The following is a 56,868-nucleotide window of genomic DNA, read 5'->3' on the forward strand; positions in this document are numbered from 1 at the left end:
GAGCTGACTGAACCAGTCAAAGCAAATATATGGGACGACAATGTTAGAGAAAATTTATTACCTTGCCCTTTTTCTGATTGCGATTTGCATTATTCGCGGTTTCGTTTTCGCATGGAGCAGACGCAGTCCATTGGCCCTGACGTTGACCATCAGTGCCCTGGTGATTTGTCTGGCTTTCCATACTCTGAATAACTCCGTAGCAACAAGTATGGATCAGATATTGTCCGGTACCAGGGACTTTACACAGTGTGACTTCATTGACCAGCAATCAGCTGAAATCAGCGGTCGTGGCTATCCGGTCATTGTCCTAATGTGCGATGACGGTCAACAGGTTGTTAATGCTGACGTTTATTCACGACAGCTGATGCAGAATCAGGATTGCAACACGTTCAGGGCGGTGACAAGTTGTCACTTACTGCCAGAAAAGTAACTTTCGATAAAAATAATTATCCGCTGCGGCATTTGTAGCGGTTATGCGAGGAAGCTTACTTTCAAATCTGATAATCTTTCTGAAGTAAACATGCAGCGAACGAAAAACCTTATTAATCATAGAGAAAACAATGAATTTCAACGACGAGCAGAATAATGCCAGCGATAAACATGCAGATGATCCTGTGCAATCAGGACAGAGCGAACAAAACACAATTAGGATTCTTAAACCAGGATCAAATAACGACCTGATTGACCAACTTCGTGGTGGGCCTCTGGACAAAACATCCGTTAACTATGAATACCACTCACCGGATCCTACTGAAACTGCCCAACGTCTTGCTTTAATTAATTATTTCAATGCCGGAGAAGAAAAAATGGTGCCTTTTAATCCTGTTAATTTGCTTCAAATTATGTCATCTCACAAGATGGAGACAGATGATGTTGCGCTAATCGCCGGTACCGATTCTGTTGCAGTGGAGTCCTGGTTCAAGGATGGGGTCGCCAGTGAGACAGCACTGCACAACATCGCATGTGCGGTCGGGGTATCGACGGAATGGATTCGGGGCTTTGTCTCCGGTAAGGATGAAACCCTTAAGGCAAACAGTGAAGGCCTGACGAAAGAGTTGCAGAATCTTCCCCCTGAAGAAATCGCCGTTCTGACAAAAAGCTTCAGTTTGCGTTTGAAAGAAATCAGCGAACTCGATAACCACCAGCAGAGCCCAGCCGGGTCGATCGTCTCACTTAATGAGGTTTACAATAGTGATACCGAAGAGATCCTTGCTACTTATCGGCTACTGCCTGAAACAGAAAGACAAAATCTATATCGTGTGGTTTGTTTGAGACACAAAGAACTAGCACGACTTTACGAACAATATATTTAATATTAACAACCGATTAAAAAATGCAGTCTGGCTCCCGAACTGGACATTTGGTTGCAGGTGTCCATTTTTTATTTACACCTGCTTGTTTTCAAGGGAGTTCACAATTAGAAATAAACACTGGAACATCACAAGTAATCTCCATTTAAAATCCCCCCCCTTAGTCAGGGGCTATGATATTGCAATCAAAGAAAAATGACTTTCCGGGGGGGGGTAACCACACTCAAACATTGGATGTTTATTAACTAAATATGTCCTTTCCGTATTATTTTTGATTCTGATGAATTCGCCCCTGGCATTCAAGATTAAATATGAGATAATGATTACACGAATTTCACAGGGGTATGTTATGTCTCTTCTGAATCTGGATTTAATTGAAGCCATTTACTCTGATGCCGAGCGTGAACTCACCAATGATGAGTTATATAGGGAGGTACAGTCTCGCCTTTCAATTTCAGATAATGATTTCAATAAAAAAGAAAAATTCGGTTTGGCCGGTGTGCCGCATAACAAAATAAAACACCGTATCCGTTGGTTCCAACAGACGCTAAAAGCTATGAACGTCATTGAGCGTATAAGCTCAGGCCGTTCTCTATGGCGCCACTGTCGGAAAAACAAGTCAGGGCTTTCCGAAGTCAGGGAAGGGGCTTGTTTAGTGGCATTCAGTACAGATCTCGGCGTAGCGATTTTAGGAAATTCAACAATGGTGTTACCGGGCAATACCGAGCCGGTTCATCTCTGCCTGACTTCACCACCTTATCCGCTCAGAAAGCAGCGGGATTATGCTGCAGCCTTCAAAAGCGACTGTGACTATATTGATTTCATCGTAGAAGCCATTCGGCCAATTGCCCACCAGCTGGTTGACGGTGGTTCTGTCGTGCTGAATATCGGACAGGATATTTTTAATCCGGGGCGGCCTTCTCGTTCCCTCTATCCTGAGCGCCTGTTACTGGCCTTGTGCGAAAAGCTTGACCTCTACCTGATGGACCGGGTGCCATGGGTTAATATGAGCAAACCACCTTCTCCGACATATTGGGCCTGCCGCAAGAAAATTCACCTGCTGGCCGGGCATGAAATGATTTTCTGGCTGACCAATAATCCAGATGCTGTCCGCTCCTGTAACCAACGTGTTTTGCAGCCCCACACCGAGAGCCATAGCGCGTTGATTTCCAGAGGCGGAGAGATGCGCAAGACAATTTACGGTGACGGCGCTCATGGCGTGAAACCAGGGGCCTTTGCGCACCACACTAACGGGGCTATTCCCAAAAATGTGATGATCAGAGGCCATGCATGTGCTGACACTCGTCGGTTTCATCAGGAGGCTAAACGCTTAGGGCTTCCTGCTCATGGGGCGATGTTCCCTACGGCCATCCCCGATTTTTTCATACGGTTCCTGACGGAGGAAAACGAGCTTGTTGTTGATCCTTTTGCCGGTTCTCTCAAGACAGGCCTGGCCGCCGAGCGGCTCAACCGCAGATGGATGTGTTTTGATAGTATTCTGGAATGGTTACGAATTTCAGCCACCGGCTTTTTTTCTGACTTCCCGGGATTTGAGATGAACCCGATTATTGATAACGGTGAGTTGTTCGCGTAAGCGGCCGTTACGAATAAACATTATTCACTCTGTCTTTTGCGGAGTGAACGATCACAGGAGATGGCGATATGCCTGACATTATCCCGCACCAACAACAGCCGGAACGTCTTCATAAATTTCACTCCCTCAAGGGAGGGCAATACTGGCGCGCAAAAAACGATATTCCTGAGCAATGTATTGAACAGGATGAAGTGTTGCTGATTGAGTCGCTCCGCTGGGTTGATAATGCACTCCATACTGTGATCCTCCGCACCCATCCGTCAAAATACGGCAAAGACTTTGTTTTCAAATTTACCGATGCTGCTGGCCGTAGCTGCCGCACCACGAAATCGTTTAAAGAGCATCGATTTCTGTTTAATGACTTTCTGGATAAATTTGAATTTGCAGATGATGGGCAGGATATCCGGAGCCAGGAACTGCTTGCAGCTCAAAACCGGGTTAGCCAGCTGACTCAGCAAATGACCGAAACCATGTCTGATCCTGAAGCACTGCGTACGGAACTCCTCGGCAGGGTTGAAGCAAAGAAAGCCAGTTCATCGACGCCAGGCGATGACAAAAAGCAACTTCCTATGGTTATGGAGCTGTCTTCATCAACTGAGATAGCGTCTCTTGGCACAGCTCTGTCATCAGGTATCGATGAAGCCAAAATAGCACAGCTCCAGCAGGCTGTTGAGTTCAGACATGAAATCGCACAGGCGCAAATCGACTGGATTAAAGAAAAGAATAATGCGATTTCGAGAGCCGTCATGGCTATTACTCCCTATCTGGAAGAGTCGGCTGCCGCCCAGCTTGCCATTGCCGAAGAAAGTCGCGAAACGCTGAATAAACTGATGGACGGTATAAAGTCCCTTGACCTCTACATCGGGAAAGATGTGGTGGTGAACACTATCAGGGAGGGTGAATCAGCACCGCCACACATTCCCTTGACGTTCGTACAGCGTAAGCTGGCCGTCGATGAGGAAACGGCTGTTTTTCTCGATATAGGAGAATGGTTTGATTTTGAAAAGTTGCCACTTTTTTTCCATGCATTAAACAACCATCCAGGGCTGGTGGAGCAGATCTTCCCGTCACAGCGCTGCGTGGTATGTATGACCACTACCCGTCGCTATATTGATTATCAGGACCGTTGGGCTAACTGGGAGCTCAATGCAAAAAACCAGACGGTCTTTCTGATGGTTAGGGACGGCGAACGGCTGTTCCAGGTTTACTCTGGAGTAGAGTCTCACCTCGGCGCTCATACACTTTTTCCAACCACCGATGAACAGGGAAATATCTTTCGAGGCATTGACGGTTCGCAGGTTACGTTCAATGACGTGTCATACACTGACAAGCTTAAAGCGCATGAGATGGTTGCTCTGCATTATTACCGGTTTCTTATCCTGTGCTGCGGGCTCGACCACCGGCTTAAGCTGTTTGGCGAGTTCTACGACCCTCAGGACCGCTTAAGTTTCGTCTCTATGGCGTTCCAGGAGAAGTATTGTCGATTCATTTATGATCATGATGGTACTGGCCTTCTGGACGATCCTGATGCGAAAGTGCGCCCCTCTATTGAGGAGTATATAACCCAGGCCAATAGCCATTTGCGCTCAGGTTCAAGGGTGTTCTGCGAGTGGAGAGCTGTTTGTACACCAAATACCGCGCCGGGCGTTGTGAAAGTCGATACTGGTACCAGTTACCGATCCTATTATTTTACCGCCGATTTCATCAATGATGAGGGAATGGCGGTGGCCTTTACCCGCAACAATGAGATTTGCGTGGAGGTTCCGGTCAAAAAAGATATCTACCGTCGCACTCGGGCTAATGATGTACGTGAATTTAATGCGAAAGTATCCCTCACTAATTTTCAGCGTGATCCGTGGGATGACGCCTGCAGCGTGGGATTCCTCTGTCTGGACGCGGTTAAAGCCGATGATCTGGATTATTACATCCACAGCCGTTCCAGCCGTAAAAATTTTATGTACTACATAAAGCTCTTCAAACGCCTTTCAGCTGTCCTGAGAGCGGAAGAAGAGCAGGAGAAGCCCTATCGGCAAAAGCTCATCAGAGCGCTGGTGGATGGCAACATAGGCACAAAAACTAATCGTGCTGAAATCGTCGACAAGACAGTCATCACCTGGCGGGCGGACAAAAAAGGTCAGCCGCTTAGTGAAGGAATTGACAACGAGAAAAGCTGGAAAGCATTACTTGGCATGATGGACCTGATCGCCTGGCGCGGTTTGAGCCATAGAGAGGCTGCAGTGGAGATGGCCATCTTCCGGGGTAGCAAACCGTTACGTCTTATAGTCACGACAAATGCCAGACTGGCTCTGTATGTTACCCCTACAGCCGAGGAACGTGACGATCGCGTGGAAAAACATAAGTGGGCCATGCTGCTGACCTTTAAAATGTCAGCAAAAGGGCTGACTCTTGATTCCAGCAAACCTGCGTTGCTAAGCAAAAATAGTGTTTGCGAAACAACCCTCTATGAATGGCCGGAGGCCAATGAGTGGAAAGGGTTGAAATCAGTGTTCTCCAGCTTTCACGAAAAGCAAAGAGCGTTTGAATATATTGAGACAGGCAAAGAGGACCTCCGAAAACTGTCTCCGGCTAACCCCTCAGAATTTGAGGCTGGGGTACGTGAATGGATGACGGCCTACTGCGAAATGAATGATTACCGCAAAACCGGGGGCCAGGTGCAGCAGCCGAGATTGATGATACCGGTAGGCATCTACATTAACCGGGGAGACTGGCAGTATATCTACGTCACAACAGAAAGTGAGGCCGCTGGGTATTTTTATCACAACAGCAGCGAACGCCTGAAAAAGGAACTTTATCAGGAATATGTTTCACGCTTTGCTCACCCGGAAGGAAAGCTCGAAAGGCTTGAAACTAGGGGGAACAGGCTGGCATTGGGCATGACGAACAGAACTCCCGACATCGGCATGTTCTGTGCAGATCGCAATGTTGAAATGGATAGCGTGAATTATGGACCTTTATCTTAGGAAGGTGCGAACAAGTTCCTGATATGAGATCATCATATTCATCCGGAGCGCATCCCAGAGGGACATCATGAGCCATCAACTCACCTTCGCCGATAGTGAATTCAGCACTAAGCGCCGTCAGACCCGAAAAGAGATTTTCCTCTCCCGCATGGAGCAGATTCTGCCATGGCAGAATATGACCGCTGTCATCGAGCCGTTTTATCCCAAGGCGGGCAATGGCCGACGGCCCTATCCGCTGGAGACCATGCTGCGTATTCACTGCATGCAGCATTGGTACAACCTGAGCGACGGTGCCATGGAAGATGCCCTGTACGAAATCGCCTCCATGCGCCTGTTTGCCCGATTATCCCTGGATAGCGCCCTGCCGGATCGCACCACCATCATGAATTTCCGCCACCTGCTCGAGCAGCATCAACTGGCCCGTCAATTGTTCAAGACCATCAATCGCTGGCTGGCCGAAGCAGGCGTCATGATGACCCAAGGCACTTTGGTGGATGCCACCATCATTGAGGCACCCAGCTCTACCAAGAACAAAGAGCAGCAACGCGATCCGGAGATGCATCAGACCAAGAAAGGCAATCAGTGGCACTTTGGCATGAAGGCCCACATTGGTGTCGATGCCAAGAGTGGCCTGACCCACAGCCTGGTCACCACCGCGGCCAACGAGCATGACCTCAATCAGCTGGGTAATCTGCTTCATGGAGAGGAGCAATTTGTCTCAGCCGATGCCGGCTACCAAGGAGCGCCACAGCGCGAGGAGCTGGCCGAGGTGGATGTGGACTGGCTGATCGCCGAGCGTCCCGGCAAGGTAAAAACCTTGAAGCAGCATCCGCGCAAGAACAAAACGGCCATCAACATCGAATACATGAAAGCCAGCATCCGTGCCAGGGTGGAGCACCCGTTTCGCATCATCAAGCGGCAGTTCGGCTTCGTGAAAGCCAGATACAAGGGGCTGCTGAAAAACGATAACCAACTGGCGATGTTATTCACCCTGGCCAACCTGTTTCGGGTGGACCAAATGATACGTCAGTGGGAGAGATCTCAGTAAAAACCGGAAATAACGCCAGAAATGGTGGAAAAAATAGCCTAAATAGGCTGATTCGATGTGTTTGCGGGAAAAAAATCGGCCCAGATCCGCGAAATTTTAATCAGCGAGTCAGCTTGGGAAGAAATGACCTGCTTATTCGCACCTTCCCTTACAGCGCCTACAGTCAGCTTCAGCGAATTGAAAACCGATTGTTTTTTGTCCTCGCTGAAGCGGAACGCGGGTTACATCGCAGGATTTATATTGCCGATAACCTTAAAAGCGATAATGGTGAGTTTATCATAGATAAACTCCTTGGTTCTTCACATCTACAGGTGCAGTCTGCCGTTGATGTATTCGAAGTCATTCTACCTAAGTCGTTGTCAGAAGGGCCGCTGCCGGTAATCAAATCGAGTGGTGAAATCTACCGTATTCACCACTGGTTTGATATCTGTCCAAAAGGCGCTGAGGCTAATATTTCATTGAGCAATATCGAGGCACCAGTAAATAAGGTTACCAGACACAGTTTCGATAGCAGGGAGGCGGCAATCATGCATATCCTGATGCAGAAGGAAACCGTTAAGAAAAGTGTCTCCGGAGACAGATCCAACACGCCAGAAGGCGTTGTCGAAAGGTGGTATTAGGGGAGCTTTATGTTTAGCTCGTTCTTTGTTTTGACCAGTATTGTTGTTTGGATTATGCCGGTGATGACTATCGCTGGCGCAATTTTCCGTAAGGACCTGTTAACCCGAAAAGAATGGATTTTTCTCGTATTCTTTAGCATTGTCGGTGCATCCTACGTTTCTTATTCCAGCTGGCAGGACAGGAACATAGGCCTGGTGCCAATAGGGAAAGAATATTTATCTTGCCAGTTAAAATCGCGTAATGAACCCGACCCCGAAACTTTCAGGACTGTGACCCTTGATTGTGGCGGAGAAGAAAAAATGGCTAAAGAGGAATTGTATGATGCAGCTGTAAAAGCCGCCATAAAATACGGTTACGAGTAAATCATAAAGAACCACTTTTCTCCATTTTACCCCTCTACAATTTAGTATTTCGTTCTATCCACCAGCACAGGCCCACGGTCCCGGTAAACCCGGAACCGGGACCTGTGCCGTGAGACCACTTTAGACGGGTCACATCACTTCAAAGGGAAGCTATCGCCGTCTCAGTCACCCGGTCTCAAAATTTTTACAGGCATTCAGCCTGCAAAAACTTTGAGCTGCGGCTTCCTTCTCCGCCCTTTTTCGTTCTGTTTTCCCCGTCTGCGTTTGTCTCACGGCACAGGTCAGGCCGCACACAATCCTAAATTGCAGGAGAATACGCTATGAATGCTTTTAATAATCTGTTTAACCGTCACTGTCAAAACACTCTGCTGGCTCGCGGATGGCCTGCCGATATGGAACTGAACTATTCATTAGCTTACTGCCAGGGAGATGGAGTGGCATTTTACGGCGTGCTGCATGACAAAGAAATATTGTCCTTACTGGCTGGTCTGGTGAAATATAATCATATCACTGCAAAACTGGCAGAAGAGGTTGCCGAAGTAATCAAAGACAGCGAAACAAAACTCATCCTTGAACGCAACGGTTTTGGGTACCGATATTCTCATGCAAATACCATCCGAGTCCTGTTAGAAAATTACCCGGAAGATATCGGATATGAAGATCGCTTTTATGACGTTCTGGATAGTATCCAGGGGAGCATTGAGGAGATATGTAGCACGCTTGAAAATGACGGTTATAAAATCCATGAAAATATGAGCCCTTCCTATGCAGGCGACCTTGTTATGTCACGTGCCACAGCTAATTTCGAAATCATTGTAACCGAAAGCGAAGAGGAATTTTGGGACACATCAGATGCATGGGATGATGAATGTAAAGATTTATACATAGCTGATCTTCTTACCGGGAGATATGAACTGAAGAATCTTGAAATAATCGTGAGGGGAAAAACCACAGGAAAGGTATACGGACAACATTACGCCGAACTGGTTTCAATTAACAAAAATAGTCCGGTGCGACGTTGGTTTGACCGCGAATGGTTAAGATTAGCATTTGAGGAAGCGCGGGTAAAAATTGAAGATAGCCGTAAGGAACTTACAAACATAAGGTTATAGTTTCTCCAATGAGGGGCTGCAGCAGTGCAGCCCCAACCTTTCAGGTGACCGTCCCAGGAGTAGTGCGATTCATGGTCCGATGGGTTCAGAAAACATTGCCAGATAGCGTTTGCTGTCTTCTGCGCCCCTTGCTGTACGAAATCTAAGGCCCGAACCATAGCTTTCGTAGCTACGTTTATCCTTGAAAGAACCATTTTCTAACGACATCAAACCATCCACAAAAGCCCAATTTTTGGATTATCGTCCGGAAGCGATCGTGCTCAGGATCACGCGGATCCTTTTCTGGATCGTTAAGGGTAAAACCTTTCAGTTAGTTCAGCCTGCTAGTTAACTAGCCTCTCAGAGGCCCGTAATCGCTCTCAGAAGCCGTTTCTTAGAAAAATGGTACCTACCTACGTATAATATTTGCGACTAATCCTGGTGTGTTTGACGACCATTCTGCGCTGGATCCGATCATTACCACTGTTCGAGGTACCGAAACTCAACCACCAGCACTACCCTGCAGAGTCAACACCCACTGGTTTTGTTCTTATCATACTAATAAATAAAGAATTATTAAACTGTATGACAGTGATCTACGTTATGTCTTCGGCATATTTGTTGTTGTTTATTCCGATCTGGGATCCAGCTTCGGTAAGAGTTAGGGGTCAAATCCCCTAAAAGGAGACAAATGCTGTGTTTGTAAACGATTTTGTGGGTCCAGCCACTTATCCCCGTTATCCACACCCTATAACCAATAATTGATCCCAATATGATCCTAGATCTAACCCATAAAAACCAAAAGGATCCCCGGCACTGTATCCAATTGAATTATATAAGAAAATCGACACTTTTGATTAACCGTCGTACGTGTTTTTGTTAATGTTCATATGGAGTTTCATTAATACATGAATGATTTTAGTTAACAGTCGTATGCTGGATGATCTACAGTAATGGGATTCAACATTAACGGTCGTATGTTTAGGATAGGAATGACTGTGAACAAGAAAACGGAAAAAATTAACAATGAAATCAAAGAACAAGCCGCATTCTCATTCAATGTCGTAGGGGGTACGGGTAAAGTTACTAACTTTACCCCTGGTAACAATGGTACCGTTCAACCTGTTGCTTTGTTGAGGCTTGGGGTATTTGTCCCGGCCCCTCCGGGCGTAGCAAAGAAAAACCTCCCAGAGGGTTTGGTTACGATGGATGTGTCCCGCGATTTACAGCATATGCAGATCGCATCCAGTGAAGGCTACAAAGAAATATCGCTATCCAGCCCTCGTCTTGATATGGGGACAGATTTCCGTGTATGGCTTGGTATAGTCCGTTCATTACATGACCATGGCCATTACTCAGGAAGGATTAAGCTTCCTTTTAGCACCTTCCTTAAAAATTGTGGGTTTGACCCCTCGAGGTCGAATAAGCCCATGAAACAACGTATCGATGCTTCGATGATTAAACTGAAAATGGTCACTTTTCAGTTCCGCAATGAAGATTCAACCCTCACGACCGGCCTCATTAACTGGGCACGGTACAACATAAAAACCAATGAGATTGAGATAGAGGGAGATCCCCGGATTCAGGAGCTCTATCAGATTGACTATAAGGTTTATCTTCGCCTTAAGGCTCTTGATAATCTGCAAAGGAAAGAGTCCGCCCAGGCCTTGTATACCTACCTCGCCAGCCTACCTAAAGACCCTGCACCAATCTCAATGAAACGCTTTCGCGACCGTTTACGGCTAACGTCCCCAGTAGCCTCTCAGAACATGATCATTCGCCGTTCGTTGAAGGAGCTTGAGCAAATCGGTTACTTGCAATACAGAGAAGAGAAGATTGGTCGGTCAATAAAGTTCCACATACTTAAACGAAGTCCCTCGCTGGATGCCAAAAAGACCATCCTGGTCCCGGCTGCACATAACCCAGCTGATGACGATGCACTGATACATAAACTTAAAATGCTGAAGGCTGCAGGTTACTCAGAAACTGAGATTGCTGGCGTTCTGGATGCCCTCGATAAGTTGCAGAGGGAAGGAAAACCGGAATCCGAAGTCGAAGATGCCGATTTTGAGGAGCTTTAATTCAGGAAATCAGGCGTACAAAAGAGGGGGATGACTCTCTGGAAGAATAGTCCCCTTATCGAAAAGTAACTTTTATCGCTGTTGCTGCACTTTTAACTACACGTCCATTGTTGCCTCTCTACACGAAAACACAGTAACTATCTGATACTACAGCAAATAAACTTCATTCAAGACAAGTTCAATCAGAAACATTAACGGTCGTATGTTGTCATTCGTATCCGACCTCTCCAGCTCAAAACATTAACCGTCGAACGTTCCTATGGACGTGCAAAGCCCGCAGATTGTCACTTTAATCTGAAAGAATTAACGGTTGTACGTTCACAGTATCAGGGTAACCCCAGAAAGATAGTGGCGTTTTACATTATAAAACAATAACTTAATAGCAATTCAAGTAGGTTGACATGGTTAGATAGCAGTTGTGCTCATCCTATGAAAAGTGAAAAGATTAACCGTCGTACGTATCACCATGCATTTTTACAGGGATGCGAACTTACCGTTAGTTGCGATGTTTGTTACCTCGTAAGCCATCGAGTGAGCCCAGATCAACGGGGCCTTATGTTGCATGCTAAGGGTCGATTATCGTAAAGCTACTCTCCGGTTTTACTTTCTGGTCACAACGCAACTTTGAGAAAGTTACTTTTATGCCGGAAAGTGTTCTATGCGTTGTGCGGTTCTGGTTCCAGGACAACGCTTGTACGCTCGTTCGTTCTAAGAGATCGCTTTGCCCAGGTAAATAACCAGGACGGAAAGTTACTTTTGTCGATAAACCCTGTTCGAGATTGGTTTCGCCAGGTGTAAGCAAGAGCCTATAGATGAAGAGAGGGACAGAGTGGAACGAAGGCATTTTCTTTGTGCATCCGTTCGTACATCTGGCCTACTCTGACCTCCAGCACTGACGCAAGGTTTATCGCAATCAAAAGTAACTTTGTTAAACAACCTCACCAGATTTGCTCCGGTAATCCGTTGCTAATCACAGGCAGGACAATTTTACAGAGTCAGCGAATCATTTTTCGTAACTAAGGAACGTTTTTTGGGGATGTAAACAAAAAAATGTCATTACATATCAATGCTGTATAAATAAACAGTGTGACAACATAACTGCGGCTGTTTTTTGACCGATGGGAGGGGGTGGGGGGGACGAGGAAAAGAGGGCAGCGTCTAAGGCATAGTTATGGTTTTGACCGTATGTCTCTAATGAGTCGTATAAAGTTTAAAAAGAGATGAGAAGACTACATCATAAATATGAAGCATATTCCTCTTAGAGATATCTGTGTTGTGGGGGATGATCTGTTGTTTATGACCATGCTGTACTCCCGTAAAAGTCACTTTTCCGCTTTTCTCACTGTTGTCGGTACACTAGTCATTTTTATACTTGCACCGGCACCCTACACATTTGTGCTGGTGGGCCATCTCGAGACCAGAACAACATGATCAATCACTCACGCCTCAGTCACCCTCTGTAGCTCTTTCCGTAATTATTGGATGTTTATGATATATAAAATGTTTTTTGGACGGAATTCTTAAATAGGGGCTTTACACAACGTTTCAATCTGTATAATTGTTCCTGCCAGACACGAATACAATAGGGGTTTTAACTGCATATGGGAGAACGTGGAAGTTGCCGAAGAAATCGAAGCCTACGCTGCTTGCCCTGCTATGAAAAAAACTGGCACCGTTTAAGGGCGGGTCTGGATCATAACGGATGGGGAGATGTATCAGTACTCGCAACTAAAGGTACAGGTTATATGTGTAAATGCAGGCAGTGCGGGCACGAATACATATCCTATTCCCTGGCTGCACGCCGCCAGTTTCAGTACCAGATAAACAGAAAATTCGCCCTATCCAGCATGCAGGAAAATAAATTTTATTCAAAAGACAATTTATCGTCTTAAGCCAGAATCCCCACTGCATATCAGGATACACTTCAAGTATATGGTGGTTATGTATGGAAGAGTGAATTATGTTTCGGACAAGCAGAAGATATCTGGTTAGAAAGATAATCAAAAATTAAGGCAGGTCAGAGTAATGAAATCCTCTATTCCACCGATTCTGTATGGAAGAAATATATCCGATATTTCGGAGAAGCATTTTGCCCCCTGGTTCTGTCATGACGATCAATACCCTGCTTTGGTGCTGGCTTCAACGAAGATAGTTCCGGAGTCACATTCCCAGGACTGGTTCCTTGGCGAAGAACAATGCGGAGGCCACAGTTGTAACCAGTTCCCGGCAGCGGTATTACCATTGCAGATCATGCCTCAAAAACATGGGATGCTGGAGAGCATTGCAGATGAGGCATTTGAGCCACGCTCGCTCGATTATTTTAACTGCGCGGGCGACGAGGAACAGATGCGGGTACGGCTGAATTATCAGTCATACGTTATTTCTCTCGGGTTAACCTGCTCGGACGAAAATGCTCTCCTGTTGACACAGGCGCTATACCCCCTGGATGCGACTGACGCCAATCTCAGGGCCTTAACCACAGAACAGACCGATCTCAGAAGCCTTAATGTCACCACTGGGCTGGTCCTTTTTGTAGTGGGGGTGAACTGCGACTAGGAGAGAGAAGTAAAGAATAGTGTCATTACTATGCCACAGGCACAAATTAACCAATAAAAGTCACTTTTGAGGTAGAAATGAAAAACATTAAACGGGAAGCATTACTGGTACCCATCATCGGGCTGTTGATCCTCTCCTACCACATGGGCTATTTCCTTTCTGACTGGCCTTTCTGGCAGGTATACGCCATCCTGGCGCTGGCCTACTTTGCTGGTCGTTTTGGACTGAAAAAAAGGGCGTCTTCTAAAGACGAACCTCAGGAAGGCAAAACTACCGGTCAGTAAAGCATTACCTGTACTGGCCTGTTCCACTCTCTACATACAGGCCACTCAGTCAATTTACGGAAAAGCATAGAAGGAAAAACACCATGAGTAACATGACCGTGTCGTTTTACAGCAAAAAACATCATGACACTGTAGCAAGCGCTATTAAGGCCCGTGCAACATCATCAATTGAGCTGCTCTGTTCTCCTACGCTGAATCAGCTTCTGGATCTGACAAATTCAATCTGCCTGTGCGCAGGAATTGAAAATCAGGTTGGCATTTTTGTTGCGGACTCAGAAACTGACGAATCCGCTCCCGGTGAACAGGTATCTAAGACCCATGCAGTCTGGCTATATAACCAGAAACAGCATAGTGCTGCCCGTGATGCGATTGTTAAGAAAGACATTACGGAAGTGAAGATTGATGAGCCGCTGACGCTTAATGAACTTCTGGCGATCATCGATGTGGTCAGTCGTTGTGCAGGTATTGATGAGGACGTAGTCGGTATTGCCGAGCCGATGATGACGGTTATTGATGCTGGGCATCGCGGGCAATCTACGGCTCAGGAATTGATGCTGCACTGATAAAACCCACTCGCAAAAGTTACTTTTGCTAAGAGGTGTTTATGCTGTTTCGGAAACTGGTGTTGTTGGGAGGGGCCTGTACCTTACTTTTGGCCTATCACGGTGGTTATTGGCTAAGCGACTGGCCGTGGTTGTTTTATTACGCGTTGGTCTCCTGGTGGTTTTCATTTAGCTGGTATATTTTCATTACCCCTAAAGTTCCAGTTGTTCCAGGCAACATAAATAAAAACGAAAAATCATTATCCATAGCGGGGAAACCTCTGACTCACCGGTATAAACAGAGTGATAGTGATGATTCCTCACTGATTATCCATAGCATTTATTTATCATCAACAAGCAACGTACAATCGGATAGTACCATTATTAATGGAGGAGATTGCAGTTATTCGGACACTTCAGATTCAGGGTGCAGTGGAGGTGATTAACAGTCATGGATGAATAATTAATATTTATATAAAACAGTGTGCGCCGGGAGACCGGTAGAGATCAAGGGGTGAAAGTCCCCGACCATTGAAGGACCAGCAATCCACAAGGTCCCCGAGTCATGCGTTGCATACCGCGAGGTATGGGGCGAAGCGTTGACAGGGGTGTTGACAGGCCAGCCATTGAGCCACGAAATGTATATTAAATTACCGGGTGCCGACGTTGTACTGTTAACGGAAGGCAACATCATAGGGTGCGATACTGCGAGTGCCACATGGACCCGGCGGGGTCTGAGACCCTGGCATGTCAATACGATCTCTACGCGGGAACCGGGAGATCTCCCCTCTGACCATCTGCCAGTGTCGGAGATGGCCCGCACCGGGAAGACGAGGAGTCATAGCCGGTGATGTACGGAGAGGAGAAGTCGGACTCGCTCATAGTAGCGGCGAAGCAGGCGAACAACCCGAAAGGAGCGGAGTCAGTGGAGCGAAGGAGCGGGGCCAAGGGGAACGCGGAACAGCCACACATGCGCCGGACACAGAGCCGGGAAAGCATGTCACAGAGGCTGTCACGCGTGCGGGAAGCTGCGAAGCAGCGGAAGAAAGAACGGTTTACAGCATTGTTCCACCTGCTGACAGTCGAAGCACTGGAAGCCGCATTCCTCTCCCTGAGCAGGAAAGCGGCCGCCGGAGTGGATGGCATCAGGTGGATGGACTACGCCGGAAACATGAAGAACAACATAACAGATCTGCACCGGAGGCTACATCAGGGCAGCTACAGGGCGCAGCCCGGCAGGCGTCACTACATCCCAAAAGCGGATGGAAAACAACGCCCGCTCGGCATCGCCTCGCTGGAGGACAAGATCGTCCAGTATGCGCTGGTGAAAATCCTGAACGCAGTCTATGAAAACGACTTTATGGGGTTCTCATACGGGTTCAGACCCGGGCGAAGCCAGCACGATGCACTGGACGCACTGGCCACAGGGCTGGTACGCACTAACGTAAACTGGGTACTGGATGCCGACATCAGTCAGTTCTTCGACAGGGTGAGCCACGAATGGCTGATCAGGTTCACAGAGCATCGGATCGGCGACCGGAGGGTAATCAGGCTCATACGTAAGTGGCTCACAGCCGGGACGTCGGAGGAGGGTCAATGGCGAGCAACGGAGGAAGGCACCCCACAGGGTGCGGTCATCTCACCGCTGCTGGCAAACATATACCTCCACTACGTATTCGATCTGTGGGCGCATCAGTGGCGACGTCGCTATGCCACAGGCAATGTGGTAATGGTCAGATACGCCGATGACATCGTCATCGGGTTCGACAAACGATACGATGCCCGGCGCTTCCGTATAGCCATGCAGCGCAGACTGAGGGAGTTCGGACTCACGGTTCACCCGGAGAAAACCCGTCTGATGGAGTTCGGCCGCTTCGCTGCCGAAAACCGTGCCATCAGGGGAAAAGGCAAACCAGAAACGTTCAACTTCCTCGGGTTCACGCACATCAGCGGGAAAGATCGCAACGGCAGGTTCATGCTGATACGAAAGACCCGCCGGGATCGGATGACGGCAACTCTGAAAGCCATCAAAGACGGGCTGCGAAGGCGCTGGCATTACTCAATCCCCGAACAGGGAAAATGGCTCAGGAGAGTGGTTCAGGGATACCTGAACTATCACTCGGTACCGGGCAACTTCCCCACCATGCAGAAGTTCAGGACACACGTAACAAACCTCTGGCGCCGGGCGCTCAGGCGCAGGAGCCAGAAGGATGATACGACCTGGACGAAAGCAAACAAACTGGCAGCCGCATGGCTACCAAGGGTTCGGGTTCTTCATCCATGGCCTGTGGAGCGGTTCACCGCCAGACACCCGAGGCAGGAGCCCGGTGCGTAAATCGCGCACGCCGGGATCTGTGCGGGGGGTATCCGGTAACGGGTATCCCTACCGCGACGTTTTTAAGTGATCGGAGGTTGTGCCTATGTTCTTAATTCCAATGGAAAATCCTGAGAAAATCGCCATCCCTTTATTTCTCGAGCGGTGTGCAGCTGGCTTCCCCAGCCCTGCCCAGGATTATACTTCCAGTGAGCTAGACCTGAACGATTATTGCATCAGGCATCCATCCGCAACATATTTCGTGCGAGCTCAGGGAAACAGCATGCAGGATGTCGGTATGCGTGATGGAGATTTGCTGGTGGTGGACCGTTCTCTGCGTCCTCAACATCGCGATATCGTGATCGCCGAGGTGGACGGCGGCTTCACTGTTAAACAGCTCCAGACCACTCCCAGACTGGCCCTGTTGCCTATGAACAATGCTTATTCACCAATTTACCCAGACCCCGATGAACTGACAATTTTTGGCGTGGTGACTCATTGGGTTCATCGTGCCCGGGGTAATCTGTAATGTATGCTCTGGCGGATGTGAACAGCTTTTATTGCAGTGTTGAGAAATGCTTCAGACCCGATTTACGCGATAAACCAGTGGTCGTCCTTTCTAACAACGACGGCTGCGTTATAGCTCGTTGTAAACTGGCCAAAAAATTCGGCATTCCTATGGGTTTACCCTGGTTTAAGTTGCGTGAGCAGCGCTTCCCGGAGCCCGTGATTGCCTTCTCCAGTAACTACGAGCTGTATGCCAGCATGAGCGCCAGAGTACATTTCTGCCTGGAGGAATTATCATCCCGTGTCGAAGAGTATTCCATCGATGAGTCTTTTATTTGGGCTGGTGGGATTGATAACTGCATGACGTTTGAGGAATACGGACATCAGCTAAGGGATCATGTTTTCCGCTGCACTGGACTGACGATAGGGGTAGGCTTGGCCCCTACAAAAACCCTTGCGAAAGCCTGCCAGTATTCCAGTAAGACCTGGCCCCAGTTCGGAGGGGTACTCGCACTGACTGCAGGCCAGCGTAATCGGATAGATAAGATGCTTTCTCTGATGCCGGTAGAGGAGGTGTGGGGGGTTGGTGGACGAACCACAAGTAAGCTTCATGCAATGGGCATAACCACTGCGCTGGAGCTGGCTCGTACTAACCCTGCATTCATAAGACGAAACTTCACCGTAGTTCTTGAACGAACAGTGAGGGAACTACGGGGAGAAAGTTGTATCGACCTGGAGGATGCCCCGCCACCAAAACAACAGATCATATGCAGCAGGAGCTTTGGGCAGCGTATAACAACGTATGAATCCATGCGGCAGGCAATTTGCCAGTATGCTGAACGTGCTGCGGAAAAATTGCGCCAGGAACGTCAATACTGCGGTCAGGTATCAGTTTTCATAAAAACCTCGCCTTTTTCAAAACATGAACCCTATTACAGCAAAGTCTCCAGCGAACAGCTCTGCATTCCATCACGTGATACGCGGGACATTATCGCGGCGGCTGGCCGGGCTCTGGATAAAATCTGGAAAGAAGGACATAACTATGCAAAGGCGGGAGTCATGCTCAACGATTTCCGTCCCTGCGGAGTTACCCAGCTATCGTTATTTGATGAAGGGAGGTCGTATGCAAACAGTGACGCGCTCATGAACGTACTGGATACGATAAACAACTCAGGCAAAGGCAAAGTATGGTTTGCCGGTCGTGGCATCGCACCGGCGTGGTCAATGAAGAGAGATATGCTCTCTCCAGCCTACACAACGAGGTGGGACTCGATACCGATCGCTACACTCTGAGTTATCGCAATCAGGAAAAATGCCTTCCGTCTGCTGGTGGTTGATATTTGCTCTGGTGTTACCATTTGGGTATAATATAATGACCAAATGGAGGTTTGCTATGAAAACTTTTAGTTTGTCCTCAACTCCAGCCAGACCACAGCGCCTCTGGCAGGTTGCCGGGTTAAATAATGCTGATGGTGTAGCGCTCCTGGGCCAAATCAATGAAGGCCTGGACGGGAAGGTGGTGAACCGGATCACTGACTGGGCCAGAATAACCCAGAATGACCTGAGAAAAATGTCCGGTATCCCGTCAACCACATTTAGCCGCAGTGTGAAGGCACGTTTTAACCCGGAACAAAGTGAACGTCTGGTACGGATTATCCGCGTTATTGATCGGGCGGTAGATTTGTTTGAAGGCGACAGGGAAGCCGCACAGAAGTGGTTGAACGAACCTAACCGGGCATTGAGCTGGAAAGTGCCAGCAGACCTGATGGCATCCGAAACGGGAGCCTATGAGGTCATTAAGCTGATTACGCGTCTGGAGCATGGGGTGTACTCGTGATCCTCTACAGGCTGACGAAAACAAAGTATCTTTCTACGGCCTGGACCGGATATGGTGCGAAAGAGGCTGGTGGGCGCTGGAATAGCGTGGGGGTGTCAATGGTATATGTCTCCGAAACGGCATCACTAACGATGCTGGAGACCCTGGTACACCTGCATGCGGCACAGATAATGGACTCTTTCACGCTACTGAGTATCGATGTGCCTGATGAACTGATACAAAGCGCAAACATGGATGAATTACCGGGCAACTGGGCTGATGAGGATGCGCCTCAGGAACTGGCTGATTACGGAGATGCCTGGTCATTTACCAGGAGCTCGGTTGCACTGCGTGTTCCCTCAGCCTTATCGCCGGTAGAGTTCAATTATCTGTTAAATCCTGAGCACCCTGAGTTTTACGGGATCGTGCAGAAGGCTCAACAGATACCGTTCCGGTTTGATAGTCGTCTTAAACCTGACAGGAAGTGAAGCAAGAGAGGATAGGGCGCTGTCATGATGCCTGGCGCTCCTGCCCGGTGTCACATAAAAAAGCCCGCCAGCGGCGGGCAAAGACTACACACAGCTATTACAGGATGATTCAGGCAGTTTCTTCGTAAACGTTGTAATCCAGTTTTGCTCCACTGTAATTCTGCAGACTACGGGCTTTATTCATCGCGCAGCTGAACGCATTCGAACGATCGCCTGCACTCCCGTTATGCCCATAGCGGGCAATTTCATACGGTTTCTCATAACTGCATTCTTCCAGCACAATAAAGGCTCCCGGTTCACTGGTCAGCAATTCGAAACCAAGACCTGCGGCTTTTGTATTCCTTAGCTGGTAATATGCAGTGAGTGTCATAATTGATTCCTTAAATAATACCGATACAAAGATATTTCTACAGGCATTGTTGAGTCTGTGAAATTGCTGATAGTTCAGAGTGCCTGTAAGTAATAATAACTTATTCAAGTGGCGCGTCAATTGGCTAAATAACCTTACCGTCATTATATTTTGAAAGAAATACAATCAGGAAAAGTGACTTTAAAAATCTCTTTCGGATATGACGCTACTGATATCTGATATTGCCTGGAGAATTTTGTCATAGGCGTAGACCTCTATTTGGGCGTAAATCTTCAATCTGGTAGCTGAGTCGTTTGGTTAACATCAGACATGGGCGCAGCTGGCGAACAAGGGGGTTGTTCTGGCACTACATTGCGTCTGCACAGAACCGCTACACTGGACGGCGCAGAAGTGGTAACCGGAGCATATCGACAGAGGGGAAAATTCATGACTGAACTCCAGCAGATGCCGGGATGCAGGGCAGAAACACGGCGGAAACCATCTTAAAAGTTATTAACTTACCAGCTTATTAGCCCTGGGAGGATGGGAGTAAACACGGTATAATGGTGTCGGCGCTTGAGGCTTTTTGCCTCATGATGTTTGAGTGTTTTGATGTTGTGAGGCAGAAAGAAGAAAGCCCCGTAGGACGTTAATTTTCATTAACAAACCACACGAGGCCATCTGCTTGACTAGACACCAACAGAGTAGCCTCTTAGCTGCCGTAAGGCAAGGAGATGTATGGGTCCACCACATATTGCAATTTTTACTCTCACGTAAAATATAGTCCACTGGCGTCATCAGTTCGAGTGATTTATGTGGCCTTTTGCTGTTATACAGCACCAGATATTCAGCCATTCTTTGATTAAACAAATTCAGGTCCTCAAAAAGCAACAATTCATTGAATTCAATAAATTGTTCTCTAAGTGTCCGGTTAAATCGCTCACAGGTCGCATTCATTTTCGGTGTGTACGGATAGGTCCAGATGTGTTTAATCGAGGCTTCCTGTAGCGTTTTATCAAAGTTACCGAGGAACTCCTTACCGTTGTCAGTGACAACTTGTCTGATAGCGACAGGAAAGAGCTTTGTGGCCTTGCTGAAGAAATGGCTGGTAATATCGCTGTTGAGTGAAGGGACCGCCAGGGCCAGCGCATAGTCGCTGTGCTCGTCGATCATGGTAATGATATAGCGGCGTAGGTCCCCCATCCTGAGTTCAATCGCGTCCATCCCTATGAGTTCGCCTGTTTTTACCGGGCGGTATTGTTTTGGTCTTCTGGGCTTCACTGAGCGTTTTTTTATCAACCGGGCTTTGCCCCTGGCGCTGAGGCGTACGGGGATCATCCGCATTTTATCGTGAGCACCAGCAATGATTCTTCCAATGGTTGACGTGCTGGGACAGGTAAAATGCCGCGCTTCACACCATGGTTTCAGCCTGACAAAAATCTGCTCTTTGCCGAGATTGGGTAACTCAGTTCTCAGACGCCTGATCTCCTTGAGTACATCAGGATGCCAGTGCCTTGAACGGCGAACCAGAGGGGCTTTGCTTCTTGGAATTAGTGCTTCTGGACCACCGGTGCGCAGTAACCGGCGCCACCAGTAGAGTGTTCGCGTTGATACGTCAAAAGCATCAGCTGCGGCACGGATCCCGTGCTTATCCCAGAAGTTCAGAGCCTTCATTCTTAACTTCGCAATCTCGGGCATAAGAGAGTGTTTCATCGCATAAGCAGTTGCTCGGTAATACCCAAAATAGCCGACACCGATATGCTGCATCAACATCTGGCAATCCCTCCTTTAGTGTTCTGAGGCAATTGCAATATCTGTGTGAACTTACACATCCGGCACTGTTGCAAAGTTAGCGATGAGGCAGCCTTTTGTCTTATTCAAAGGCCTTACATTTCAAAAACTCTGCTTACCAGGCGCATTTCGCCCAGGGGATCACCATAATAAAATGCTGAGGCCTGGCCTTTGCGTAGTGCACGCATCACCTCAATACCTTTGATGGTGGCGTAAGCCGTCTTCATGGATTTAAATCCCAGCGTGGCGCCGATTATCCGTTTCAGTTTGCCATGATCGCATTCAATCACGTTGTTCCGGTACTTAATCTGTCGGTGTTCAACGTCAGACGGGCACCGGCCTTCGCGTTTGAGCAGAGCAAGCGCGCGACCATAGGCGGGCGCTTTATCCGTGTTGATGAATCGCGGGATCTGCCACTTCTTCACGTTGTTGAGGATTTTACCCAGAAACCGGTATGCAGCTTTGCTGTTACGACGGGAGGAGAGATAAAAATCGACAGTGCGGCCCCGGCTGTCGACGGCCCGGTACAGATACGCCCAGCGGCCATTGACCTTCACGTAGGTTTCATCCATGTGCCACGGGCAAAGATCGGAAGGGTTACGCCAGTACCAGCGCAGCCGTTTTTCCATTTCAGGCGCATAACGCTGAACCCAGCGGTAAATCGTGGAGTGATCGACATTCACTCCGCGTTCAGCCAGCATCTCCTGCAGCTCACGGTAACTGATGCCGTATTTGCAGTACCAGCGTACGGCCCACAGAATGATGTCACGCTGAAAATGCCGGCCTTTGAATGGGTTCATGTGCAGCTCCATCAGCAAAAGGGGATGATAAGTTTATCACCACCGACTATTTGCAACAGTGCCCATCGGCGTAGTAGTGGATGTGGTCGATGACAAAGCCGGTGCGGGTCAGCGTGCGCCGGAGGATCGGCAGAAAATCGACCAGGAACGAAGTAGCGCGTGTGACGACGGCCGGTACGCCGACACGCGCCACGGCCTCGGCCCAGCGCGCGGCCGGCGGTTGGAGCAGGCCGTTGTGCACCGAACCGTGGTAGGTGCCGACCGCCAATGTGAGCCAGCGCTCTAGCTCGCGCAGCGTCAGGGCGGCCTTGTTTTCGGAATCGTAGTCGCCGCGCTGGTCAGGGTTGGAGAAGGTCGTTCCCGGCAGTTCGTCGTGAATCATCTGCATCGCCGTGCCGATGATCCGTTCCACGATGCCGCCATAGTGCGGCTGTCCCAGCGGGCGATAGTCCAGCCGGATGCCATGCTGCTCGCAACCCCGGCGCAGGGCCTCGCTCTTGAACTCGGCCGCGTTGTCTAGGTAGAGCAGCAAGGGCTTGCCGCTCATCTGCCAATCCATTTCCACGTTCAGTCCTTCCAGCCAAGGGCGCTTGTCGCAGGCGACATGCACGAGGCACAGGCCAACCGAAACGGCAGACGGCGCTTCCAGCGTGACGACCATGCCGAGCACGCAGCGGGTGAACACGTCGATGGCGAGGGTCAGGTACGGGCGGCCAATAGGTTGCCGGTCGCGGTCATCGACCACGATCAGGTCGATGACCGTATGGTCTATCTGCACCTGCTCCAGCGGCGCGGTCACGGCAGGAGGCTCGCCGCCCACACCTTGTAGGTCACGAGCGGCATCCTGGCCTTCCCGCCGGCGGATGACCTTGCGCGGGTCAAGGCTAGCGATCCGTAAGGCCACGGTATTGCGCGCCGGCACTCGCAGTTTTTGAGCCTTGCACACCTGAGTGACTTCGCGGTGAAAGGCCGCTAGGCTGCGCTTCTGCTTGGTCAGGAACCGCTTTTGCAGTAGCTCGTGGATGACGCGCTCGACCGGTTCCGGCAAGCGCCCCTTACCTTTACCTCCACCGGACTGGCCGGGCACCAGATCCGTCACGAGGCCGCTGCCTTGCCGGGCACGCCGGATCAGAACGTATACCTGGCGCCGAGACAAGCCCAGCGCCTGAGCCGCCATATCGGCCGCTTCGTGCCCGACCGTCTCCGACTGCGCCAACGGACTGATGATCTCCGCACGACGGCGCGCACGCTCCCAAGCCTCATCAGGCAGAGTGGCCACGCCTTGTTCTGGAATCCGTGGGGTGTCCGTCGCCATGCTCACCTCGCTTTGGTGCACACGAGTATTGAGCATAGTCGAGATTGGTGCAGATCACTTCTGATATTGAACTGTCAGGAGCTGGCTGCACAACAGCCATTACGCCCAATCAACTGGTGCAGTCGTCTTCTGAAAATGACATCCATGCCCAGCCCGTGCGCGAGCTGGATCACCGCCCGCACGATAGTTTGGTCACGGGCATCATCCGGGAGCCTGGCGACAAAGGATTGGTCGATTTTCAATGTGGTGATGGGGCAGCATTTCAGATGTTGCAGGCAGGAATAGCCGGTGCCGAAGTCGTCGGCGGCGAAGCGCACGCCGATGGCGCGCAAGGCGTCGAAACTGGCGAACAGGGCTGGATTGCCGAATGCGACCGATTCGGTCAGTTCGATCTCCAGAAGCTCGGCGGGCAGGGCCATATCGGCCAGCACCCGCTTTACCTCGTCGTCGAACGTTGGCCCAACCTGGCTGGCGGACACATTGATGGCAAGACGGAACGGTTGCCATGCCGGTCCTTGCCACTTGTGCATCTGGCGACAGGCCTCGCCCAGCACCCACGCGCCTATTTCCGGCATCAGGCCGAACGACTCGGCCAGCGGCAGGAACTGGCCGGGCGGCAACAGGCCAAGCCTCGGATGCCGCCAGCGCATCAACGCTTCCGCGCCAGCGATCCGGTGATCGCGCAGATCGACCAGCGGCTGGTAATGCAGGTCAAGCTGTCCGCGCGCCGCCGCCTGCGCCAACTCGGCCGCCGTCCATCCGGCGGGCTGCGAACTCGTCATGATCCGCCCCGGAAGGCGCGCAGCAGCCGCGTTACGGCCAGAACGAACAAGCCGGTCAGCGCGAGCGCGGCAACACCCCAATGCTCGCCAAGGAAGGCACCGGCGGTCGTCCCGGCCAGCACGGCGGCGAGAATCGGCAGATGGCAGGGGCAGGTCAACACGGCCAGCGCACCCCACAGGTAGCCGGAAACGGGTTGGCGCGTCTCGGGCGGCAGTTTGTCAGGGGCGTTCACGGCAATGCCTCCTCGTGCGCCCGCTCGGCTGGCATGGAGGCCAGTTGCGCGTCCAGATGGGCCAACGCCGCGCGCCGCCGCTCGACCAACTGGCGCAGCACGGCAAGCTGCGCTGCGGCTTGTGCGCCGTCCGCTGCGTCGAGCGCACGGCACAGCCGCGCCAGGGCATCCAGGCCGATACCCGCCTCGAAGGCCGCGCGCACGAAGCACAGCCGTTGCAAGGCCGCATCGTCGAACACGCCGTAGCCGCCCGTGGTGCAGGCCACCGGCCGTAACAAGCCGCGCACCAGGTAGTCGCGCACGATATGTACGCTCACCCCAGCGTTATGGGCCAGTTGCGATACCGTGTAGGCGCTCATCGCACACCTCCTTGTCCTCACCCGGCGCAGCAGGAAAGCTGCTTCACATCCTTGTTGAAGGTCTGCGCCGCGAGCTTCAACCCTTCGACCATCGTCAGGTAGGGGAACAACTGGTCGGCCAGTTCCTGCACCGTCATCCGGTTGCGAATCGCCAGTGCGGCCGTCTGGATCAGTTCGCCCGCTTCCGGGGCCACTGCCTGCACGCCGATCAGTCGTCCGCTGCCTTCTTCAACCACCAGTTTGATGAAGCCGCGCGTGTCGAAGTTGGCGAGCGCGCGCGGCACGTTGTCCAGCGTTAGCGTGCGACTATCAGTTTTGATGCCGTCATGGTGCGCTTCCGCCTCGCTGTAGCCTACGGTCGCCACTTGCGGGTCGGTGAACACCACGGCCGGCATCGCGGTCAGGTTCAGGGCCGCGTCACCGCCGGTCATGTTGATCGCGGCGCGAGTGCCGGCCGCTGCCGCCACATAGACGAACTGCGGCTGGTCGGTGCAGTCGCCTGCGGCGTAGATGTGTTCCACGCTTGTACGCATGCCGGGGTCGATGACGATAGCGCCTTGCGGGGTGAGCGTGACGCCCGTCGCATCCAGTGCCAGCTTGCGTGTGTTGGGCGCGCGGCCGGTGGCGACCAGCAGCTTGTCGGCGCGCAGTTCGCCGTGCGCCGTGGTGAGCACGAATTCGCCGTCCCCTTCACCATTGATATACGCGACCTGGCTGGCCTGGGTGTGTTCCCTCACCTCGATGCCCTCCATGCGGAATGCGGCCGTGACGGCTTCGCCTATAGCTGGGTCTTCGCGGAAGAACAGCGTGCTGCGAGCCAGGATCGTCACCTTCGCTCCGAGTCGGGCGAACGCCTGCGCCAGCTCCAGCGCCACCACTGATGAGCCAATCACGGCCAGGCGCTTAGGAATCGTCTCGCTGACCAGCGCTTCAGTGGAAGTCCAGTACGGAGTGTCTTTCAGGCCGGGAATCGGCGGCACGGCCGGGCTCGCGCCGGTGGCGATCAGGCAGCGGTCGAATGCCACCACGCGCTCGCCGCCGTCGTTGAGTTGCACGATCAGGTTGCGATTGTCCTTAAAGCGGGCGGAGCCGTGCAGCACAGTGATCGCCGGATTGCCCTCCAAGATGCCTTCGTACTTGGCGTGGCGCAGTTCATCGACGCGGGCCTGCTGCTGGGCCAGCAGCGCCGTGCGCTGGATGGTCGGCGTGGTAGCGGCGATGCCGCCATCGAACGGGCTTTCCCGGCGCAGATGGGCGATATGGGCGGCGCGGATCATGATCTTGGACGGCACACAACCGACATTGACGCAGGTGCCGCCGATGGTGCCGCGCTCGATCAGCGTGACACGTGCGCCTTGCTCGACGGCCTTCAGCGCCGCTGCCATCGCGGCCCCGCCGCTGCCGATGACGGCGATATGCAATGCGCCGCTGCTACCCGTCTTGTCGTTTCTGCCCAGCAGATCGCGCATCTTGTCGAGCAATCCGCCCGGCGTCGAAACTGAGGGGGCATCGGCCAGCGTGGCCCGATAACCGAGTCCAGCTACAGCGGCCGTCAGCGCGTCGGGTGACGTGCCGACCTCAATGGCGAGCTTGGCGCTGCCCTTGGCGTAGGAGACATCCGCTGATTGCACGCCGGGCACTTTCTCCAGGGCGTCCTTGACATGCACTGCGCACGAGTCGCAAGTCATGCCGGTGATTTTGAGAGTGCTCATACCATCGTTCCTTATTCGTGTGGGCCGCCGTGTCGCACGGTCAGCCGTCTTTCACAAGCGCTTGGCGGGGAGTTCGCAGCCGTCCGGTCCGCAACGGCGATGCGCCGGCGACACGAAGTCCCAGATCGACACCCCAATCATCAAGGCCAGGCCGACGTACATCAGGTTCGCCGTCCACCAGTTGCCGAGCAGCCAGACCGTGGCCGCAAACACGATGGCCGGGCCGATCATGCCGAGCAGACTGCGCAGCCATTGCCGATGACTGAACCAACCCAGCGCGTTCGCCAGGAAGGCCAGCGCGGCAAACAGCGGCAGCAGGCGGCTGATGAACAGTCCCTCGTACTGGCTCAAGAAGCCCAGCCCGATGGCCGCGCCGAAGCTGGCGAGGGCTGGAAAGCAGGCGGCGCAGCCCATCGCGGAAACGACGCTGCCGAGCGCGCCGGTTTTATCGGCAATGCGTGTCATCAGTCCCATGAAGCGGCTCTCGCTGTTGTCGTTGGCTTGCTGGCTCACTGCTTGACGCTGGACGGATAGCCGGCGTCTGCGGTGGCCTTGGTCAGCTTCTGTACGCTGGCCTTGGTGTCGTCAAAAGTGACGACGGCCTCGCGCTTCTCGAAGCCCACATCGACCTTGCTCACGCCTTCGACCTTGGAGAGCGCTTTCTTGACTGTGATCGGGCAGGCGGCGCAAGTCATGCCGGGAACCGCTAGCGTGACGGTCTGGGTAGCGGCCCACACCGGGGCAACAGCGGCGGCGAGGGCAAGGGAGGCAAACAGTTTCTTCATGATGAACTCCTGGTTAATAGAAAAATGGAACGACATAGGGAAATCCAAGCGCGACCAGGACCAGCACGGCCACGATCCAGAAAATCAGCTTGTAGGTGGCGCGCACCTGCGGAATCGCGCAGACCTCACCTGGCTTGCATGCCTGCACGGGCCGGTAAATCCGCTTCCAGGCGAAGAACAGCGCCACTAGCGCCGCGCCGATGAACAACGGTCGATAGGGTTCCAGCACCGTCAGGTTGCCGATCCAAGCACCGGAGAAGCCCAGGGCGACCAGTACTAGCGGCCCCAGGCAGCAGGTCGATGCAAGAATGGCGGCCAGCCCGCCGGCGAAGAGCGCACCGCGCCCGTTTTGTGGTTCAGACATACGTTGGCCCTTTTGAATTTGGATTGGATAGCGTAACCTTACTTCCGTACTCATGTACGGAGTCAAGCGATATGGAAAATAATTTGGAAAACCTGACCATTGGCGTTTTTGCCAAGGCGGCCGGGGTCAACGTGGAGACAATCCGCTTCTATCAGCGCAAGGGCCTGTTGCGGGAACCGGACAAGCCTTACGGCAGCATCCGCCGCTATGGGGAGGCGGACGTGGTTCGGGTGAAATTCGTGAAATCGGCACAGCGGCTGGGGTTCAGTCTGGACGAGATTGCCGAGCTGTTGCGGCTCGACGATGGCACCCACTGCGAGGAGGCCAGCAGCCTGGCCGAACACAAGCTCAAGGACGTGCGCGAGAAGATGGCCGACTTGGCGCGCATGGAAACCGTGCTGTCTGAACTCGTGTGCGCCTGCCATGCACGAAAGGGGAATGTTTCCTGCCCGTTGATCGCGTCACTACAGGGCGAAGCAGGCCTGGCAAGGTCAGCTATGCCTTAGCGTGCTTTATTTAATGAGATGGTCACTCCCTCCTTCCCAGTACTATGCTGAGGACAGGCTTTCATTCGGAGAACCATCATGGAAAACATTGCGCTTATTGGTATCGATCTGGGTAAGAACTCTTTCCATATTCATTGTCAGGATCATCGTGGGAAGGCCGTTTACCGTAAAAAATTCACCCGACCAAAGCTAATCGAATTTCTGGCGACATGCCCGGCAACAACCATCGCGATGGAAGCCTGTGGCGGTTCTCACTTTATGGCACGCAAGCTGGAAGAGTTAGGGCATTTTCCAAAGCTGATATCACCGCAATTTGTCCGCCCATTCGTTAAAAGCAACAAAAATGACTTCGTTGATGCTGAAGCTATCTGTGAAGCAGCATCACGTCCATCTATGCGTTTCGTGCAGCCCAGAACCGAATCTCAGCAGGCAATGCGAGCTCTGCATCGTGTCCGTGAATCCCTGGTTCAGGATAAGGTGAAAACAACTAATCAGATGCATGCTTTTCTGCTGGAATTTGGTATCAGCGTTCCGCGAGGTGCTGCCGTTATTAGTCGACTGAGTACCCTTCTTGAGGACAGTAGTTTGCCTCTTTATCTCAGCCAGTTACTGCTGAAATTACAACAGCATTATCACTATCTTGTTGAGCAGATTAAAGATCTGGAATCTCAGTTGAAACGAAAGTTGGACGAAGATGAGGTTGGACAGCGCTTGCTGAGTATTCCCTGCGTTGGAACGCTGACTGCCAGTACTATTTCAACTGAGATTGGCGACGGGAAGCAGTACGCCAGCAGCCGTGACTTTGCGGCGGCAACAGGGCTGGTACCCCGACAGTACAGCACGGGAGGTCGGACGACATTGTTAGGGATTAGCAAGCGGGGCAACAAAAAGATCCGAACTTTGTTGGTTCAGTGTGCCAGGGTATTCATACAAAAACTGGAACACCAGTCTGGCAAGTTGGCCGACTGGGTCAGGGAGTTGTTGTGTCGGAAAAGCAACTTTGTCGTCACCTGTGCTCTGGCAAACAAGCTGGCCAGAATAGCCTGGGCACTGACGGCGCGACAGCAAACTTACGAAGCATAAAGGCAGAAATACACCAGTTTAAACAATCATTCATCTGGTTTTGCGAATACTGATATTGATGATACTAACGGCCCACCGGCCTGTTGAGGAACCTGTAAAACGGAAAGGCTCATTGAAGCCGTATATTTTCTGGAGGTTCATCAGGCGCGGAACTCATCGAGGCGCGGGAATAAAATCCCATTCAGACGCCGGATAGATTCAAGCAAGCCAACTTGTCGTCAAAATCGGTGTTGCAAAAACGGGAGTGACCATAGATTCCGTTTTCTGAGGTGCCCCCTAATAGTGTTCTTCCATTTCGGTAAAAATCCCTACCATGGATTCCCACTCGTCCGGGGGGTAATGACTCCAACTTATTGATAGTGTTTTATGTTCAGATAAGGGGTCTGACGCTCAGTGGAACGAAAACTCACGTTAAGGGATTTTGGTCATGAGATTATCAAAAAGGATCTTCACCTAGATCCTTTTAAATTAAAAATGAAGTTTTAAATCAATCTAAAGTATATATGAGTAAACTTGGTCTGACAGTTACCAATGCTTAATCAGTGAGGCACCTATCTCAGCGATCTGTCTATTTCGTTCATCCATAGTTGCCTGACTCCCCGTCGTGTAGATAACTACGATACGGGAGGGCTTACCATCTGGCCCCAGTGCTGCAATGATACCGCGAGACCCACGCTCACCGGCTCCAGATTTATCAGCAATAAACCAGCCAGCCGGAAGGGCCGAGCGCAGAAGTGGTCCTGCAACTTTATCCGCCTCCATCCAGTCTATTAATTGTTGCCGGGAAGCTAGAGTAAGTAGTTCGCCAGTTAATAGTTTGCGCAACGTTGTTGCCATTGCTGCAGGCATCGTGGTGTCACGCTCGTCGTTTGGTATGGCTTCATTCAGCTCCGGTTCCCAACGATCAAGGCGAGTTACATGATCCCCCATGTTGTGCAAAAAAGCGGTTAGCTCCTTCGGTCCTCCGATCGTTGTCAGAAGTAAGTTGGCAGCAGTGTTATCACTCATGGTTATGGCAGCACTGCATAATTCTCTTACTGTCATGCCATCCGTAAGATGCTTTTCTGTGACTGGTGAGTACTCAACCAAGTCATTCTGAGAATAGTGTATGCGGCGACCGAGTTGCTCTTGCCCGGCGTCAACACGGGATAATACCGCACCACATAGCAGAACTTTAAAAGTGCTCATCATTGGAAAACGTTCTTCGGGGCGAAAACTCTCAAGGATCTTACCGCTGTTGAGATCCAGTTCGATGTAACCCACTCGTGCACCCAACTGATCTTCAGCATCTTTTACTTTCACCAGCGTTTCTGGGTGAGCAAAAACAGGAAGGCAAAATGCCGCAAAAAAGGGAATAAGGGCGACACGAAAATGTTGAATACTCATACTCTTCCTTTTTCAATATTATTGAAGCATTTACCAGGGTTATTGTCTCATGAGCGGATACATATTTGAATGTATTTAGAAAAATAAACAAATAGGGGTTCCGCGCACATTTCCCCGAAAAGTGCCACCTGACGTCTAAGAAACCATTATTATCATGACATTAACCTATAAAAATAGGCGTATCACGAGGCCTGTGGGAGGAAAATAAAGTGTCATCCTAACTACAGGACCCTGCAACGTAGCAATTCCTGCAAAAATCCATTTAAAACAATGACTTATTTCAATTCTGCCATCTGCAAGCGTTTTGTGGGGATGGAGGCCGGAATCATTAAAGTATCATCCTAATTTTCGCTCAACCTTGGAAAATGCTGAGAATCGTAAAAATAAAGTTTCATCCTTTCCGCTACTAGTTCAAGGCTTTCTTCCGGCCGCCGGCAACAACGCTGCTTGGCTGAGGCGATCCACTTGCGCTACCGCTCACTGATCAGATCGAACTTGAACTCGACGAGCAGCCAACCATCAGGCCGAGCGTGATCGCCAAAAAAAACGGATCATGCGAAATCCTTCGTTGAGTTTGGCGCGGGTTTTAGCAAATCAGCTGGCCCGCGATCCGGTTGAGAGTGATCCGAAGCGGTCCTTGACGACCGGCACAAATCGGCCGATTCTGTTGAAAAAGTAGCTTTAGCGGCAGCCTGCCGATCAGGTGTGCCTGCTGTCGAAGTGGCTGCAAGCCACTTCAAGTTGCCTTCCGGCGTTTCACTGAGCGTCCTTGCTCAGGTTTAAGGGTTAATTTGAGGGTTTCTGCTCGTAGCAGGCATACCTATCCCGTCAGCGGTGGCCCTTGAGGCAAAAGCTTGGCCATGCGGCGCAGGTTCTGCACCATCGCAGCCAAGGTGAATTCGTCAGTGGCACCCGTTAGGCCACGCAGTCGTAAACGGTCGAGTTTCATGATCCGTTTGAGGTGGGCGAAAAGCATCTCCACCTTCTTTCGTTCGCAGCGAGAGACGAGGTACTCCGGTGTCTTGGCGATGCGTCGAGCCACGTCGCGGGCAGCCTCATGGATGCTGCGGACGATCTTCCGATTCGGCGTGTTGGGGCAGCATTTCGCTTTCAACGGGCAGGTGGCGCAGTCGGTTTGGCTGGAGCGGTAAATGACGGTTTTGGCCTTAGTTACCCGCGACCTTTGCTGGGTGAAGGCGCGCCATTCACTGCGTAGCGGTTTGCCGGCTGGGCAGCGATATTCATTGGCGTCCTGACTCCAGTGAAAGTCGTTACTGGAGAGGCTGTCGTCCTTGCGCTCGGTCTTGTCCCACACCGGCACATGCGGTTCGATGTCCTTTTCTTCGACCATCCAGGCCAGCATCGGGGCGGTGCCATAAGCGGTATCGCCGATAAGGCGTTCCGGTGTGAGATCGAACTGCGCCTCGACACGCTCGACCATCGTCCTAGTCGAATCGACTTCGGCGGTACGGTGCGCCGGGGTAGCTTCCACGTCCATGATCACACCGTGCTCAGTGTCGATCAGGTAATTCGTGGAGTAGGCAAAAAAGGCCGGGCCACCTGGCGCTGCTGTCCAACGGGACTGAGGATCAGTGAGCGAAATTTTCTTGGGAAGAGCCTCAGCCAGCGCCTCTTCATCAAGGGCTTCGAGGTACTCGCGCACTGCGCGGCTGCTGAGCTTTGGATCGTTCCAATCGACCTCATCTCCCGCCACCCCACGTTGCCGGCTGGCATCCGCCTTAATGATGCTGGCGTCGACGGCGAAACCTTCACCCTTGACTAGGCCGGCTGCCATGCAGCGCCGCAGCACCTCATTGAATAACCAGCGGAATAGATCGCTGTCACGAAAACGCCCATGGCGATTCTTCGAGAAGGTCGAGTGATTGGGGACTTCGTCTTCCAGACCCAACCGGCAGAACCAGCGATAGGCCAGGTTCAGGTGCACCTCTTCGCACAATCGCCGCTCGGAACGAATGCCATAGCAGTAGCCGACGACCAGCATGCGCACCATCAACTCCGGGTCAATCGAGGGACGCCCGATGGGGCTATAGAAATCTGCCAGGTAGGCACGTAGATCACTGAGATCCAAGCACTGGTCGATGCTGCGCAGGAGATGTTGGGCCGGGACGTGATCTTCCAGATTGAACGAGTAGAACAGGCGCTGCTGTCCTCCCGGTAACTGTCCCATCATGCTGTTCGCCCCCACGCTCGCTGACAAAGCAATTTTGCCAACGGCATGGGGAGGCCGCTACTTTTTCAACAGAATCGGCCGCACACAGCCATTCGGCTCAACAGAACCCTGCCTTTACCCCACCAAACTCCGGAAACTCGCCCGGTAGTCCGTCGGCTTGAGATGCACATGTTGGCTGAGGTCGCCGGGTAGCGTGAACAGGCGCGGACCGTCCCGAAACTGGAACACGCGATACAGATGGAATTGATCGCCCGCCTCCTTGGAGAATTCGAGTTCGTTGTGGCTGACCAAGAAAGACGAGCCTACCCCGCCATTGGTGGTTTTCACCTCGATGAAGCGCTCATGGGCGTCCTCTTCGAACGACAGGATGTCGAACCCCGCACCGTCTCCCTGGGTGTCGGACACCCAATCCAGCCGCTGAAAAAGCTCTGGGTGGCCGAGCTCGGTCAGGCGTTGCTGTTCGTAGCCAATCACCCACTGCTCCCCTGCCCGGCCCAGCTTGCGGTTGGCTTCATCGCGAGCGGCATAATCGAACTTTCGCGGTAGGCGTTGCCGTAGAGATGCCGGGGTACGCACAAGCACTTCACGGGCGGGTGGTTCTACCAAAGCCGCTCGGTAGGTTTTGTCACCCGGAAGTTTTACCTCCTCCAGGGCATCGACAAGAGCGCCGACCGTCTGCTGATGTTCCAGAACGTAGGCGTGTACGGATTTACGCAGCAGCAGTTGGCTGTTGCCGCGTGGCTTGTAGCCGTTGATATAGGGCAGGCCCAGGGCATCGAGTACGGCGCTAATGTTCTGGTGCTTGAGCTCGACTGAAGACTTGCTGCGACCGTTCAGCAGTTGGCGCAGTGCCTGGTTGTGCTCGGACTTGTTGTACGGCTCCCCAGCCGCCTCGGCACGCAGCATGTCGAAATAGTCTTCGACCGTGGCCAGGACCTCTTCTTCGGACCAGTCTTCGCCGATGCGAATGATGCGAAACCCGAGCCGCGTCAGCGCCGGAACGACGGTCGCCTCGCCACCGGAGAAGCTGTCAGCAGTGAGCGGGCCCTGCTCGGGAAATTGCTTGCCGAAGGCCACACCGGCGATGGCCTTGGAATCGCAATCGGTGCCGGTCTTCGGATCACGTACCAGGAAGTCGCGGGACTTGCCGTAGCCGTGGCGCGCCAGGAATTTCGTGCGGCCCAGTTGCACGAACTCATCGATGGCAGCCTGCACGGCGGCGGGGCTTCGAAGCTGGGAGAGTTGAGACACAGGGTCCTTCCTTACTGTCATGGTGTGCCGGGAACCGCCGAGCCACGAGATTATGAGTAGCCCCTGAACAGAAACGTCACGATAAAAGCCGTGAACGCCACCAGGCCCATTAAATCCCTTGCGTATTTGCAGCCCGTGCTGTCCAAACCTGTACCAGGTCCGATCAACACGCTCCAACCATTGAGGTACGAAAACACCGCCTGACCGAACAAAAAATGCGTGATAGCCGCCGCAGCCATGACGCCGGAATCGTCAGACAGGCTGTAGCTGTTGACCATTGCCCTGTACGCCTGCATCTGAAATGGCTATTGCCCTGATGGGAGCCGGCTTTTCAGCCACCGACACCAGCGATGCCGTCAATATTCTTTACCCGATAACCATGACCGTACAAGCTAACAAGGCCTGGCAAGCCAGCGGACTTAAAAAGTCTTTTTTTCTACCATCCCACAAAAAAGTTCGTGGTGGAGAAAAGATAAGCTATGCAAGGCTTTAGGAGACGTGGTTTTTCAGGATGACGAAGAACGATTCGGCGCTAGGTGCAACATAGGTGCATCGCACGAGCGCTAGGAACGGCGAAAAAAGGCGGACGTGGCGAAATCGGTAGACGCAGCAGACTTTAAAATTGGAGTGCCCGCGGGGAAATCCGCGGAGTAGAACCGCTCAAAGTCGGGGAACGCTAACGGGCAATACCCTAAGCCAATCCCGAGCCAAGCCCCTTCGGGGGAAGGTGTAGAGACTGGACGGGCGGCGCCTAAAGCCTTCGGGCAATGGCGAAGGGACAGTCCAGACCACGAACGTCATCAGACGGCGGCGAAAGTCGAGGTGGTACGAAAATCTGCTTCTCTGTGAGAGTACGGGTTCGAGTCCCGTCGTCCGCACCACAAAGCCAAACATCCCTGCGATGATCGACCTCTGGGCGTTTGGTCGTGAGCCCGCCACCCTCGCGCTACGCTTTGCGCAGGCGTCGAAGGCGATCAGGTGCGCCCATCGATTCCGTCGAGCACCATCGCTGCGAGTTCATCGCTGGTGTGTGCACCACTATCGAGAACACGGGTTGTGCATGGAAGCCGTTCCCTTGCGGCCAAGCATCGGGCGACATTCGCTAATCGCCACTCTCGAATCTCCGCATTTCGATTCGGGTCAGGATGCATGGTCTGGTTCGCGATCCGGTGACGCAATAGGTCCTCGTTGAGCGTCAGAAAGATGTGCAGCAGCTGATCGTCGATCCGCCTTACCCCGTCGAGTATCTCAGTCAGATAGTCCGGGTGCACGAGCGTCATTGGGATGATGATGTCCTGCGAGTAATTCCTTCGAATCTCCCTGACCGCCGCGATCGTAAGTCCCCTCCACAAGGGGAGATCCTGATAGTCTCCGCTCGCTGGCATGGGGACCGTTTCTTTCACCACGAACCCGATTTCCTCGGGGTCAAAGATCAGCGATTTGGAACGCCGATCGCGCAGCCGCTTAGCGAGCGTCGTCTTTCCGGCGCCGAAAGGTCCGTTGATCCAGATTATCATTGTCGACGGCCTCTAACCTGAAGGCTCGCAAGAGCGCTCGACGGCCTCGTGCGGAGGCACGATCGGAGTGGTTCCGAAATGCTTCTCAAGATAGGTGACGCCGAACGTCACGATGTCCTGCGCGTCGAACAGGTAGCACTGAGCAAAGCCCACGACACCTTCTCGATGGCGACCGAGCTTCACGTAAGCATTTGCTATAGTTTCAACCGCATCCGGCTTTCCTTCGATAGCAAAGCAATCGAGAATGCCGTTTGAATCGTAATCCGATGCCGTTTTCCAGGCGACTTCACCGTCTCTTCCAAGCATCGGCATCTCATACGTCACCCACCGTTTGTTGGGGATATCGGCAACCGCCTCGGCGTAGTGCAATGCGGTAACGGAGTTTAGCGGCGCACCCAACAGCAGGGCCTTCCCGCCAAGGCGAACGAACCGCTCGACGGGCGATCCTTCCCCCAAGGCGTGACCGAGTTCGTGAGGCTCCGTCAGCGTTTCAGCCAGCGGACCAACCGCGACCATCGATGCATCGGGGTGCGCGCTGCGCCGCGCGCCGGGGGCTTGAACCAGAAATTGATTCAGCAGGCCGAACCCACGGTAAGTCCCGGCTGTTGCGGGATCGAACGGCAGCCAGGTACGGCGGGCTTCGTCATCCAGCCGAGCGCCATTCAGAGTCTCCTCGTAGGGTGATCGGTCCCACGACGCGTATCCCATCACAGTGCCAGTCGGCCCAACCGCGGAGCGTAACGCGGCAACGACCGTCTCCGCTCCTCCTTCGACCGGACCAATCGCTTTAAGTGAGGCATGCACCATCAAGAGGTCACCGGTTTGGACTCCGAGTTTTTGAAGCGCCTCCGTTATTGCCTTCCGCGTATGCATCGCGATATCTCCTCTAAACTGCAAAACACTATACGGGGTCTGACGCTCAGTGGAACGAAAACTCACGTTAAGGGATTTTGGTCATGAGATTATCAAAAAGGATCTTCACCTAGATCCTTTTAAATTAAAAATGAAGTTTTAAATCAATCTAAAGTATATATGAGTAAACGGCACTGTTGCAAATAGTCGGTGGTGATAAACTTATCATCCCCTTTTGCTGATGGAGCTGCACATGAACCCATTCAAAGGCCGGCATTTTCAGCGTGACATCATTCTGTGGGCCGTACGCTGGTACTGCAAATACGGCATCAGTTACCGTGAGCTGCAGGAGATGCTGGCTGAACGCGGAGTGAATGTCGATCACTCCACGATTTACCGCTGGGTTCAGCGTTATGCGCCTGAAATGGAAAAACGGCTGCGCTGGTACTGGCGTAACCCTTCCGATCTTTGCCCGTGGCACATGGATGAAACCTACGTGAAGGTCAATGGCCGCTGGGCGTATCTGTACCGGGCCGTCGACAGCCGGGGCCGCACTGTCGATTTTTATCTCTCCTCCCGTCGTAACAGCAAAGCTGCATACCGGTTTCTGGGTAAAATCCTCAACAACGTGAAGAAGTGGCAGATCCCGCGATTCATCAACACGGATAAAGCGCCCGCCTATGGTCGCGCGCTTGCTCTGCTCAAACGCGAAGGCCGGTGCCCGTCTGACGTTGAACACCGACAGATTAAGTACCGGAACAACGTGATTGAATGCGATCATGGCAAACTGAAACGGATAATCGGCGCCACGCTGGGATTTAAATCCATGAAGACGGCTTACGCCACCATCAAAGGTATTGAGGTGATGCGTGCACTACGCAAAGGCCAGGCCTCAGCATTTTATTATGGTGATCCCCTGGGCGAAATGCGCCTGGTAAGCAGAGTTTTTGAAATGTAAGGCCTTTGAATAAGACAAAAGGCTGCCTCATCGCTAACTTTGCAACAGTGCCCAGTTGTGCGGATCGAGCCCCTGCAGGCAGGAGAGCGCGGTCAGATAGTGGCTGTGCAAGTGGACGATCGCCTTGCAGGCCGGGTTGTGCAAATAGACCGCCCGGTGAAAAGTGACCTCTTTCGACGGTTTGTCGCCGGAGATCCATTCCCCTTGCAGCGTCACCACCGACAACCGCTGAGCCTGCAGTTCGCCGAGGCAGGCGCCGGTCGGCGTCGCCAGCAGGTTGCCGTCCGGCAGCAGCAGCGACAGATTGCCAGCGGAGCCGGTGGCATAGCCGCGGCTAAACAACGAGGCGCCAATCTGCACCATTTCCTCTCGCAGTTGTTGCTCAGTCATGACGAAACTCCTGCTGGGCACGGGCAAAGAACTGGATATCGCCGAAGTTACCTGACTTCAGCGCCAGGGAGAGCGGCTGGCGGGTGTCACGCACCCAGGGCACGCCAGGGGAGATGGTCGGCCCAATATGGAACGCCTCAACCCCCAGGGTCTGCGCCACAATGCTCGACGTTTCCCCTCCGGCCACAATAAAGCGGGTAAATCCGTTCGCCTTCAGGGCGGCGGCAAGAGCGGCAAACAGCTGTTCCACCCGTTCGCTGCTGGCCTTGTCGCCATACTGCGCCTGGATCCGCTGCAGCGTTTGCGGCTCGGTGGTGGCATAGATCATCGGCGCCAGCGGCGCATCGCGCTGCGCGTCCACCCAGTCAGTCAGCGTCCTGACGTAGCTCTCCAGATCGGTAAAGCAGGCGCTTAAGTCGACGGCGCGGGCGGGGGCCTGTTGACGATAGGCCGCCACCTGGCTGTTGGTCATCACCGAGCAGGAGCCCGAGAGCACCACCGCCGGACCGGCCAGCGGCATGCCGGCCTGAGCGCTTTCCCCCCTGGCGCCATGGCGCTGCGCCCAGTCGCGGGCGAGGCCGATGGCGAGGCCGGAACCGCCGGAGACCAGCTTCATCTCCCGCAGCGCCACGCCCTGGGTGAGCAGATCCTGTTCGCTGAGGGCGTCGAGCACCACATAGCGCACCGCCGGATCGTTGACTGCCGCCAGCGCGGCGGCGACCGGGCGACAATCGGCCAGGCAATCAGCGCGGCTTTTCCGCGCCCTTGGCGCTCAATTAAGCGGCCCAGGTGCGCATCCTCCATCGGCGTCACCGGATGGTGGCGCATCCCGGACTCATTCAGCAGTTGCTCGCCGACGAACAGATATCCCTGATAGACCGTGCGGCCGTTAACCGGCAGCGCCGGGGAAATCACCGTCCGCGTCTCACCCAGCTCGGCCAGCAGGGCATCCAGCACCGGGCCAATGTTGCCCTGCGCGGTGCTGTCGAAAGTGGAACAGTACTTGAAATAAAACTGCTGACAGCCCTGGGCCTGCAGCCAGCGCAGGGCCGCCAGCGACTGGCTGACGGCCATTTCCGCCGGGCAGGAGCGGGTTTTCAGGCTGATGACCACCGCCTCGCTGGTCAGCGGAATATCGCGGGTCGGCACGCCATTCAGTTGCACCGTCGGCATGCCGTTGCGCACGAGGAAGCTGGCAATATCCGTGGCGCCGGTGAAGTCATCGGCAATGACACCAAGCTGCATGTTGTCTCTCCTCACTGTTTATGGCCCGGCAGGGTGATGCCGTTGAAAATCTTGATCACCGCGCTGTCATCTTCCCGACCGAATCCGGCATTACTGGCGGAGGTGAACATATTCAGCGCGGTGGTAGCGAGCGGCAGCGGGAAGGTCAGCGCCCGGGCAGTGTCATTCACCAGCCCGAGATCTTTGACAAAAATATCGACAGCGGATTTTGGCGAGTAATCGCCATCCAGGACGTGCTGCATGCGATTCTCAAACATCCAGGAATTACCCGCCGCGTGGGTGACCACGTCATACATCGTCTCCAGTGGGATCCCGGCGCGGGCGGCAAGCGCCATCGCTTCGGCGGCAACGGCGATGTGCACCCCGGCCAGCAGCTGATGGATAATTTTTACCGTCGAGCCAAGACCAATGTCGCTCCCGATGCGGTAGACTTTGCCGGCCACGGCGTCCAGCACCGGCGCGAGTCGGGCAAAGGCGGCATCGCTCCCGGAGGCCATCACCGTCATGTCGCCGGCGGCCGCTTTCACGGCGCCGCCCGATACCGGCGCGTCGAGCATCAATAGCTGGTACTCCGCCAGCGCCTCGGCAATGGCCTGAGCATCGGCGGAGGCGATGGTGGACGACACCATCACGACGGTGCCCGGCTTCAGATGGGCGGCGAGGCCGCTCTCGCCGAACAGGATCCCCCGCACCTGGGCGGCATTGACCACCAGCAGCACAACTGCATCCAGTTCCGCGGCGAACGGCACCGCGCTGGGGCCCGCGCCTTTGGCGCCCGCCGCCAGCAGTGCGCGACAGTTGTCGGGATTGATGTCAACGCCCCAGGTGTTCAGGCCCGCCTGCAGGCAGGCGCGGGCGGCGCCCATGCCCATTGAACCCAGTCCAATCACGCAGACGTTAGTGTGTGCAGCCATGCTGGTCTCCTTGTGAACATTAGTTAATTAATGTGATTTAATGATAGAATAAAGCGTTATCATGTGAATTTATGTGAGAGTTATCACGAATAACCCACATGAATATAAAAAATTCACAGGCGGAAAGAGGCTGCACAGCGGCGATTCTTGCCCTAAAATAGCGTAAAAAACAGCGGCAAAGCGCGATAACAACACCGGGTGTCGCCAGGGCCGTAGCCTGGGTGGTGACGCCTGGTGTGAAAAAATGGTAAGGGGAGAGCGGTGATTCCAATAGAACGACATCAGCGTATTTTAGCCCTGGTGGAGCAGCGTGGGGCGGTAAGCATTAACGAGCTGACGGAGATCCTCGGCGTGTCCCATATGACCATCCGTCGGGACGTCAGTAAACTGGAGGAGCAGGGGCTGCTGGTCAGCGTCTCGGGCGGCGTACGCGCCGTCAGCCGGCTGGCCGCGGAACCCAGTCATCTGGTGAAAAGCACGCTGCAGAGTGAGGAGAAACAGGCGATCGGCGCGCTGGCGGCGAGTCATATCGCTAAAAACAGTTGCATCTATCTGGATGCCGGGACTACCACCCTGGCGCTGGCGCGGGCGATCCTCGACCGGAACGATCTCCAGGTGGTCACCAATGATTTTGAGATAACCCAGCTGCTGATCGATGCCAGCCAGTGCGGCGTGATCCACACCGGCGGCACTCTGTGCCGGGAGAACCGCTCCTGCGTGGGCGAATCGGCGGCGCGTACGTTACGCCACCTGGCTATCGATACGGCCTTTATCTCCGCCAGCGGCTGGGACAGTCGCGGGATATTCACCCCTGATGAGAACAAGGTTACCGTCAAGGAGACCGTCAGCCAGGTCAGCGCGAGAAGCATCCTGCTGTGCGACAGTTCGAAATACAATCAGGTGGCCACGTTTATGGCGTTACCTTTGACCCGGTTCACCACCATCATTACCGACCGGCATCTTTCCGATGCCGCCGCCAGTCATATCGCCCGGCACGCCTGCGAGGTGCTGCGGGCCGGATAACGCGCGCGGCCACCGCCGGCTTAGCGTTGCCAGTGCTCGATCAGCGCCGCGCCGATCCCGGCGATTTGCTGATTTCGCTCGGCCATGCTCGCCGGCGTATCCCGCAGATAAATCACCACAATGCGCTCTGCTTTGTTATTCGGGCCAAGCAGGGCGACAATCCCGCGCGCACCCCGCTTGCTAGCTCCGGTCTTATCGGCGATAAACCAGCCCGCCGGCAGCACGGAGCGGATCAACGGTCCGGCGACCCGATCGTCCACCATCCACTGCAGCAGCTGCCGTTGCGAACGGGCGCTCAGACGCTGGCTGGTCAGCAGCTTGCGCAGGGTCGCGGCCATGCTGGCCGGGGTAGTGGTGTCGCGGGCGTCGCCGGGAAGCGCCTCATTCAGTTCCGTTTCCCAGCGGTCAAGGCGGGTGACGTTGTCGCCGATCTGGCGCAAAAAGGCAGTCAATCCTGCGGGGCCGCCGACGGTGGCCAGCAGCAGATTGGCGGCGCTGTTATCGCTCATGGTAATGGCGGCGGCGCAGAGTTCGCCGACCGTCATGCCGTCGGCAAGGTGTTTTTCGCTGACCGGCGAGTAGTCCACCAGATCCTGCTGGCGATAGTGGATCTTTCGCTCCAGCTGTTCGTCACCGGCATCCACCCGCGCCAGCACTGCGCCGCAGAGCACTACTTTAAAGGTGCTCATCATGGGAAAGCGTTCATCGGCGCGCCAGGCGGTCAGCGTGCGGCCGCTGGCCAGATCCATTTCTATCATGCCTACGCGGCCCGACAGCTGGCTTTCGCTTTGTTTAATTTGCTCAAGCGGCTGCGGGCTGGCGTGTACCGCCAGCGGCAGGGTGGCTAACAGGGAGATAATACACAGGCGAATATAACGCATAACCACAATACATCCTTGAGTGAAGGCCGATAAAGGCGAGTAAAGAAGCGACAAATAAGAATAACCCGGCGTTGGCACTGTTGCAAATAGTCGGTGGTGATAAACTTATCATCCCCTTTTGCTGATGGAGCTGCACATGAACCCATTCAAAGGCCGGCATTTTCAGCGTGACATCATTCTGTGGGCCGTACGCTGGTACTGCAAATACGGCATCAGTTACCGTGAGCTGCAGGAGATGCTGGCTGAACGCGGAGTGAATGTCGATCACTCCACGATTTACCGCTGGGTTCAGCGTTATGCGCCTGAAATGGAAAAACGGCTGCGCTGGTACTGGCGTAACCCTTCCGATCTTTGCCCGTGGCACATGGATGAAACCTACGTGAAGGTCAATGGCCGCTGGGCGTATCTGTACCGGGCCGTCGACAGCCGGGGCCGCACTGTCGATTTTTATCTCTCCTCCCGTCGTAACAGCAAAGCTGCATACCGGTTTCTGGGTAAAATCCTCAACAACGTGAAGAAGTGGCAGATCCCGCGATTCATCAACACGGATAAAGCGCCCGCCTATGGTCGCGCGCTTGCTCTGCTCAAACGCGAAGGCCGGTGCCCGTCTGACGTTGAACACCGACAGATTAAGTACCGGAACAACGTGATTGAATGCGATCATGGCAAACTGAAACGGATAATCGGCGCCACGCTGGGATTTAAATCCATGAAGACGGCTTACGCCACCATCAAAGGTATTGAGGTGATGCGTGCACTACGCAAAGGCCAGGCCTCAGCATTTTATTATGGTGATCCCCTGGGCGAAATGCGCCTGGTAAGCAGAGTTTTTGAAATGTAAGGCCTTTGAATAAGACAAAAGGCTGCCTCATCGCTAACTTTGCAACAGTGCCGAAAACTGTAACCCCAGGCGCGGGATAACCGGTGGGAGAGCGTTGTGCAGTACGTGACGGCGTAAAATCGTTAACCGTGACAGACCACGAGTCGCCGCCGCTTTGACATAGTTTTGATCAAAGACCTCAATAGTGCTGATACGCATCAGACGAATAACTTCCGTCGTCGGTGCCACGGAGAGCGTTAACACCGGAAGCACCATATGGCGGATGGCACTGACCAGCATTTCATCGCGCCAGGGCGAGTCGGAGATCCAGGCGTCAATAATGGCAAACCCGGTTACGGGTTTTACTTCATAAAGCAGATCAAAACGCCCTGATACGGGTAACCAGCCGAGGGTTAGTGAGAATAGCAACGTCAGCAGCAGCGCCAGCCAAAAAACCGGAATAGAGAAGCCCATCAGAGCCAATGCGCTGATGCAACGATCCTGCCATTTATTACGCGTTATGCCCGCCAACATGCCGATGGGGATCCCGACCATTAGTGCAAAACCAAATGCCAGAATGCACAGTTCCATTGTTGCCGGGAACACCTCTTTCAGTTGTTCTGAGATCAACTGGCCGTTAATACTGGACACACCAAAATCCCAGTGAATCAGGCCATTGAACCAGAATACCCAAGCGTTCCACAGCGATGCGCCCTGTAACGGCGCATGGGGGGTGAAATAACTCAGACTGAAGCCAATAAAGGTCAGGAAGAACAAAGTGACCAGCAATAATAAAAATCGGCGTAGGGTGAAGATAATCATGGTTTTTTCACCTCGTCAGCCTTTTCCCTGGAAACCCCGGCAAAAGAAGCGTTGCCGAACGGACTGAGCACCAGCCCTTTGATGTCATAGCGGTAAGCCTGCAAACGGAGCGAAGAGGCCAGAGGCAGGATCGGCAACTCGCGCGCAAGAATATTTTGCGCTTCGTCGTAGGCATCAATTCGCGAGGAGAGTTGTTGCGAAGAGAGGGCTTTGCGCAAAATGCTGTCAAACTCGGGATTGCACCAGTGGGCAAAATTGGTCTGCGAGTTAATGGCGGCACAGCTAAGCATCGGTCGGAAAAAGCTGTCAGGATCGTTACTGTCAGTTGCCCAACCGGACAACGTCAGATCATGGTTCATATCCATTAATCGCGCCTCCTGAAAACGGCCCTCTACCGGGATGATCTTCACTTTCACACCCACCTGAGCCATATCAGCCTGAATCAGCTCTGCGGTTTTCAGCGGACTGGGGTTCCAGGCCTGAGAGCTGGTAGGTACCCAGAGTTGTAACGTCAGGTTTTCCAGCCCCAGCGCTTTTAACTGCTCGCGCGATTTTGCCGGGTTGTACTCGGTAATTTTAGCTTCGTTGTCATAAGCCCACGAGGCGCGAGGCAAAATAGATGCCGCGGTTTCCGCCGTACCGTAGTAAATAGATTGCATTAACCGTTGGTTGTTAATGGCCAGCGCTAGCGCATGTCGTACGGCAGGGTTGTTCAACGGCGGTTTATCCGTGTTGAACGCCAGATAGGCGATATTCATCCCCGGACGCAGCGTCAGGCGCAGCCGCGGGTCATCACGCAGTATGCTGAGCTGGCTGGCGGCAGGCCATGCCAGGACGTCGCACTCGCCGGTCAGTAATTTCGATAAGCGTCCGGTCCCGCCAGAGCCGAGATCCACCACGACCTGCGGCATCAAGGGGGTACCACGCCAGAATTTTTCATGCCGTTGTAGGCGAATATATTGGCCTGCACGATTTTCTGAAAGTTGGTACGGGCCTGTGCCGACGGGTTGTCTGTCGAGTAATTCCTGGCGATCCTGTTTTGCTAATTTGGCGGCATATTCGGCCGACATCACAGAGGCATAATGTGTGGCAAGGTGCCACAAGAAGGAGGCGTCGGGTTGATTTAAGCGAAATTCAACGGTGTTGTTGTCCAGTTTACGCACGCTTTGGACGTTATCGGCGAACTGCAGGCTATCAAAATAAGGAAAACTGCTACCATTGACATTATGCCACGGATGCTGGCGATCAAAGATGCGCTCGAAGGTAAATACCACATCGTCCGCATTTAGTTTGCGGGTGGGCGTGAACCAGGCAGTCTTTTGAAACGGAACATCGCGTCGTAAATGGAAGCGGTAGGTTGCGCCGTTATCTAATACTTCCCAGCTTTCAGCCAGTTCTGGCACCAGGCGATAGGTGTAGGGATCGACATCAAGCAGTAGGTCATACAATTGGGCCGCTAATGTGTCTACGATGAGACCGCTGCTTGCTTTTTGTGGATTGAACGTATTGACCTGCCCGCTAACGCAATAGACAAAGCCACTGTCACGAATATCAGCGTACGAGGCCTGCTCAGGCGCAGCTGCAGCCTGACCACTCAGAAATCCAGCCATCACGATCAGAGATGATAAAACCAGGCGCATAATTTTAAAGGGTTATATATAAAGAAGCTATCTTACTAATACTTAATGACATTTGCCATTACCGTTTGTTTTTGGGGCAGTGGGGTTGATAACCGCGAATTCGACATCGCGTACTGGTCAAAATTCATACCCGCTATCCACTTTGCATATACTCTTGTAGCTATCTTAGCATTTTCATGGCCCCTCTGACTCGCTTAAACGCTGGATTTGCTGCCAGAGAGATTATGTGAGGTGTCTGACGGGGAAAATGAATCTGTTGTGTGGGAGGCGGGAAGAGTGAATTTCTTCCCGGCTGAGGTATTACTTCTGGATTTTATTAACGCGCACCACCGGCGGTTGCATTTTAGCGTCAAGGCTACCGTTAATGCTGATCATTTGATCGGGTTTTATCGTTCGGCCATCAAAGACCGCAAGCGGGATTAGCGTATTGATACTGCCGGTTTTGTCACGGAAGATAAACTTATCTCCTCCCTGATCCTCAATGAGATTACCTCGTAAAGAGATGGTCGCACCGTCATGCATGGTTTTAGCTTGTTCGACGGTCATGATTCTTGCATTTTCAGTGCCGCGATAGCCTTCATCCAGTGCATGGGCAGGTGGCGGGGCGGTATCTTTTTTCAATCCGCCATTATCATCGGCAAACGCTGATGGCAATAAAAAACAGAACAGTAAGGGGGCGAACGATATTTTCATAGAGCCTCCATTGAAATTGATTTGACTTATTAAGTTTGGTAGCTATTTATTAATCTGGCGAGTGGGATAAGTCTCAAATTGTAATTTTTCAATAAAACAACGGCTTGGTGTTATATAAGCGAGGCGGGGAGATGAACAGAGAGAAAACCCATTTTCAAGGAGTAAAAGAGAGCCTGCGTTTTCTGAATTTTGAATCTGGCTTTCACAAGATTGGTTTTATCTGTTTGCTCTGCATTGTTTTTCTTGCTTCGGTGGGAGCGTTTTCCGGCGGATATTTAAGTGAGGTGACGAGAAAAAACACCTTAAAGACAACAGGGTTACAGTACGAAAGGTTTGGGCGCTTGCAAACGGAATTTAAATTTAAAATCTCTGCACAAAAGTATGATTCTGTGAACAAGACGTTGCGCATTGGCGGCGATTTCAACAAATTTTATGAAATGGAAAATATTTGGCCGCAGCCAGACAGCATGTACAGCAAGGGGAACGATCTTTACCTCGTCTACAATGATTCTGAAGCAATGCAGAACTTTACTATCTGGCTGCGGGTTACGCCCGTGAAGCCAGGAAGCGTAAAGAGTTTTCTCCAGCTAAATGGCGAACCTGAAATCCGCTTCAGACAATTTATTTATCCCTAGGAGGTGAGTATGGAGATGGTCTTCCGGGCATCCGCCATTTACCTTATTTTGCTGGTGGTTTTCAAAATAGCAGGTCGCCGGGCATTATTACAAATGACCAGCTTCGATCTGATTTTATTACTGATTATCAGTGAAGCAACTCAACAAGCCTTGTTGGGTAATGATTTTTCGATAACCGGCGCCATGATCACGATTGTCACTCTGGTTACTATTGATATTCTGTTCGGTTTCATTAAAAAAAAGGTGGGTGGGGCCGAATCCGTGCTGGATGGTTCCCCGGTTATCCTGCTTGATCACGGGATCCCTTTATTAGATAAAATGAAGAAAGTGGATGTCTCTCTTGAAGATATATTAGTCGCTGCGCGACAAAATCAGGGGATTACCGAATCAAGTAAAATCAAGTATGCCATTCTGGAACGCAACGGACATATTTCTGTCATTCCTGAAGAGAATTAGCGAGGCGGTAATGAATACGGAGTACAATGACGCAAAAACAGTCAATGAACTGACAAAACGGCTTGCAAACACGCTCATTGATAGCGATTTAACGTTGACCACCGCAGAATCCTGTACAGGAGGAAAGCTGGCCGCGGCGCTTTGCGCACAGGCGGATACCGCAGAATTTTATGATATCGGCGTTATAACCTTTAGCGATCGCGCCAAGCAGAAAATGCTCGACGTGCGGGCCAGTACGCTGAAGAAATATAGCGCCGTTAGTGAGCAAACGGTCAGTGAGATGTCTGTAGGAATACGTCAGCAAGCCGAAACCGATATCAGTATAGCCATCAGCGGATATGCAGGGCCGGAGGGTGGGGAGGATGGTACTCCCGCAGGAACCGTGTGGTTTGCGTGGAATTTCCGCGGACAGATAATAACAAAACGTGAGTGTTTTTCCGGGGATTGCCAGGACGTCATTGAAAAGGCGGTACGTTTTAGCCTGGCGGTATTGATTGAAGAAGTGTCAGCCTGGAAGAACAAATAAATAAACCAGGACTTATCCTAGGAAATATTTCAATGCTATGTGAAGTTATCGTCGTGAGAGCCAGGTTAATATTAGGAGAAAATTAAGTGGTAGGTAAATTATAAAGACCATGTCATTCATTTTGTTCTACGCTTATTAGTCTTTGCGATGAATGATGACTCACGAGAGGTGATTGAATGACTGACCTAAATAAAGGAAAACAGACCACCAATAAAACTAATTCAGAGCGTTTTCCGCAGCCGCCTTTTCCACATCAAAAACAACCTTTTCCGGGGCTCGCCGGAAAAATGCAACCGCGCCCCGATCATGGCGAACAAAGCTATCAGGGAAGCGGCAGGTTAAATGGTCGCAAGGTATTAATTACCGGTGGTGATTCAGGTATTGGGCGTGCTGTTGCCATTGCCTATGCCCGCGAAGGCGCCGATGTCGCGATTAATTATTTACCTGAAGAAGAGGACGATGCTCGTGAGGTTGTTGAGTTGATAAAAAAAGCTGGGAGAAAAGTTGCGGCGATTCCCGGCGATATTCGTGACGAAACTTTTTGTAACCATCTGGTAAAACAGGCGGTAGACGCGCTGGGAGGGTTGGATATCCTGGTGAATAACGCAGGCCGTCAGCAATTTTGTGAATCGATCGAAGACCTCACCACAGAAGAATTTGATGCGACATTCAAGACCAATGTCTACGCCATGTTTTGGATCACCAAGGCGGCTATTCCCCATTTCTCCCGAGACAGCGTGATTATTAACACCTCATCGGTACAGGCTTATGAGCCGAGTGAGATCCTGCTTGATTATGCTCAGACCAAGGCGGCGATAGTGGCATTTACTAAATCGCTGGCGAAGCAACTGGCCCCTAAAGGGATCCGTGTAAATGCTGTCGCGCCTGGGCCGTACTGGACGGTATTGCAGTGCTGCGGCGGCCAACCACAGGAAAAAATTGAGAAATTTGGTGCAAATGCGCCGCTTGGTCGCCCTGGCCAACCGGTAGAAATTGCTCCGCTGTATGTCACTTTAGCGGCTGAAGAGAACAGCTATACATCCGGTCAGGTATGGTGTTCTGACGGGGGGACCGGAACCCTCTGACGTTTATGCCCCCGAAGTCGAAACGTCTGAGGGGGAAAGCCAGCCCGGACAATATTGTATAAGGGCAGGGGGCGGCATATACCGCTCCCTGAACATTAACCCATGACAGCGATACCAAGACGTTCCAGGAGCAACGATGCCTGGTAGCTGTCCAGTTTGACGCCTTGCAAATCAACCCCGCGGATATCTAAATCGCCCAGTTCCGAATTGGTCAAATCACAGTGCGTAACGTTTGCTGCTCGCCAGTCGAAGGATGAAAACTCGCCGCCAGAGAGGTCTGATCCACTGAACGTTGCGCCCAGCACCTGAGTACCCATCCAGCGGTTTTCCCACAGCTCGCACTTTTCCAGTACGACTTTTGAAAAGTTGGCGTAGCTTAAGTTGGTATTGGTGATATAGGCGCTACAAAACCAGGTGCGGGTGGTGATCATATTCATAAAACTTGCGCCGCGAAAATCTGACCCTTGTGCCCGGCAGTGGCGAATTTCGATTCCCAGCGCATTGATATTCCTGAAATCAGCCATGGAGAGATCACAACTTTTGAAAATGGCATCTTTCAGGTTAGCGCGACTAAAATTACATCCTTTCTGACTTTCTCGATCATAAAACTGGCAGCCAATAAATTCAGTGCCGCTAAGGTCGGCACCCGAAAAATCACAGTTGAAAAATGTGCTATTTTCAACTTTTTCACCGGTGAACCTGTTTCTGTCAATTTTTTCGCCAACTAACGCCAGAGTCATCATGATTAACCTGTTTTTTTATACAGTGATTGCAACATGGTAAACTGTTTTAACTCTCGCGTCCAACGTCTGCCCCTGCACGCTAAATTTGGTGTTTCTTCAGTAATGCGCGGAGTTGATGGTAGGTCAGACCTAATAATTCAGCGGCTTTTTTCTGATTAAATTTCGCCTGCTGTAAGCTGGTTTGCAAAAATTCCTTCTCCTGCTGCTGTTGGAATTCACGCAGATCCAGCGGTAGGGTTACTGATGTATGTCTGGTTTCTTGCGCCAGCGGCGGTGCGGCGTGACGCCTGAACGGGTCAATCACAATCTCATTCAGTGGGTAATCGCTGGTCCCGTGTCGGTATACCGAACGCTCCACGACGTTTTTCAGTTCACGAATATTGCCCGGCCAACGGTAGTGGAGGAGCGTTTCTTTGGCCTCATCGGTGAACCCAGGAAACAACGGTAACCCGATCTCACGGCACATCTGAATGGCAAAATGTTCAGCCATTAACATGATATCGCTTTGACGTTCGCGTAACGGGGGAAGTTGCACCACGTCAAAGGCCAGACGATCCAGCAGGTCGGCGCGGAACGTGCCTTCACTCACCATGCGTGGCAGGTCGGCGTTGGTTGCGCAAACCAGTCTTACATTGACCTGCAGAGGTTGGCTACCGCCTACGCGTTCCAGCTCTCCGTACTCAATAACGCGCAGCAGTTTTTCCTGTACCAGCATCGGGGCGGTTGCCAGTTCATCAAGAAACAGTGTGCCGCCATCGGCGCGCTCGAACCGACCTGGGTGACGTTTCTGCGCGCCGGTAAAGGCGCCCGCTTCGTGCCCAAAGAGTTCGGAATCAAGTAAATTTTCGTTGAGCGCGGCGCAGTTAAGTGAAATAAACGGGCCTTGCCAACGGGTTGAGAGGTAGTGCAGGCGGTTGGCGATAAGCTCTTTCCCTGTTCCTCGTTCCCCAATGACCAGCACAGGTTTATCCAGCGGCGCGAGACGAGAAACCTGCTCCAGCACTTCAATAAAGCTGTTCGCTTCGCCCAGCAGATTATCTTTGTATCCTGCCATGATGAAATTCACCATTTGTTAGTGTTATTCACCAATTTACCCTATTTATCCCGACAGGTAAAATTAGTTATTTTCAAATATTTCAATGAATTAAAAAGTTGGCATGCGAAGTGCATTAGAACAGCAGCAGGGCATTGCCCGATATCAGAACAGTAAGTGAGGATTACATTATGGGTATTTTTTCTCGTTTTGCCGACATCGTGAACGCCAACATTAATGCGTTGCTGGAAAAGGCTGAAGATCCGCAGAAGCTGGTGCGGTTGATGATCCAGGAAATGGAAGACACGCTGGTTGAGGTGCGCTCCAACTCCGCACGCGCGCTGGCAGAAAAGAAACAGTTATCGCGTCGTATTGAACAGGCCAGCGCCCAACAGGCAGAGTGGCAGGAAAAAGCAGAGCTGGCGCTGCGTAAAGAAAAAGAAGATTTGGCGCGTTCTGCGTTAATCGAAAAGCAGAAACTGACTGACCTGATTGCCTCCCTGGAGCATGAGGTGACGCTGGTTGACGATACGCTGGCGCGTATGAAAAAAGAGATCGGTGAACTGGAAAACAAACTCAGTGAAACCCGTGCTCGTCAGCAGGCATTGATGTTGCGCCATCAGGCGGCGAGTTCTTCCCGTGATGTTCGTCGTCAACTGGACAGCGGCAAACTGGATGAAGCGATGGCTCGCTTTGAATCTTTTGAGCGTCGTATCGATCAAATGGAAGCTGAAGCTGAAAGCCATAACTTCGGTAAGCAGAAGTCTTTGGATCAGCAATTTGCTGACCTGAAAGCAGATGATGAAATCAGCGAGCAGTTGGCGCAATTGAAAGCCAAAATGCAGCAAGACAAGCAATAATAATATCTGGCGGTGCCCGAACGCGCCGCCGCTCATCACCTGTAAGGAGTACTCATGAGCGCGCTATTTCTGGCCATCCCGTTAACCATCTTTGTGCTGTTCGTCTTACCGATTTGGCTCTGGCTGCATTACAGCAATCGTTCCAGTCGCGGCGAGCTGGCGCAAAGTGAACAACAGCGTCTGGTAGAACTTAACCAGGACGCACAGCGGATGCGTGAGCGCATTCAAGCGCTGGAAGACATCCTTGATGCTGAACATCCAAACTGGAGGGACCGCTAATGGGGGGCGTTAATCTGAATAAAAAACTGTGGCGTATACCGCAGCAGGGCATGGTGAAAGGGGTTTGCGCGGGTATTGCGCATTATCTCGATGTTCCTGTGAAACTGGTGCGGATCCTGGTGGTGCTGTCCATCTTTTTTGGTCTGGCCTTTTTCACCTTTGTCGCCTACATCGTACTGACGTTTGTGTTGGATCCGATGCCAGACAACGTGGTTTCCGGAGAACAGCAGCCATCAAGCGGTGAGCTATTGGATGCTGTCGATCGTGAACTGGCTGCAAGTGAAAAGCGTTTGCGTGAGATGGAGCGTTATGTAACGTCTGATACTTTTACATTACGCAGCCGCTTCCGCCAATTGTGAGGTTAGAAATGAATAATCGCTGGCAACGTGCCGGGCAAAGGGTTAAGCCGGGCATTAAAATAGCAGGTAAGCTGGTGCTACTGACTGCGCTGCGCTATGGCCCGGCTGGGGTAGCAGGGTGGGCGGTGAAGTCCGTGGCCCGACGTCCGCTAAAAATGTTGCTGGCGTTAGTATTGGAACCTTTGTTGAGCCGGGCAGCGACAAAATTGTCGAAACGCTATTCAGGTAATCAACCCTGATATCCGAAACAACAAAAGCAAGCAACATTTAGTCAACATTCCCCCAGTTAATTTGCGGCAGAGTAGTCTCTTGTGTCATGGGATCGCTACCAATAGAAATGAAGGTGAAAGCGACAGACTCCATTATGCAGGTATCGGTGTGAATTACGCATTCTAAAATGCACTGGGGCATTGTTATGCCCCAGTTTTTATACCAGTGAGTCGGCTAACGATATTTGTGTACCCACGGTGATATTTTGTAAACCTTTCTCACCGGCAATCAGGCTAAATAATAAATTACAGCTTTGTTCGCCGAGCTGCTGGGTTGGGACATCAATGCCTCCCGGCACGGGCGTCAGCATAAATGACAACAGTTCATTACAGTGACGGTATACGGCACCGGCTTGCCGTCACGGGTCATAGACAGACGCGATTCCAGATTTTTGACATCAGCGGGGGCATTGAAGGTCAGGCCGATAATGGCGTGTTTTTTCATCGGATCTTGCGGATCCTGATAGAACTCCGCCCGGCCGCCGCGATAATAAAACTCAGGGGTGGTAAAGGTTTTTTGTTTCTCTGTTAACGCCACCTGCGGAGCCAGCAGTGTTTTGGCATCCATATCGACGGTGTAGGTTTTCCCCATCGGGAAGGTTTTTTTCGCCGTGAATACCAGCTTACGGTCATTACGCCACTGCCACTCACCTTCCATTGCGGGGGTCAGGGTAATACCGGCGGTGACCGGTTTACCGATCAGCGTTACCGGTGCGGCAGAGCGGGAGAATGTCACCACCACAATCTGCGCTGAATTATCATCACGGTTATAATTAACCGCCGAAGGGCGCTGCACAGACGCGGAAATATCCTGCACCACCAGCGGCGCAACATCCACCGGCTTCGGTTTGTTCTGATACCAGTGCCAGGTGTAATAACTGCCCGCTGCCACCGCAGCAGTCAGTAATAATAAGGCAGATATGGTTTTCGGATAGCGGTTGCCCCCCCGCTCCAGCCGGGCAAGCTGATTACCGGCAAAGGTCACCCAGCCCGGCACCGCCCAGCGGATCCGTCCGGTGAACGGGCGCAGCAGAAAACCCAGCAGAGTAAAGAGATAAACAAGACTGCGAGCCGCCAGACGCAGCAAAATAAAAGGTAAGCGGAGGATAAAACGCAGAACGTCCATGACAACATTTTCCTCTGTGTGTTGAGACTGACATCAGTTTGCCGCAGCACACAGTGAAATCCGGTTCAGCCGGAAGCTGTCAGTGCCCGATACTCTCATCCTCCATAAAACAGCCCATAAAGCAAATTATTGCATAAGGAATAATCTTAAATTACGGCCCCGGCGTATCCGCAGGGGCCTGTTCAGGAAAAAAATTATTCCAGTGCACTCAAAATAGCCTGTGCAGCTTTGACTCTTTCGGTATTCGGGTAGTTTTTATTCGCCAGAATCACAATCGCCACCTGTTTTTCCGGAATAAAGGCGACATAGGCGCCGAAACCAGTTGTTGCGCCCGTTTTATGCACCCAGGAAGCACGGTTATACGGCTGAACCTGGTTGTCTGTTACCGGATGCGGCTGCAATGCGACCTCGTTGGTCACACCGTTAATGATCATATCTTTCTGCTGCGGCCAGTCATACATTTCCCAGCCCAGCCCCTGGTTAATCGCGGCGGTTTTATAGTAGCGGGTCTGGGCGAGATACATTGCCATTTCCAGATCCGCATTACCGGCCCGTGACGGCTCCATATTCATTTCCGCCCAGCGCAGCATATCTTTTGAGGCGGATTTCACGCCGTAAGATTCCGCATCAAGCTGTCCCGGCGACACGCGGACCGGTTTTTTGTTTTTATAACCGTACGCATACTGGCTTTGCGCACTTTCCGGCACAGTAATAAAGGTGTGAGATAACCCCAGCGGTGCCAGGATCCGTGCAGTCAGCAACTGCTCATACGGCATCCCCGCCGCGTTTGCGGTCAGAGCACCAAACAGGCCGATACTGCTGTTTGCATACAGACGCATATCGCCCGGTTTCCGGGACGGCTGCCACTGCTGATAGAAATTCAGCAGATCCGCACGGCTTTTTACCGCATCCGGCACCTGTAACGGCAGTCCGCCTGCGGTATAGGTAGCCAGATCCAGCAATGTGATCCCCTTCCACTGCGGCAGAGCCAGCTCCGGCTGGTATTTTGCCGCCGGATCATTCAGCGCCATCTCTTTTTTCGCCACAGAAACCGCACCCAGCACACCTGTGAAAGTTTTACTTACAGATCCGAGCTCAAATAGTGTATTTTCAGTGACCGGCTGTTTTGCCTGAATATCGGCAAAACCATAATTGAAATAATAGGGCTTACCCTTTACGGAGACGGCAACCGCCATCCCGGGAATATCCTGCTGTGCCATCAGCGGTTTAATGGTGCTGTCCACCACCGCCGCGACATTATCAGCGGCAGAAAACCCCGGGGCGGAAAACGCCAGCAGAGCGGAAATCAGTGTTGCAGATAACGATTTTTTCATCAGAATTAACCTTCCGTGTGTGAGTAACGGCGGCAAGTATCGTCAGATTCACCGGACAGAACAAACGGTTATTTATAACAAGAGCCTAAAGAAAAACTTACAGGTGGATTATGGTCAGACGTTATCTCCCCCTTAACCCGCTGCGCGCCTTTGAGGCCGCCGCCCGTCATCTCAGTTTTACCCGCGCGGCGATTGAGCTGAATGTCACCCATGCCGCCGTCAGCCAGCAGGTCAGGGCGCTGGAAGAACAACTCGGCTGTGTGCTGTTTACCCGCGTCTCGCGCGGGCTGGTGCTGACCCATGAAGGTGAGGGATTACTGCCGGTGCTCAATGAGGCGTTTGACCGGATTGCGGATACTCTGGAGTGTTTTTCTCACGGGCAGTTCCGTGAGCGGGTGAAAGTCGGTGCGGTGGGAACATTTGCCGCAGGCTGGCTGCTGCCGCGTCTGGCCGGATTCTATGACAGCCATCCGCATATTGATCTGCATATCTCCACCCATAACAATCATGTGGACCCGGCGGCGGAAGGGCATGATTATACGATCCGTTTCGGTAACGGCGCGTGGCATGAGTCAGATGCGGAACTGATTTTCAGTGCACCACACGCTCCGCTGTGCTCACCGGCCATTGCAGAACAGTTACAGCAGCCGGATGATGTTCACCGCTTTACCCTGCTGCGCTCATTCCGCCGGGATGAATGGAGCCGCTGGCTGGATTGTGCGGGCGGCACACCGCCTTCCCCGTCACAGCCGGTAATGGTGTTCGATACCTCACTGGCCATGGCCGAGGCGGCACAACTGGGTGCCGGGGTAGCGATCGCACCGGTATGTATGTTCAGCCGCCTGTTACAGTCAGGCGCACTGGTACAGCCGTTTGCCGCAGAAATCACCCTCGGCGGCTACTGGCTGACGCGGTTACAGTCCCGTACGGAAACCCCGGCCATGCAGCAATTCGCCCGCTGGCTGCTGAATACGGCGGCGGCGTAAAACTCACTCACCTTCCAGGCTTTTTACCCGCAAATCATCACCTTCACTGATGCGCAGCCGTTCACTGCCGCAGTGCGGACAGCATCCGGCGTGCTGCATGATTTCGGCCTCACGGCTGCAATCCCAGCACCATGCCTGTGCCGGGATAACATCAATATGCAGTGTGCAGCCCTGCGCCACGGTATCACGGCAGGCGATATCAAAACAGAAATGCAGTGCACTCTCCTCAACATCCGCCAGTGCGCCGACTTCCAGCCAGACATCCGTTACCCGCGCAATGCCGTGCTGTTCAGCCTGTTCGCGGATAATGTCCGCCGCACCGAGGGCTTTACTAAGCTTGCCCCTTCCGCCGTTGTCATAATCGGTTATGGCATCGCATTTTATTTTCTTTCTCTGGTTCTGAAATCCATCCCTGTCGGTGTTGCTTATGCAGTCTGGTCGGGACTCGGCGTCGTCATAATTACAGCCATTGCCTGGTTGCTTCATGGGCAAAAGCTTGATGCGTGGGGCTTTGTAGGTATGGGGCTCATAATTGCTGCCTTTTTGCTCGCCCGATCCCCATCGTGGAAGTCGCTGCGGAGGCCGACGCCATGGTGACGGTGTTCGGCATTCTGAATCTCACCGAGGACTCCTTCTTCGATGAGAGCCGGCGGCTAGACCCCGCCGGCGCTGTCACCGCGGCGATCGAAATGCTGCGAGTCGGATCAGACGTCGTGGATGTCGGACCGGCCGCCAGCCATCCGGACGCGAGGCCTGTATCGCCGGCCGATGAGATCAGACGTATTGCGCCGCTCTTAGACGCCCTGTCCGATCAGATGCACCGTGTTTCAATCGACAGCTTCCAACCGGAAACCCAGCGCTATGCGCTCAAGCGCGGCGTGGGCTACCTGAACGATATCCAAGGATTTCCTGACCCTGCG

General features: G+C 52.5%; 59 protein-coding genes and 6 pseudogenes (2 of these 65 running past the window's edge). 35 read left to right on the forward strand and 30 right to left on the reverse strand.

Annotated elements, in window-relative coordinates; genetic code table 11:
• The 18 genes from KB892_RS27815 to KB892_RS27900 all read left to right on the forward strand — a co-directional run.
• Positions 1-11 carry the 3' end of a hypothetical protein gene (locus tag KB892_RS27815; RefSeq protein ID WP_004026449.1) on the forward strand. 307 nt of this gene lie to the left of the window's left edge, so the window shows 11 of its 318 coding nt (coding positions 308-318); the start codon falls outside the window, past its left edge; its stop codon occupies positions 9-11.
• A gap of 29 nt (positions 12-40) precedes the next feature.
• A complete protein-coding gene (locus tag KB892_RS27820) occupies positions 41-430 on the forward strand; it encodes a hypothetical protein (RefSeq protein WP_016947060.1) in 390 nt (129 codons plus the stop codon).
• Between the two features lie 130 nt (positions 431-560).
• On the forward strand, positions 561-1,313 hold the full coding sequence (locus KB892_RS27825; protein WP_223336009.1) for a hypothetical protein: 753 nt from the start codon (positions 561-563) through the stop codon (positions 1,311-1,313).
• Positions 1,314-1,659: 346 nt separating this feature from the next.
• Entirely contained in the window at positions 1,660-2,904 is a 1,245-nt protein-coding gene (locus KB892_RS27830; protein ID WP_040120313.1) for a site-specific DNA-methyltransferase, read from the forward strand.
• Positions 2,905-2,972: 68 nt separating this feature from the next.
• Positions 2,973-5,885, forward strand: coding sequence for a hypothetical protein (locus tag KB892_RS27835; RefSeq protein ID WP_186956223.1), 2,913 nt, complete (start codon positions 2,973-2,975; stop codon positions 5,883-5,885).
• A gap of 67 nt (positions 5,886-5,952) precedes the next feature.
• Positions 5,953-6,933 carry an IS5-like element ISKpn26 family transposase gene (locus KB892_RS27840; RefSeq protein WP_000019445.1) on the forward strand — a complete coding sequence of 327 codons (981 nt, stop codon included), beginning with the start codon at positions 5,953-5,955 and terminating at the stop codon, positions 6,931-6,933.
• Positions 6,915-7,553: a hypothetical protein gene (locus KB892_RS27845; protein WP_226034517.1), complete on the forward strand. Its 639-nt coding sequence runs from the start codon at positions 6,915-6,917 to the stop codon at positions 7,551-7,553. The genes KB892_RS27840 and KB892_RS27845 overlap by 19 nt, the downstream gene beginning before the upstream one ends.
• Before the next feature lie 9 nt (positions 7,554-7,562).
• Positions 7,563-7,916, forward strand: a complete 354-nt coding sequence (locus KB892_RS27850; RefSeq protein WP_004181839.1) for a hypothetical protein — start codon at positions 7,563-7,565, stop codon at positions 7,914-7,916.
• A 320-nt stretch (positions 7,917-8,236) separates the two neighbouring features.
• Complete coding sequence (locus KB892_RS27855) at positions 8,237-9,028, forward strand: hypothetical protein (RefSeq protein WP_014386487.1); 792 nt, start codon at positions 8,237-8,239, stop codon at positions 9,026-9,028.
• A gap of 971 nt (positions 9,029-9,999) precedes the next feature.
• Positions 10,000-11,088: a RepB family plasmid replication initiator protein gene (locus KB892_RS27860; RefSeq protein WP_004181841.1), complete on the forward strand. Its 1,089-nt coding sequence runs from the start codon at positions 10,000-10,002 to the stop codon at positions 11,086-11,088.
• 2,025 nt (positions 11,089-13,113) lie between these two features.
• Positions 13,114-13,644, forward strand: a complete 531-nt coding sequence (locus KB892_RS27865; RefSeq protein WP_101992387.1) for a hypothetical protein — start codon at positions 13,114-13,116, stop codon at positions 13,642-13,644.
• A gap of 77 nt (positions 13,645-13,721) precedes the next feature.
• Positions 13,722-13,928, forward strand: coding sequence for a hypothetical protein (locus KB892_RS27870; protein WP_004026437.1), 207 nt, complete (start codon positions 13,722-13,724; stop codon positions 13,926-13,928).
• Positions 13,929-14,011: 83 nt separating this feature from the next.
• Positions 14,012-14,491, forward strand: coding sequence for a hypothetical protein (locus tag KB892_RS27875; RefSeq protein ID WP_004181843.1), 480 nt, complete (start codon positions 14,012-14,014; stop codon positions 14,489-14,491).
• Positions 14,492-15,317: 826 nt separating this feature from the next.
• Positions 15,318-16,805, forward strand: coding sequence for a group II intron reverse transcriptase/maturase (gene ltrA, locus KB892_RS27880; protein ID WP_004178082.1), 1,488 nt, complete (start codon positions 15,318-15,320; stop codon positions 16,803-16,805).
• 85 nt (positions 16,806-16,890) lie between these two features.
• Positions 16,891-17,313 carry a translesion error-prone DNA polymerase V autoproteolytic subunit gene (gene umuD / locus KB892_RS27885; RefSeq protein WP_004181893.1) on the forward strand — a complete coding sequence of 141 codons (423 nt, stop codon included), beginning with the start codon at positions 16,891-16,893 and terminating at the stop codon, positions 17,311-17,313.
• Positions 17,313-18,584, forward strand: a complete 1,272-nt coding sequence (gene umuC / locus KB892_RS27890) for a translesion error-prone DNA polymerase V subunit UmuC (protein ID WP_004181894.1) — start codon at positions 17,313-17,315, stop codon at positions 18,582-18,584. The genes umuD and umuC overlap by 1 nt, the downstream gene beginning before the upstream one ends.
• A 100-nt stretch (positions 18,585-18,684) precedes the next feature.
• Positions 18,685-19,128, forward strand: coding sequence for a type II RES/Xre toxin-antitoxin system antitoxin (locus KB892_RS27895; protein ID WP_004181895.1), 444 nt, complete (start codon positions 18,685-18,687; stop codon positions 19,126-19,128).
• Positions 19,125-19,595: an RES family NAD+ phosphorylase gene (locus KB892_RS27900; RefSeq protein WP_004026354.1), complete on the forward strand. Its 471-nt coding sequence runs from the start codon at positions 19,125-19,127 to the stop codon at positions 19,593-19,595. The genes KB892_RS27895 and KB892_RS27900 overlap by 4 nt, the downstream gene beginning before the upstream one ends.
• A 109-nt stretch (positions 19,596-19,704) precedes the next feature.
• Here KB892_RS27900 and KB892_RS27905 read toward each other — a convergent pair whose 3' ends face one another.
• The 11 genes and pseudogenes from KB892_RS27905 to KB892_RS27955 form a co-directional block, all read right to left on the reverse strand.
• Positions 19,705-19,965 (reverse strand): hypothetical protein, encoded by a 261-nt coding sequence (locus KB892_RS27905; RefSeq protein WP_004026352.1) that lies wholly within the window; start codon positions 19,963-19,965, stop codon positions 19,705-19,707.
• A 717-nt stretch (positions 19,966-20,682) separates the two neighbouring features.
• Positions 20,683-21,717, reverse strand: a pseudogene (locus tag KB892_RS27910) (IS481 family transposase); the annotation flags it as partial.
• Positions 21,718-21,830: 113 nt separating this feature from the next.
• A complete protein-coding gene (locus KB892_RS27915; RefSeq protein ID WP_001067855.1) occupies positions 21,831-22,535 on the reverse strand; it encodes an IS6-like element IS26 family transposase in 705 nt (234 codons plus the stop codon).
• Between the two features lie 64 nt (positions 22,536-22,599).
• Positions 22,600-23,850: pseudogene (locus tag KB892_RS27920) on the reverse strand (transposase); the annotation flags it as partial.
• Between the two features lie 74 nt (positions 23,851-23,924).
• Positions 23,925-24,593, reverse strand: a complete 669-nt coding sequence (locus tag KB892_RS27925; RefSeq protein WP_001300294.1) for an EAL domain-containing protein — start codon at positions 24,591-24,593, stop codon at positions 23,925-23,927.
• A gap of 35 nt (positions 24,594-24,628) precedes the next feature.
• Positions 24,629-24,865, reverse strand: coding sequence for a broad-spectrum mercury transporter MerE (gene merE / locus KB892_RS27930; protein ID WP_000993386.1), 237 nt, complete (start codon positions 24,863-24,865; stop codon positions 24,629-24,631).
• Positions 24,862-25,224 carry a mercury resistance co-regulator MerD gene (gene merD, locus KB892_RS27935; protein WP_001277456.1) on the reverse strand — a complete coding sequence of 121 codons (363 nt, stop codon included), beginning with the start codon at positions 25,222-25,224 and terminating at the stop codon, positions 24,862-24,864. Before merD ends, merE begins: the two co-directional genes overlap by 4 nt.
• 17 nt (positions 25,225-25,241) lie before the next feature.
• Positions 25,242-26,936: a mercury(II) reductase gene (gene merA / locus KB892_RS27940; RefSeq protein ID WP_000105636.1), complete on the reverse strand. Its 1,695-nt coding sequence runs from the start codon at positions 26,934-26,936 to the stop codon at positions 25,242-25,244.
• A gap of 51 nt (positions 26,937-26,987) precedes the next feature.
• The gene (gene merC, locus KB892_RS27945; protein WP_001340589.1) at positions 26,988-27,410 is read right to left on the reverse strand and encodes an organomercurial transporter MerC; all 423 of its coding nucleotides are present in this window, start codon (positions 27,408-27,410) and stop codon (positions 26,988-26,990) included.
• Positions 27,411-27,445: 35 nt separating this feature from the next.
• On the reverse strand, positions 27,446-27,721 hold the full coding sequence (merP, locus tag KB892_RS27950; RefSeq protein WP_000732292.1) for a mercury resistance system periplasmic binding protein MerP: 276 nt from the start codon (positions 27,719-27,721) through the stop codon (positions 27,446-27,448).
• 13 nt (positions 27,722-27,734) lie between these two features.
• Positions 27,735-28,085 (reverse strand): mercuric transport protein MerT, encoded by a 351-nt coding sequence (locus tag KB892_RS27955; protein WP_001294663.1) that lies wholly within the window; start codon positions 28,083-28,085, stop codon positions 27,735-27,737.
• 71 nt (positions 28,086-28,156) lie between these two features.
• On the opposite strand from KB892_RS27955, the gene merR reads away from it, so the two are divergent.
• Together merR and KB892_RS27965 are read left to right on the forward strand one after the other, a co-directional pair.
• Positions 28,157-28,591, forward strand: a complete 435-nt coding sequence (gene merR, locus KB892_RS27960; RefSeq protein ID WP_000429836.1) for an Hg(II)-responsive transcriptional regulator — start codon at positions 28,157-28,159, stop codon at positions 28,589-28,591.
• A 78-nt stretch (positions 28,592-28,669) separates the two neighbouring features.
• A complete protein-coding gene (locus KB892_RS27965; protein ID WP_000427619.1) occupies positions 28,670-29,674 on the forward strand; it encodes an IS110-like element IS5075 family transposase in 1,005 nt (334 codons plus the stop codon).
• Between the two features lie 525 nt (positions 29,675-30,199).
• Here the strand turns inward: KB892_RS27965 and KB892_RS27970 are convergent.
• The 4 genes from KB892_RS27970 to KB892_RS27985 form a co-directional block, all read right to left on the reverse strand.
• Entirely contained in the window at positions 30,200-31,060 is an 861-nt protein-coding gene (locus tag KB892_RS27970) for a broad-spectrum class A beta-lactamase TEM-1 (RefSeq protein WP_000027057.1), read from the reverse strand.
• Between the two features lie 820 nt (positions 31,061-31,880).
• The gene (locus KB892_RS27975; protein WP_000971921.1) at positions 31,881-33,251 is read right to left on the reverse strand and encodes an IS1182-like element ISCfr1 family transposase; all 1,371 of its coding nucleotides are present in this window, start codon (positions 33,249-33,251) and stop codon (positions 31,881-31,883) included.
• Between the two features lie 114 nt (positions 33,252-33,365).
• Positions 33,366-34,502 (reverse strand): protein NO VEIN domain-containing protein, encoded by a 1,137-nt coding sequence (locus KB892_RS27980; RefSeq protein ID WP_000080860.1) that lies wholly within the window; start codon positions 34,500-34,502, stop codon positions 33,366-33,368.
• A gap of 50 nt (positions 34,503-34,552) precedes the next feature.
• Complete coding sequence (locus KB892_RS27985; RefSeq protein ID WP_000248278.1) at positions 34,553-34,780, reverse strand: hypothetical protein; 228 nt, start codon at positions 34,778-34,780, stop codon at positions 34,553-34,555.
• Between the two features lie 23 nt (positions 34,781-34,803).
• Between KB892_RS27985 and KB892_RS27990 the strand changes: the two genes are divergently transcribed.
• Positions 34,804-34,995, forward strand: a complete 192-nt coding sequence (locus KB892_RS27990; protein ID WP_000951934.1) for a hypothetical protein — start codon at positions 34,804-34,806, stop codon at positions 34,993-34,995.
• A gap of 481 nt (positions 34,996-35,476) precedes the next feature.
• Here KB892_RS27990 and KB892_RS27995 read toward each other — a convergent pair whose 3' ends face one another.
• Together KB892_RS27995 and aac(3)-IId are read right to left on the reverse strand one after the other, a co-directional pair.
• On the reverse strand, positions 35,477-36,019 hold the full coding sequence (locus KB892_RS27995) for an AAA family ATPase (RefSeq protein WP_000587837.1): 543 nt from the start codon (positions 36,017-36,019) through the stop codon (positions 35,477-35,479).
• 12 nt (positions 36,020-36,031) lie between these two features.
• Positions 36,032-36,892 (reverse strand): aminoglycoside N-acetyltransferase AAC(3)-IId, encoded by an 861-nt coding sequence (aac(3)-IId, locus tag KB892_RS28000; protein WP_000557454.1) that lies wholly within the window; start codon positions 36,890-36,892, stop codon positions 36,032-36,034.
• Positions 36,893-37,124: 232 nt separating this feature from the next.
• Between aac(3)-IId and KB892_RS28005 the strand changes: the two genes are divergently transcribed.
• Positions 37,125-37,829, forward strand: a complete 705-nt coding sequence (locus tag KB892_RS28005) for an IS6-like element IS26 family transposase (RefSeq protein ID WP_001067855.1) — start codon at positions 37,125-37,127, stop codon at positions 37,827-37,829.
• Positions 37,830-37,883: 54 nt separating this feature from the next.
• On the opposite strand, the pseudogene KB892_RS28010 reads toward KB892_RS28005, so the two are convergent.
• The 3 genes and pseudogenes from KB892_RS28010 to ltnD form a co-directional block, all read right to left on the reverse strand.
• Positions 37,884-38,219, reverse strand: a pseudogene (locus KB892_RS28010) (class II aldolase/adducin family protein); the annotation flags it as partial.
• A pseudogene (otnK, locus tag KB892_RS28015) lies at positions 38,212-39,464 on the reverse strand (3-oxo-tetronate kinase). The pseudogenes otnK and KB892_RS28010, both read right to left, overlap by 8 nt.
• A gap of 11 nt (positions 39,465-39,475) precedes the next feature.
• Entirely contained in the window at positions 39,476-40,378 is a 903-nt protein-coding gene (gene ltnD, locus KB892_RS28020; RefSeq protein WP_002903955.1) for an L-threonate dehydrogenase, read from the reverse strand.
• Positions 40,379-40,639: 261 nt separating this feature from the next.
• Here ltnD and KB892_RS28025 point away from each other — a divergent pair, with 261 nt between their 5' ends.
• The gene (locus KB892_RS28025; RefSeq protein WP_002210513.1) at positions 40,640-41,401 is read left to right on the forward strand and encodes a DeoR/GlpR family DNA-binding transcription regulator; all 762 of its coding nucleotides are present in this window, start codon (positions 40,640-40,642) and stop codon (positions 41,399-41,401) included.
• Between the two features lie 20 nt (positions 41,402-41,421).
• Here the strand turns inward: KB892_RS28025 and KB892_RS28030 are convergent, their stop codons facing one another.
• A complete protein-coding gene (locus KB892_RS28030; protein WP_002904004.1) occupies positions 41,422-42,282 on the reverse strand; it encodes an extended-spectrum class A beta-lactamase SHV-12 in 861 nt (286 codons plus the stop codon).
• 136 nt (positions 42,283-42,418) lie between these two features.
• Here KB892_RS28030 and KB892_RS28035 point away from each other — a divergent pair, with 136 nt between their 5' ends.
• Positions 42,419-43,123 (forward strand): IS6-like element IS26 family transposase, encoded by a 705-nt coding sequence (locus KB892_RS28035; protein WP_001067855.1) that lies wholly within the window; start codon positions 42,419-42,421, stop codon positions 43,121-43,123.
• 42 nt (positions 43,124-43,165) lie between these two features.
• Here KB892_RS28035 and sapB read toward each other — a convergent pair.
• The 3 genes and pseudogenes from sapB to KB892_RS28050 all read right to left on the reverse strand — a co-directional run.
• A pseudogene (sapB, locus tag KB892_RS28040) lies at positions 43,166-43,924 on the reverse strand (putrescine export ABC transporter permease SapB); the annotation flags it as partial.
• Positions 43,921-45,564, reverse strand: a complete 1,644-nt coding sequence (sapA, locus tag KB892_RS28045; RefSeq protein ID WP_119062600.1) for an ABC transporter substrate-binding protein SapA — start codon at positions 45,562-45,564, stop codon at positions 43,921-43,923. The gene sapA and the pseudogene sapB, both read right to left, overlap by 4 nt.
• Before the next feature lie 300 nt (positions 45,565-45,864).
• Entirely contained in the window at positions 45,865-46,257 is a 393-nt protein-coding gene (locus KB892_RS28050; protein ID WP_004193269.1) for a YdeI family stress tolerance OB fold protein, read from the reverse strand.
• A gap of 131 nt (positions 46,258-46,388) precedes the next feature.
• On the opposite strand from KB892_RS28050, the gene KB892_RS28055 reads away from it, so the two are divergent.
• From KB892_RS28055 to KB892_RS28070, 4 genes are all read left to right on the forward strand, one after another.
• Positions 46,389-46,892, forward strand: coding sequence for a hypothetical protein (locus tag KB892_RS28055; RefSeq protein ID WP_004193267.1), 504 nt, complete (start codon positions 46,389-46,391; stop codon positions 46,890-46,892).
• A 9-nt stretch (positions 46,893-46,901) separates the two neighbouring features.
• Positions 46,902-47,348, forward strand: a complete 447-nt coding sequence (locus KB892_RS28060) for a DUF421 domain-containing protein (protein WP_004193264.1) — start codon at positions 46,902-46,904, stop codon at positions 47,346-47,348.
• Positions 47,349-47,358: 10 nt separating this feature from the next.
• A complete protein-coding gene (locus tag KB892_RS28065; RefSeq protein WP_017900989.1) occupies positions 47,359-47,874 on the forward strand; it encodes a 2-oxo-tetronate isomerase in 516 nt (171 codons plus the stop codon).
• A gap of 176 nt (positions 47,875-48,050) precedes the next feature.
• A complete protein-coding gene (locus KB892_RS28070) occupies positions 48,051-48,959 on the forward strand; it encodes an SDR family oxidoreductase (RefSeq protein WP_004193260.1) in 909 nt (302 codons plus the stop codon).
• Positions 48,960-49,054: 95 nt separating this feature from the next.
• On the opposite strand, the gene KB892_RS28075 is transcribed toward KB892_RS28070, so the two are convergent.
• Both KB892_RS28075 and pspF read right to left on the reverse strand, forming a co-directional pair.
• Entirely contained in the window at positions 49,055-49,699 is a 645-nt protein-coding gene (locus tag KB892_RS28075) for a quinolone resistance pentapeptide repeat protein QnrB4 (RefSeq protein ID WP_017900990.1), read from the reverse strand.
• 82 nt (positions 49,700-49,781) lie between these two features.
• Positions 49,782-50,771: a phage shock protein operon transcriptional activator gene (gene pspF, locus KB892_RS28080; RefSeq protein WP_017900991.1), complete on the reverse strand. Its 990-nt coding sequence runs from the start codon at positions 50,769-50,771 to the stop codon at positions 49,782-49,784.
• A 155-nt stretch (positions 50,772-50,926) separates the two neighbouring features.
• On the opposite strand from pspF, the gene pspA reads away from it, so the two are divergent.
• The 4 genes from pspA to pspD are packed head-to-tail and all read left to right on the forward strand — an operon-like array spanning position 50,927 to position 52,472.
• Entirely contained in the window at positions 50,927-51,595 is a 669-nt protein-coding gene (pspA, locus tag KB892_RS28085) for a phage shock protein PspA (protein WP_003020532.1), read from the forward strand.
• A 54-nt stretch (positions 51,596-51,649) separates the two neighbouring features.
• Positions 51,650-51,874 (forward strand): envelope stress response membrane protein PspB, encoded by a 225-nt coding sequence (gene pspB / locus KB892_RS28090; protein WP_004193245.1) that lies wholly within the window; start codon positions 51,650-51,652, stop codon positions 51,872-51,874.
• The gene (pspC, locus tag KB892_RS28095) at positions 51,874-52,233 is read left to right on the forward strand and encodes an envelope stress response membrane protein PspC (RefSeq protein ID WP_004193243.1); all 360 of its coding nucleotides are present in this window, start codon (positions 51,874-51,876) and stop codon (positions 52,231-52,233) included. The genes pspB and pspC overlap by 1 nt, the downstream gene beginning before the upstream one ends.
• An 8-nt stretch (positions 52,234-52,241) precedes the next feature.
• Positions 52,242-52,472, forward strand: a complete 231-nt coding sequence (pspD, locus tag KB892_RS28100; protein WP_004193241.1) for a phage shock protein PspD — start codon at positions 52,242-52,244, stop codon at positions 52,470-52,472.
• Positions 52,473-52,660: 188 nt separating this feature from the next.
• Here the strand turns inward: pspD and KB892_RS31255 are convergent.
• The 3 genes and pseudogenes from KB892_RS31255 to KB892_RS28110 all read right to left on the reverse strand — a co-directional run.
• Positions 52,661-52,849, reverse strand: a pseudogene (locus KB892_RS31255) (LacI family transcriptional regulator); the annotation flags it as partial.
• Positions 52,807-53,628 (reverse strand): hypothetical protein, encoded by an 822-nt coding sequence (locus tag KB892_RS28105; RefSeq protein WP_013214003.1) that lies wholly within the window; start codon positions 53,626-53,628, stop codon positions 52,807-52,809. The pseudogene KB892_RS31255 and the gene KB892_RS28105, both read right to left, overlap by 43 nt.
• 194 nt (positions 53,629-53,822) lie before the next feature.
• Positions 53,823-54,962: an extended-spectrum class C beta-lactamase DHA-1 gene (locus KB892_RS28110; protein ID WP_004236386.1), complete on the reverse strand. Its 1,140-nt coding sequence runs from the start codon at positions 54,960-54,962 to the stop codon at positions 53,823-53,825.
• A gap of 110 nt (positions 54,963-55,072) precedes the next feature.
• Here KB892_RS28110 and ampR point away from each other — a divergent pair, with 110 nt between their 5' ends.
• Complete coding sequence (gene ampR, locus KB892_RS28115; protein WP_004193231.1) at positions 55,073-55,948, forward strand: LysR family transcriptional regulator AmpR; 876 nt, start codon at positions 55,073-55,075, stop codon at positions 55,946-55,948.
• Between the two features lie 3 nt (positions 55,949-55,951).
• Here the strand turns inward: ampR and hypA are convergent, their stop codons facing one another.
• Positions 55,952-56,317 (reverse strand): hydrogenase maturation nickel metallochaperone HypA, encoded by a 366-nt coding sequence (gene hypA, locus KB892_RS28120; RefSeq protein WP_025999322.1) that lies wholly within the window; start codon positions 56,315-56,317, stop codon positions 55,952-55,954.
• Between hypA and KB892_RS28125 the strand changes: the two genes are divergently transcribed.
• Positions 56,210-56,545 (forward strand): DMT family transporter, encoded by a 336-nt coding sequence (locus KB892_RS28125; protein WP_052238321.1) that lies wholly within the window; start codon positions 56,210-56,212, stop codon positions 56,543-56,545. The genes hypA and KB892_RS28125 overlap by 108 nt on opposite strands.
• On the forward strand, positions 56,539-56,868 hold the 5' portion of the coding sequence (gene sul1 / locus KB892_RS28130; RefSeq protein WP_000259031.1) for a sulfonamide-resistant dihydropteroate synthase Sul1. 510 nt of this gene lie beyond the right edge of the window; the window shows 330 of its 840 coding nt (coding positions 1-330); it begins with the start codon at positions 56,539-56,541; the stop codon falls past the right edge of the window. Before KB892_RS28125 ends, sul1 begins: the two co-directional genes overlap by 7 nt.

This window comes from Klebsiella sp. P1927 (genome assembly GCF_018204675.1).
Taxonomy (GTDB): Bacteria; Pseudomonadota; Gammaproteobacteria; order Enterobacterales; family Enterobacteriaceae; genus Klebsiella; species Klebsiella pneumoniae.

Bases quoted from the DNA above. Each gene is read 5' to 3' on its own strand.
- KB892_RS27820 (WP_016947060.1), top strand. From the start codon at position 41: ATGTTAGAGAAAATTTATTACCTTGCCCTTTTTCTGATTGCGATTTGC.
- KB892_RS27825 (WP_223336009.1), top strand. From the start codon at position 561: ATGAATTTCAACGACGAGCAGAATAATGCCAGCGATAAACATGCAGAT.
- KB892_RS27830 (WP_040120313.1), top strand. From the start codon at position 1,660: ATGTCTCTTCTGAATCTGGATTTAATTGAAGCCATTTACTCTGATGCC.
- KB892_RS27835 (WP_186956223.1), top strand. From the start codon at position 2,973: ATGCCTGACATTATCCCGCACCAACAACAGCCGGAACGTCTTCATAAA.
- KB892_RS27840 (WP_000019445.1), top strand. From the start codon at position 5,953: ATGAGCCATCAACTCACCTTCGCCGATAGTGAATTCAGCACTAAGCGC.
- KB892_RS27850 (WP_004181839.1), top strand. From the start codon at position 7,563: ATGTTTAGCTCGTTCTTTGTTTTGACCAGTATTGTTGTTTGGATTATG.
- KB892_RS27855 (WP_014386487.1), top strand. From the start codon at position 8,237: ATGAATGCTTTTAATAATCTGTTTAACCGTCACTGTCAAAACACTCTG.
- KB892_RS27860 (WP_004181841.1), top strand. From the start codon at position 10,000: ATGACTGTGAACAAGAAAACGGAAAAAATTAACAATGAAATCAAAGAA.
- KB892_RS27865 (WP_101992387.1), top strand. From the start codon at position 13,114: ATGAAATCCTCTATTCCACCGATTCTGTATGGAAGAAATATATCCGAT.
- KB892_RS27870 (WP_004026437.1), top strand. From the start codon at position 13,722: ATGAAAAACATTAAACGGGAAGCATTACTGGTACCCATCATCGGGCTG.
- KB892_RS27875 (WP_004181843.1), top strand. From the start codon at position 14,012: ATGAGTAACATGACCGTGTCGTTTTACAGCAAAAAACATCATGACACT.
- umuD (WP_004181893.1), top strand. From the start codon at position 16,891: ATGTTCTTAATTCCAATGGAAAATCCTGAGAAAATCGCCATCCCTTTA.
- umuC (WP_004181894.1), top strand. From the start codon at position 17,313: ATGTATGCTCTGGCGGATGTGAACAGCTTTTATTGCAGTGTTGAGAAA.
- KB892_RS27895 (WP_004181895.1), top strand. From the start codon at position 18,685: ATGAAAACTTTTAGTTTGTCCTCAACTCCAGCCAGACCACAGCGCCTC.
- KB892_RS27905 (WP_004026352.1), bottom strand. From the start codon at position 19,965: ATGACACTCACTGCATATTACCAGCTAAGGAATACAAAAGCCGCAGGT.
- KB892_RS27915 (WP_001067855.1), bottom strand. From the start codon at position 22,535: ATGAACCCATTCAAAGGCCGGCATTTTCAGCGTGACATCATTCTGTGG.
- merD (WP_001277456.1), bottom strand. From the start codon at position 25,224: ATGAGCGCCTACACGGTATCGCAACTGGCCCATAACGCTGGGGTGAGC.
- merA (WP_000105636.1), bottom strand. From the start codon at position 26,936: ATGAGCACTCTCAAAATCACCGGCATGACTTGCGACTCGTGCGCAGTG.
- merC (WP_001340589.1), bottom strand. From the start codon at position 27,410: ATGGGACTGATGACACGCATTGCCGATAAAACCGGCGCGCTCGGCAGC.
- merP (WP_000732292.1), bottom strand. From the start codon at position 27,721: ATGAAGAAACTGTTTGCCTCCCTTGCCCTCGCCGCCGCTGTTGCCCCG.
- KB892_RS27955 (WP_001294663.1), bottom strand. From the start codon at position 28,085: ATGTCTGAACCACAAAACGGGCGCGGTGCGCTCTTCGCCGGCGGGCTG.
- merR (WP_000429836.1), top strand. From the start codon at position 28,157: ATGGAAAATAATTTGGAAAACCTGACCATTGGCGTTTTTGCCAAGGCG.
- KB892_RS27965 (WP_000427619.1), top strand. From the start codon at position 28,670: ATGGAAAACATTGCGCTTATTGGTATCGATCTGGGTAAGAACTCTTTC.
- KB892_RS27970 (WP_000027057.1), bottom strand. From the start codon at position 31,060: ATGAGTATTCAACATTTTCGTGTCGCCCTTATTCCCTTTTTTGCGGCA.
- KB892_RS27975 (WP_000971921.1), bottom strand. From the start codon at position 33,251: ATGATGGGACAGTTACCGGGAGGACAGCAGCGCCTGTTCTACTCGTTC.
- KB892_RS27985 (WP_000248278.1), bottom strand. From the start codon at position 34,780: ATGGTCAACAGCTACAGCCTGTCTGACGATTCCGGCGTCATGGCTGCG.
- KB892_RS27990 (WP_000951934.1), top strand. From the start codon at position 34,804: ATGGCTATTGCCCTGATGGGAGCCGGCTTTTCAGCCACCGACACCAGC.
- KB892_RS27995 (WP_000587837.1), bottom strand. From the start codon at position 36,019: ATGATAATCTGGATCAACGGACCTTTCGGCGCCGGAAAGACGACGCTC.
- KB892_RS28005 (WP_001067855.1), top strand. From the start codon at position 37,125: ATGAACCCATTCAAAGGCCGGCATTTTCAGCGTGACATCATTCTGTGG.
- ltnD (WP_002903955.1), bottom strand. From the start codon at position 40,378: ATGGCTGCACACACTAACGTCTGCGTGATTGGACTGGGTTCAATGGGC.
- KB892_RS28030 (WP_002904004.1), bottom strand. From the start codon at position 42,282: ATGCGTTATATTCGCCTGTGTATTATCTCCCTGTTAGCCACCCTGCCG.
- KB892_RS28035 (WP_001067855.1), top strand. From the start codon at position 42,419: ATGAACCCATTCAAAGGCCGGCATTTTCAGCGTGACATCATTCTGTGG.
- sapA (WP_119062600.1), bottom strand. From the start codon at position 45,564: ATGCGCCTGGTTTTATCATCTCTGATCGTGATGGCTGGATTTCTGAGT.
- KB892_RS28050 (WP_004193269.1), bottom strand. From the start codon at position 46,257: ATGAAAATATCGTTCGCCCCCTTACTGTTCTGTTTTTTATTGCCATCA.
- KB892_RS28055 (WP_004193267.1), top strand. From the start codon at position 46,389: ATGAACAGAGAGAAAACCCATTTTCAAGGAGTAAAAGAGAGCCTGCGT.
- KB892_RS28060 (WP_004193264.1), top strand. From the start codon at position 46,902: ATGGAGATGGTCTTCCGGGCATCCGCCATTTACCTTATTTTGCTGGTG.
- KB892_RS28065 (WP_017900989.1), top strand. From the start codon at position 47,359: ATGAATACGGAGTACAATGACGCAAAAACAGTCAATGAACTGACAAAA.
- KB892_RS28070 (WP_004193260.1), top strand. From the start codon at position 48,051: ATGACTGACCTAAATAAAGGAAAACAGACCACCAATAAAACTAATTCA.
- KB892_RS28075 (WP_017900990.1), bottom strand. From the start codon at position 49,699: ATGACTCTGGCGTTAGTTGGCGAAAAAATTGACAGAAACAGGTTCACC.
- pspF (WP_017900991.1), bottom strand. From the start codon at position 50,771: ATGGTGAATTTCATCATGGCAGGATACAAAGATAATCTGCTGGGCGAA.
- pspA (WP_003020532.1), top strand. From the start codon at position 50,927: ATGGGTATTTTTTCTCGTTTTGCCGACATCGTGAACGCCAACATTAAT.
- pspB (WP_004193245.1), top strand. From the start codon at position 51,650: ATGAGCGCGCTATTTCTGGCCATCCCGTTAACCATCTTTGTGCTGTTC.
- pspC (WP_004193243.1), top strand. From the start codon at position 51,874: ATGGGGGGCGTTAATCTGAATAAAAAACTGTGGCGTATACCGCAGCAG.
- pspD (WP_004193241.1), top strand. From the start codon at position 52,242: ATGAATAATCGCTGGCAACGTGCCGGGCAAAGGGTTAAGCCGGGCATT.
- KB892_RS28105 (WP_013214003.1), bottom strand. From the start codon at position 53,628: ATGGACGTTCTGCGTTTTATCCTCCGCTTACCTTTTATTTTGCTGCGT.
- KB892_RS28110 (WP_004236386.1), bottom strand. From the start codon at position 54,962: ATGAAAAAATCGTTATCTGCAACACTGATTTCCGCTCTGCTGGCGTTT.
- ampR (WP_004193231.1), top strand. From the start codon at position 55,073: ATGGTCAGACGTTATCTCCCCCTTAACCCGCTGCGCGCCTTTGAGGCC.